Origin of the sequence: Paraclostridium dentum (assembly GCF_048568265.1) — a bacterium.
Lineage (GTDB): Bacteria > Bacillota > Clostridia > Peptostreptococcales > Peptostreptococcaceae > Paraclostridium > Paraclostridium dentum.
Genome location: NZ_CP183815.1, coordinates 57,672 through 115,342, shown reverse-complemented (window position 1 = coordinate 115,342; position 57,671 = coordinate 57,672). Strand labels below are relative to the sequence as shown.

General features: G+C 26.6%; 59 protein-coding genes (2 of these 59 cut by a window edge). 41 read left to right on the top strand and 18 right to left on the bottom strand.

The features are described from left to right. The 12 genes from ACN6I1_RS16665 to ACN6I1_RS16610 form a co-directional block, all read left to right on the top strand. Window positions 1–581 carry the 3' portion of a hypothetical protein gene (locus tag ACN6I1_RS16665; protein WP_419743441.1) on the top strand. It extends 121 nt beyond the left edge of the window, so the window shows 581 of its 702 coding nt (coding positions 122–702); the start codon falls outside the window, past its left edge; its stop codon occupies window positions 579–581. A 585-nt stretch (window positions 582–1,166) separates the two neighbouring features. Next, window positions 1,167–3,134, top strand: a complete 1,968-nt coding sequence (locus ACN6I1_RS16660) for an ATP-binding cassette domain-containing protein (RefSeq protein WP_419743440.1) — start codon at window positions 1,167–1,169, stop codon at window positions 3,132–3,134. A gap of 510 nt (window positions 3,135–3,644) precedes the next feature. Further along, window positions 3,645–4,424 carry a CPBP family intramembrane glutamic endopeptidase gene (locus ACN6I1_RS16655; RefSeq protein ID WP_419743439.1) on the top strand — a complete coding sequence of 260 codons (780 nt, stop codon included), beginning with the start codon at window positions 3,645–3,647 and terminating at the stop codon, window positions 4,422–4,424. A 321-nt stretch (window positions 4,425–4,745) separates the two neighbouring features. Continuing rightward, the gene (locus ACN6I1_RS16650) at window positions 4,746–5,291 is read left to right on the top strand and encodes a hypothetical protein (RefSeq protein ID WP_419743438.1); all 546 of its coding nucleotides are present in this window, start codon (window positions 4,746–4,748) and stop codon (window positions 5,289–5,291) included. Window positions 5,292–5,319: 28 nt separating this feature from the next. Then, a complete protein-coding gene (locus ACN6I1_RS16645; RefSeq protein ID WP_419743437.1) occupies window positions 5,320–5,952 on the top strand; it encodes a hypothetical protein in 633 nt (210 codons plus the stop codon). 35 nt (window positions 5,953–5,987) lie between these two features. Next, entirely contained in the window at window positions 5,988–6,506 is a 519-nt protein-coding gene (locus ACN6I1_RS16640) for a GNAT family N-acetyltransferase (RefSeq protein ID WP_419743436.1), read from the top strand. 103 nt (window positions 6,507–6,609) lie between these two features. Continuing rightward, the gene (locus tag ACN6I1_RS16635; protein WP_419743435.1) at window positions 6,610–7,044 is read left to right on the top strand and encodes a GNAT family N-acetyltransferase; all 435 of its coding nucleotides are present in this window, start codon (window positions 6,610–6,612) and stop codon (window positions 7,042–7,044) included. A gap of 468 nt (window positions 7,045–7,512) precedes the next feature. After that, window positions 7,513–7,974 (top strand): LytTR family DNA-binding domain-containing protein, encoded by a 462-nt coding sequence (locus ACN6I1_RS16630; RefSeq protein WP_419743434.1) that lies wholly within the window; start codon window positions 7,513–7,515, stop codon window positions 7,972–7,974. Continuing rightward, on the top strand, window positions 7,974–8,369 hold the full coding sequence (locus tag ACN6I1_RS16625; protein ID WP_419743433.1) for a hypothetical protein: 396 nt from the start codon (window positions 7,974–7,976) through the stop codon (window positions 8,367–8,369). The genes ACN6I1_RS16630 and ACN6I1_RS16625 overlap by 1 nt, the downstream gene beginning before the upstream one ends. 280 nt (window positions 8,370–8,649) lie before the next feature. Beyond that, window positions 8,650–9,504 (top strand): AAA family ATPase, encoded by an 855-nt coding sequence (locus ACN6I1_RS16620; protein ID WP_419743432.1) that lies wholly within the window; start codon window positions 8,650–8,652, stop codon window positions 9,502–9,504. A gap of 120 nt (window positions 9,505–9,624) precedes the next feature. After that, the gene (locus ACN6I1_RS16615; RefSeq protein ID WP_419743431.1) at window positions 9,625–10,674 is read left to right on the top strand and encodes an L-threonylcarbamoyladenylate synthase; all 1,050 of its coding nucleotides are present in this window, start codon (window positions 9,625–9,627) and stop codon (window positions 10,672–10,674) included. Between the two features lie 485 nt (window positions 10,675–11,159). After that, window positions 11,160–12,221, top strand: a complete 1,062-nt coding sequence (locus ACN6I1_RS16610; protein WP_419743430.1) for a hypothetical protein — start codon at window positions 11,160–11,162, stop codon at window positions 12,219–12,221. A gap of 196 nt (window positions 12,222–12,417) precedes the next feature. Here ACN6I1_RS16610 and ACN6I1_RS16605 read toward each other — a convergent pair whose 3' ends face one another. The 3 genes from ACN6I1_RS16605 to ACN6I1_RS16595 all read right to left on the bottom strand — a co-directional run bounded on the left by ACN6I1_RS16605 (window position 12,418) and on the right by ACN6I1_RS16595 (window position 14,718). Beyond that, window positions 12,418–12,570 (bottom strand): hypothetical protein, encoded by a 153-nt coding sequence (locus ACN6I1_RS16605; protein WP_419743429.1) that lies wholly within the window; start codon window positions 12,568–12,570, stop codon window positions 12,418–12,420. 334 nt (window positions 12,571–12,904) lie between these two features. After that, window positions 12,905–13,576, bottom strand: coding sequence for a hypothetical protein (locus ACN6I1_RS16600; protein ID WP_419743428.1), 672 nt, complete (start codon window positions 13,574–13,576; stop codon window positions 12,905–12,907). A 383-nt stretch (window positions 13,577–13,959) separates the two neighbouring features. Then, window positions 13,960–14,718, bottom strand: coding sequence for a recombinase family protein (locus tag ACN6I1_RS16595; RefSeq protein ID WP_234249135.1), 759 nt, complete (start codon window positions 14,716–14,718; stop codon window positions 13,960–13,962). A 730-nt stretch (window positions 14,719–15,448) separates the two neighbouring features. Between ACN6I1_RS16595 and ACN6I1_RS16590 the strand changes: the two genes are divergently transcribed. Continuing rightward, complete coding sequence (locus ACN6I1_RS16590) at window positions 15,449–16,261, top strand: ParA family protein (RefSeq protein ID WP_021428833.1); 813 nt, start codon at window positions 15,449–15,451, stop codon at window positions 16,259–16,261. Then, window positions 16,262–16,594: a hypothetical protein gene (locus ACN6I1_RS16585; protein ID WP_046822952.1), complete on the top strand. Its 333-nt coding sequence runs from the start codon at window positions 16,262–16,264 to the stop codon at window positions 16,592–16,594. Window positions 16,595–16,692: 98 nt separating this feature from the next. Here ACN6I1_RS16585 and ACN6I1_RS16580 read toward each other — a convergent pair whose 3' ends face one another. Then, entirely contained in the window at window positions 16,693–18,120 is a 1,428-nt protein-coding gene (locus ACN6I1_RS16580) for a hypothetical protein (protein WP_419743427.1), read from the bottom strand. 295 nt (window positions 18,121–18,415) lie between these two features. On the opposite strand from ACN6I1_RS16580, the gene ACN6I1_RS16575 reads away from it, so the two are divergent. The 6 genes from ACN6I1_RS16575 (at window position 18,416) to ACN6I1_RS16550 (ending at window position 23,912) form a co-directional block, all read left to right on the top strand. Continuing rightward, a complete protein-coding gene (locus ACN6I1_RS16575) occupies window positions 18,416–18,964 on the top strand; it encodes a sigma-70 family RNA polymerase sigma factor (protein WP_142731046.1) in 549 nt (182 codons plus the stop codon). 11 nt (window positions 18,965–18,975) lie between these two features. Continuing rightward, window positions 18,976–20,061: a DUF4179 domain-containing protein gene (locus tag ACN6I1_RS16570; protein ID WP_419743426.1), complete on the top strand. Its 1,086-nt coding sequence runs from the start codon at window positions 18,976–18,978 to the stop codon at window positions 20,059–20,061. 229 nt (window positions 20,062–20,290) lie between these two features. After that, window positions 20,291–21,358: an efflux RND transporter periplasmic adaptor subunit gene (locus tag ACN6I1_RS16565; RefSeq protein WP_419743425.1), complete on the top strand. Its 1,068-nt coding sequence runs from the start codon at window positions 20,291–20,293 to the stop codon at window positions 21,356–21,358. Between the two features lie 19 nt (window positions 21,359–21,377). Then, on the top strand, window positions 21,378–22,061 hold the full coding sequence (locus ACN6I1_RS16560; protein WP_419743424.1) for an ABC transporter ATP-binding protein: 684 nt from the start codon (window positions 21,378–21,380) through the stop codon (window positions 22,059–22,061). Window positions 22,062–22,063: 2 nt separating this feature from the next. Further along, window positions 22,064–23,290: an ABC transporter permease gene (locus tag ACN6I1_RS16555; RefSeq protein ID WP_419743423.1), complete on the top strand. Its 1,227-nt coding sequence runs from the start codon at window positions 22,064–22,066 to the stop codon at window positions 23,288–23,290. 31 nt (window positions 23,291–23,321) lie between these two features. Next, window positions 23,322–23,912, top strand: coding sequence for a hypothetical protein (locus ACN6I1_RS16550; protein WP_419743422.1), 591 nt, complete (start codon window positions 23,322–23,324; stop codon window positions 23,910–23,912). A 78-nt stretch (window positions 23,913–23,990) separates the two neighbouring features. Here ACN6I1_RS16550 and ACN6I1_RS16545 read toward each other — a convergent pair whose 3' ends face one another. The 4 genes from ACN6I1_RS16545 to ACN6I1_RS16530 form a co-directional block, all read right to left on the bottom strand. Beyond that, window positions 23,991–25,112 carry a DUF4179 domain-containing protein gene (locus ACN6I1_RS16545; RefSeq protein ID WP_419743421.1) on the bottom strand — a complete coding sequence of 374 codons (1,122 nt, stop codon included), beginning with the start codon at window positions 25,110–25,112 and terminating at the stop codon, window positions 23,991–23,993. Between the two features lies 1 nt (window position 25,113). Continuing rightward, window positions 25,114–25,647, bottom strand: coding sequence for a sigma-70 family RNA polymerase sigma factor (locus tag ACN6I1_RS16540; RefSeq protein WP_419743420.1), 534 nt, complete (start codon window positions 25,645–25,647; stop codon window positions 25,114–25,116). A gap of 309 nt (window positions 25,648–25,956) precedes the next feature. Further along, a complete protein-coding gene (locus ACN6I1_RS16535) occupies window positions 25,957–26,838 on the bottom strand; it encodes a DUF4179 domain-containing protein (RefSeq protein WP_419743419.1) in 882 nt (293 codons plus the stop codon). A 225-nt stretch (window positions 26,839–27,063) separates the two neighbouring features. Then, window positions 27,064–27,438, bottom strand: coding sequence for a hypothetical protein (locus tag ACN6I1_RS16530; protein ID WP_419743418.1), 375 nt, complete (start codon window positions 27,436–27,438; stop codon window positions 27,064–27,066). Window positions 27,439–27,728: 290 nt separating this feature from the next. Between ACN6I1_RS16530 and ACN6I1_RS16525 the strand changes: the two genes are divergently transcribed. Continuing rightward, a complete protein-coding gene (locus ACN6I1_RS16525; protein WP_419743417.1) occupies window positions 27,729–28,724 on the top strand; it encodes a CPBP family intramembrane glutamic endopeptidase in 996 nt (331 codons plus the stop codon). A 116-nt stretch (window positions 28,725–28,840) separates the two neighbouring features. Here the strand turns inward: ACN6I1_RS16525 and rbr are convergent, their stop codons facing one another. After that, the gene (rbr, locus tag ACN6I1_RS16520; protein ID WP_419743416.1) at window positions 28,841–30,901 is read right to left on the bottom strand and encodes a rubrerythrin; all 2,061 of its coding nucleotides are present in this window, start codon (window positions 30,899–30,901) and stop codon (window positions 28,841–28,843) included. Window positions 30,902–31,210: 309 nt separating this feature from the next. Between rbr and ACN6I1_RS16515 the strand changes: the two genes are divergently transcribed. Beyond that, on the top strand, window positions 31,211–32,506 hold the full coding sequence (locus tag ACN6I1_RS16515) for a hemolysin family protein (RefSeq protein ID WP_419743415.1): 1,296 nt from the start codon (window positions 31,211–31,213) through the stop codon (window positions 32,504–32,506). Between the two features lie 283 nt (window positions 32,507–32,789). Next, window positions 32,790–34,118 carry a hemolysin family protein gene (locus ACN6I1_RS16510; protein ID WP_419743414.1) on the top strand — a complete coding sequence of 443 codons (1,329 nt, stop codon included), beginning with the start codon at window positions 32,790–32,792 and terminating at the stop codon, window positions 34,116–34,118. 75 nt (window positions 34,119–34,193) lie between these two features. Here ACN6I1_RS16510 and ACN6I1_RS16505 read toward each other — a convergent pair whose 3' ends face one another. Next, entirely contained in the window at window positions 34,194–35,621 is a 1,428-nt protein-coding gene (locus ACN6I1_RS16505) for a pyridoxal phosphate-dependent decarboxylase family protein (protein WP_419743413.1), read from the bottom strand. Between the two features lie 451 nt (window positions 35,622–36,072). On the opposite strand from ACN6I1_RS16505, the gene ACN6I1_RS16500 reads away from it, so the two are divergent. The 8 genes from ACN6I1_RS16500 (at window position 36,073) to ACN6I1_RS16465 (ending at window position 43,793) form a co-directional block, all read left to right on the top strand. Beyond that, a complete protein-coding gene (locus ACN6I1_RS16500; RefSeq protein WP_419743527.1) occupies window positions 36,073–36,819 on the top strand; it encodes a SagB/ThcOx family dehydrogenase in 747 nt (248 codons plus the stop codon). A gap of 190 nt (window positions 36,820–37,009) precedes the next feature. Further along, entirely contained in the window at window positions 37,010–37,684 is a 675-nt protein-coding gene (locus ACN6I1_RS16495) for a Crp/Fnr family transcriptional regulator (protein ID WP_419743412.1), read from the top strand. A 146-nt stretch (window positions 37,685–37,830) separates the two neighbouring features. Continuing rightward, window positions 37,831–38,841, top strand: a complete 1,011-nt coding sequence (gene asrA / locus ACN6I1_RS16490; RefSeq protein WP_419743411.1) for an anaerobic sulfite reductase subunit AsrA — start codon at window positions 37,831–37,833, stop codon at window positions 38,839–38,841. Further along, complete coding sequence (gene asrB, locus ACN6I1_RS16485) at window positions 38,842–39,633, top strand: anaerobic sulfite reductase subunit AsrB (RefSeq protein ID WP_053832577.1); 792 nt, start codon at window positions 38,842–38,844, stop codon at window positions 39,631–39,633. Window positions 39,634–39,644: 11 nt separating this feature from the next. Further along, the gene (asrC, locus tag ACN6I1_RS16480; protein WP_419743410.1) at window positions 39,645–40,613 is read left to right on the top strand and encodes a sulfite reductase subunit C; all 969 of its coding nucleotides are present in this window, start codon (window positions 39,645–39,647) and stop codon (window positions 40,611–40,613) included. Window positions 40,614–40,632: 19 nt separating this feature from the next. Further along, on the top strand, window positions 40,633–41,403 hold the full coding sequence (locus ACN6I1_RS16475) for a formate/nitrite transporter family protein (protein WP_419743409.1): 771 nt from the start codon (window positions 40,633–40,635) through the stop codon (window positions 41,401–41,403). 504 nt (window positions 41,404–41,907) lie between these two features. Next, on the top strand, window positions 41,908–42,105 hold the full coding sequence (locus tag ACN6I1_RS16470; RefSeq protein ID WP_419743408.1) for a hypothetical protein: 198 nt from the start codon (window positions 41,908–41,910) through the stop codon (window positions 42,103–42,105). A 698-nt stretch (window positions 42,106–42,803) separates the two neighbouring features. Then, a complete protein-coding gene (locus ACN6I1_RS16465; RefSeq protein ID WP_419743407.1) occupies window positions 42,804–43,793 on the top strand; it encodes a CPBP family intramembrane glutamic endopeptidase in 990 nt (329 codons plus the stop codon). 82 nt (window positions 43,794–43,875) lie between these two features. Here ACN6I1_RS16465 and ACN6I1_RS16460 read toward each other — a convergent pair whose 3' ends face one another. Further along, entirely contained in the window at window positions 43,876–44,106 is a 231-nt protein-coding gene (locus ACN6I1_RS16460) for a hypothetical protein (protein WP_419743406.1), read from the bottom strand. A 299-nt stretch (window positions 44,107–44,405) separates the two neighbouring features. Here ACN6I1_RS16460 and ACN6I1_RS16455 point away from each other — a divergent pair, with 299 nt between their 5' ends. From ACN6I1_RS16455 to ACN6I1_RS16440, 4 genes are all read left to right on the top strand, one after another. Continuing rightward, window positions 44,406–44,591 carry a hypothetical protein gene (locus ACN6I1_RS16455; protein WP_419743405.1) on the top strand — a complete coding sequence of 62 codons (186 nt, stop codon included), beginning with the start codon at window positions 44,406–44,408 and terminating at the stop codon, window positions 44,589–44,591. A 40-nt stretch (window positions 44,592–44,631) separates the two neighbouring features. After that, on the top strand, window positions 44,632–44,865 hold the full coding sequence (locus tag ACN6I1_RS16450) for a BhlA/UviB family holin-like peptide (RefSeq protein WP_021428764.1): 234 nt from the start codon (window positions 44,632–44,634) through the stop codon (window positions 44,863–44,865). Between the two features lie 214 nt (window positions 44,866–45,079). Beyond that, window positions 45,080–45,739, top strand: coding sequence for a VanZ family protein (locus ACN6I1_RS16445; RefSeq protein WP_419743404.1), 660 nt, complete (start codon window positions 45,080–45,082; stop codon window positions 45,737–45,739). An 819-nt stretch (window positions 45,740–46,558) separates the two neighbouring features. Continuing rightward, on the top strand, window positions 46,559–47,725 hold the full coding sequence (locus ACN6I1_RS16440; protein WP_419743403.1) for a hypothetical protein: 1,167 nt from the start codon (window positions 46,559–46,561) through the stop codon (window positions 47,723–47,725). A gap of 99 nt (window positions 47,726–47,824) precedes the next feature. Here the strand turns inward: ACN6I1_RS16440 and ACN6I1_RS16435 are convergent, their stop codons facing one another. The 5 genes from ACN6I1_RS16435 to asrA (ACN6I1_RS16415) all read right to left on the bottom strand — a co-directional run bounded on the left by ACN6I1_RS16435 (window position 47,825) and on the right by asrA (ACN6I1_RS16415) (window position 52,474). After that, window positions 47,825–48,064: a hypothetical protein gene (locus ACN6I1_RS16435; RefSeq protein WP_419743402.1), complete on the bottom strand. Its 240-nt coding sequence runs from the start codon at window positions 48,062–48,064 to the stop codon at window positions 47,825–47,827. Between the two features lie 22 nt (window positions 48,065–48,086). After that, complete coding sequence (locus ACN6I1_RS16430) at window positions 48,087–49,337, bottom strand: Glu/Leu/Phe/Val family dehydrogenase (RefSeq protein WP_419743523.1); 1,251 nt, start codon at window positions 49,335–49,337, stop codon at window positions 48,087–48,089. Between the two features lie 248 nt (window positions 49,338–49,585). Further along, window positions 49,586–50,635 carry a sulfite reductase subunit C gene (gene asrC / locus ACN6I1_RS16425; RefSeq protein WP_419743522.1) on the bottom strand — a complete coding sequence of 350 codons (1,050 nt, stop codon included), beginning with the start codon at window positions 50,633–50,635 and terminating at the stop codon, window positions 49,586–49,588. 12 nt (window positions 50,636–50,647) lie between these two features. After that, on the bottom strand, window positions 50,648–51,442 hold the full coding sequence (asrB, locus tag ACN6I1_RS16420) for an anaerobic sulfite reductase subunit AsrB (protein ID WP_419743521.1): 795 nt from the start codon (window positions 51,440–51,442) through the stop codon (window positions 50,648–50,650). Continuing rightward, complete coding sequence (gene asrA / locus ACN6I1_RS16415; RefSeq protein WP_419743520.1) at window positions 51,443–52,474, bottom strand: anaerobic sulfite reductase subunit AsrA; 1,032 nt, start codon at window positions 52,472–52,474, stop codon at window positions 51,443–51,445. 287 nt (window positions 52,475–52,761) lie between these two features. On the opposite strand from asrA (ACN6I1_RS16415), the gene ACN6I1_RS16410 reads away from it, so the two are divergent. Continuing rightward, the gene (locus ACN6I1_RS16410; RefSeq protein ID WP_419743519.1) at window positions 52,762–53,265 is read left to right on the top strand and encodes a site-2 protease family protein; all 504 of its coding nucleotides are present in this window, start codon (window positions 52,762–52,764) and stop codon (window positions 53,263–53,265) included. Between the two features lie 568 nt (window positions 53,266–53,833). Here the strand turns inward: ACN6I1_RS16410 and ACN6I1_RS16405 are convergent. Further along, on the bottom strand, window positions 53,834–54,151 hold the full coding sequence (locus ACN6I1_RS16405) for a hypothetical protein (RefSeq protein ID WP_419743518.1): 318 nt from the start codon (window positions 54,149–54,151) through the stop codon (window positions 53,834–53,836). A gap of 210 nt (window positions 54,152–54,361) precedes the next feature. Between ACN6I1_RS16405 and ACN6I1_RS16400 the strand changes: the two genes are divergently transcribed. Beyond that, on the top strand, window positions 54,362–54,682 hold the full coding sequence (locus ACN6I1_RS16400; protein ID WP_419743517.1) for a DUF3784 domain-containing protein: 321 nt from the start codon (window positions 54,362–54,364) through the stop codon (window positions 54,680–54,682). Between the two features lie 18 nt (window positions 54,683–54,700). Next, a complete protein-coding gene (locus ACN6I1_RS16395; protein ID WP_419743516.1) occupies window positions 54,701–54,850 on the top strand; it encodes a hypothetical protein in 150 nt (49 codons plus the stop codon). A gap of 92 nt (window positions 54,851–54,942) precedes the next feature. Here the strand turns inward: ACN6I1_RS16395 and ACN6I1_RS16390 are convergent, their stop codons facing one another. Then, window positions 54,943–55,479 (bottom strand): GNAT family N-acetyltransferase, encoded by a 537-nt coding sequence (locus tag ACN6I1_RS16390; RefSeq protein WP_419743515.1) that lies wholly within the window; start codon window positions 55,477–55,479, stop codon window positions 54,943–54,945. A 616-nt stretch (window positions 55,480–56,095) separates the two neighbouring features. On the opposite strand from ACN6I1_RS16390, the gene ACN6I1_RS16385 reads away from it, so the two are divergent. The 3 genes from ACN6I1_RS16385 to ACN6I1_RS16375 form a co-directional block, all read left to right on the top strand. After that, window positions 56,096–56,536 carry a LytTR family DNA-binding domain-containing protein gene (locus tag ACN6I1_RS16385; RefSeq protein ID WP_419743514.1) on the top strand — a complete coding sequence of 147 codons (441 nt, stop codon included), beginning with the start codon at window positions 56,096–56,098 and terminating at the stop codon, window positions 56,534–56,536. Continuing rightward, complete coding sequence (locus ACN6I1_RS16380; protein ID WP_419743513.1) at window positions 56,533–56,946, top strand: hypothetical protein; 414 nt, start codon at window positions 56,533–56,535, stop codon at window positions 56,944–56,946. The genes ACN6I1_RS16385 and ACN6I1_RS16380 overlap by 4 nt, the downstream gene beginning before the upstream one ends. A gap of 202 nt (window positions 56,947–57,148) precedes the next feature. Next, window positions 57,149–57,671: the 5' portion of a GNAT family N-acetyltransferase gene (locus tag ACN6I1_RS16375; protein WP_419743512.1), read on the top strand. 2 nt of this gene lie beyond the right edge of the window; only the first 523 of its 525 coding nucleotides appear in the window; the start codon lies at window positions 57,149–57,151; only part of the stop codon is in view: it crosses the right edge, with 1 base visible at window position 57,671.

The window sequence follows — 57,671 nt, the reverse complement described above, 5'->3', positions numbered from 1 at the left end:
ATAATTGTAGTTTATTAAAAATAAAAAAACATAGTTCCTCAGAGGTTATAATAACTATGAATAAAAAACTTAGTGGGACAAATGAAAAAGAATTAAAGGACACATTAGATAGTATTTACTGTGAAATTCAAGATGGAGATATATATTTAAATCCATTATTCAAAAGTAAGGAAAGTATAACTGCTACAAATATTGAAAGTATAATTATGATTCCTGAAAATATTAATTTTCTTGATGTTAGAAGTAAAATTGGAGATATTATATTAGATGATGATTATGATAGATTAGATGTGGATATAAATATTGGGGATTTAGTTTATACTGGAGAGATAAAACAGTTCTATATAAACTCTAAAATAGGAGACATTAGATTAAATCTGAAAAATATTAAAGATGGCTATGAATATCATATTGATAAAGATATTGGGGACATAAAAGTTACTATTCCAAAAGGAAGTAAAATTAATATTGATGGAATTGATGAAAAAGATATAAATGGAAAATCTGAAATTCAAATTGATAATGACGGAGCTATATTTGAGATAAAGAAAAAATTATCAAATGTAACTATAGAGAGTTAAAAACAATAGAACAAAGCGAATATAATCCAATGTTTAAATTGTAAAAGATTGAATTTAAACTATGTTATAACTTAGTTATTTATTTATTAAAACTAAAATTATATAATGTTAAAATATAGATATTATTTTTATATTATATAGTTAAAATTACAATCCAGTTAAACCAAAGCTTACAAATAGTAATAATATTGTAAGTAAATTGATTACAATAAATAATGTCAAAGGAGTTTATAAAATTATGAACTCCTTTTTTATTGCAATTAAAGATTTTATATATAGAAACTAGTTTCTTAAGGCTTTGTTTTTTGTAAGAGGTATATAATATTAAAAAATTAAAAACTATATAAATATATAAATTATCAAACAAATGACTTTATAAAAGGTTGAACCTGTGTATGATGTTTAGTTATTAATATGAAGGGTAATAATTGAGGTGCAAGTAAAAATTAGGTCAAAATAAAAATAAAGAACTTTATCATGCGATAATTTTTATGGATAGGTATTTTTACAAAGAAATAAACTTTCATAATTAATTCATAAAAGTATGATATAATTTCAAAATACTTTTAAATGGAGGTGACCAACATGGCATTATTAGAGCTAAAGAATATTTATAAAAAGTATAAGTTAGCAGGAAATGAAGAGTTTACCGCTTTGAAAAATATCAATGTATCTTTTGATAAAGGTGAACTAGTTTCAATCATTGGGGAATCGGGAAGTGGAAAGTCTACATTGATGAATTTAATCGGAGGATTAGATTCAAATTTCGAAGGAGAACTCTTATATAAAGGAAGAAACATAGGTACCTTCAAAGAATCGGAGTTAGTAAATTATCACAAAGAAAATATAGGATTTGTTTTTCAGAGTTTCAATTTAATACCACATTTAAATTTATTAGATAATGTAGCAATGGCTATGACCTTATCTAATGTAGATTCAGAAACTAGAAAGAAAAGGGCGTTAGAAGTATTAACTGATATGGGTCTAAAAGATCATGTTTATAAAAAGCCTAACCAAATATCGGGAGGACAAAAACAGCGTGTTGCTATAGCGAGAGCATTAGTAAATGATCCAGATATTATTATTGCAGATGAACCTACTGGAGCCCTTGATGCAGAGACTACAAATCAAGTATTAGATATAATTACAGAAATAGCACAGCGTGGTAAGTTGGTAATTATGGTAACTCACTCTGAAAAAGTGGCTGCATACTCTAGCCGTGTTGTAAAAATTGACAATGGTGAGATTGTAGGAGATAAGGAAGGAAGAACACTTAATCATATAGAAGAAAGACACGTTTGCAAAAAGAATAAGAAAAATAAAAACTTAGGGCTTTTCTCTGCAATGAGATTATCTTTATTAAATATGAAAGAGAAATTTTCTCGTAACTTATTAGTTGCTCTAGGGTCAAGTATAGGGATTATGAGTGTAATTTTAATGATGTCTATTGGGAATGGAGTTACAGGATATGTTACAGATAAAATGAATAGCTTTGTGAATCCTGAAGTAATACAGGTAAATAAACCAGCTGAGAATAAAACTAAATCAACAGAAAGTATGTCTATAAAAGAACAACAAGAGGCTCAGTCAGAGCAAATGATGAATGGATTAAGATCTACACCTATTACAGGTAATGATATTAATAAATTAGAGAAAATTAATCATGTAGATTCTGTAGAGAAAGGTTATAATCTAACTGCAATGGGATCAAACTATATAACTTATGACGGTAAAAAGGCAATGATTATGGACTTTATGTCAACTTCATCAAACTTAGTTGAATCTAACCTATCAAAAGGAAAGATGCCTAAAGATGGAGAAATCTTAATTTCAGACATGGTTGCTAGCGAGTTAGGTGATGATATAGTTGGAAAAACAGTAGAGGTTAAACTATTAGTGGATGAAAAGATAATAACAGAAAGCTTTAAGGTAAGTGGTGTATATGAAGGTACAGGAAACATGGCATATATGCCTTATAATTCTATAAGTTCATGGTTTAGCAAAGAAGGGATTAATTTAGAGCCAAACACAGTTTATCTACATGCAGATGACAAATCTAATACAGACTCAATTAAGAATGCAGTGAAAGATTTAGGATACACAGGATCAATGCAAGAGTCTATGATTGAAATGTTTACAGATATGATAGATATGTTATCTTACGTATTAACAGGAGTAGCTGGAATATCACTAGTTGTTTCAGCAATTATGATTCTTGTTGTACTAAATATAAGTGTTGTTGAGAGAACTAAAGAGATCGGAGTATTAAAGGCTTTAGGAGCAAGATTAAAAGATATACGCCGTATATTTGTAACAGAAGCATTTTTACTTGGCATATTTGGTGGTTTAATAGGCATTGGAGCAAGCTATGGGATAGGGGCAATAGCAAACCACTTTACTAGAACTACATTTGATTTTAATGTTGTAAGAATTACTCCTACATATGCACTAGCGGGTATATTAATTAGTGTAGTGATAAGTATGCTAGCTAGTTTCTTACCAGCTAATAAAGCGGCAAGATTAGATCCAGTTGAATCTTTACGTAGAGATTAATGTATATTGAATGAATCAAAATTAATCAAATGAAATAAATTAATATAAATAGCTGAAGTCATTACTATAGGACTTCAGCTATTTTTTATTTTATAAATTAATAGGTCTAGATGTATTGCTTAAAACTTAGCGGCTCTTAAATTTTTAAATACAAACTAAGAATTAACTTAGTTTTAATATAGTTTTAAGTTTTATTTTTATATATTAAATTAAAGTTTTATAATAAAATTAATATTTATTTTATATAGTTATACATAGGATTGAGTAAAATCAAAGCTTACAGCTAGTAATTATTTAGTAATGAAATAGTAAGTATATTGCTTACAAAATAATAATGAATAATATAGAAAGGTTTTTATTTTCATATATTTTGTTAATTAATCCAATGATAACCTCAAAATGTCCAATGTTAGTGCATATCTATTGATTAAAAAACTTTTAAATGTATTAATGGTAATATATTCATTTTCAATAAGATGATAAAGTTTTAAATTAAAAGGAGATATATTTATGGAAAGAATTTCAAGGACCTTGGGCCTATTATTTGGATTATTAATAACTAACTTTATTAGTTCAGTTGTTATAATGGTATTTGCAAATATTTTATTTAAAGATTTTAATCAATACAATTTTACCCTAGTTTTTTTAATAGACCTACTTACATTAATTATTGTATATAAGTTTTATGGAACAAGAATAAATATTATTACATATCGATATAAAATTAAAAAAATCAATTTAAAAGATATGATGTATATTATTTTATTTGGGATTGCATTGAGTATTGTTATGTCAATACTAATAAATTTTTTAGTTGAGTTATTCCCGAGTTATGAAGAAGTAAGTAACAATATAACATCTCAAACCAATTCAATTTTAAATGTAATTTGCATGGTAGTTCTGATTCCTATATACGAAGAAATAATATTTAGAGGGGTTATATTTAATCACTTAAAAGAAAATTACAAAATAGGAACTGGTATAGTGGCACAGGCATTATTATTTGGAATAGCACATGGAAATATCGTTCAAGGTATATATGCTTTTATATTAGGTATAGTACTTGCTTTAATGTATATGTATTTTAACTCTATCTACGCAAATATAATGTTACATATAATCTTTAATTTATTTGGAGGATTAATAAACTCAAAGATATTTAGTCAAAATGAATTTATGTTTTATATATTAGCTATAATTTGCTTTGTATTTTTAATAATTTCATCTTATAAAATGGTTTTAGATTATAGAAGAAATCACAGAAAGTGGAGTTTATTTGGAGTAAAATAATAATTAGTATTAACTTAATAAAAACATAGTTATAATTAAGTTAATACTAATATAAAACTAATAAAAATAAGTTATTTATCTAATATAAGACTATTTTTTTATTTTTATATTTAATTAGTTAACTATAAAGATAAGTAAAATCAAAGCTTACAGTTAGTAATTAACTAGTAATAAATTTGTAAGCTTGGTGATTACAATTAATAAATTTAAAGGAACTCTTTTAGAGTTCTTTTTTGTTAGCAAGTTATTTATATACAAAGACTTATAAATTCAGCTATAATAAATTAAATACTATTAAAATTTGGGGAATGGGGTTTTGATATGAGAAAAATTTTTTTAACATTACTAATTATGATTATGCCAGTTACAATAATTGGATGTGAAGGTAAAAATCAAAATAGTATGGTTACTATATCTAAAATAGAAGACAATTTAGAAGATATGGGTGTTAAATATAGCTTAGATGGTTTAAAAAATGGTGAATATGATATTCAGATATATTCAGGAGAATATTACAATGGAAAACTAAATAAAAAAGATTTAATGATGGAAAGTACGGTATCTATAAATAATCAAAATAAAAGTATTCCAATTGATATACACAACAAAGATAAACAATTAAGTGTTATAGTAGGAGGATCACTTATAGAATTACCTTTAGACTTTTTTAATAACTTAGAAAATGGAATGGGGATGTCTATTTTAGATGAGAAAAGAGAAATACAGTTAAATAAAGAATTAAAAGTAGCTGCATATAGTATTGGTAATAAAGATCATTCAACTCATAGCATTAACTTAGATGAGAACTATCAAGCAAGTAGAAATGAGAAAGACTTAATTATATACATAAAAGTAAATTCTATATAAATATATACAATAGGGGTAGATAAAGAAAATGAGTATAAAGAGAAAAGTATTAGTAGTTATTATGGTGATATTAGGGATAATGGCTATAGTATTAGAAAATCAAGTAATAAGGAGTATATCATTAGTTGGATTTACATTTTTGATATTATCAATGAAATTAAGTGATGATATTTCAAGGAGAAAGCTTATAAAGAAAATAGACAAAGAAAACATAGAATGTATTAAAGTAAAAGAAAATAATAAATGGGTTATTCCACTTATGATAGTTTTACTATCTAATATGTATAATATAATTAAATCAAGGTATGTAGGTTTTAAACATGGAGATAATTACACTGTTACAAATCTATTAACATATACAAATAGTTTTGATTTGTATGAAAAAGTGATACTTGTGATTATTGTTGTTATTAGTATTTTTATTATTATTAATATAATACAAGCAATATTAAATCCATGTATAGTATCTAAAGACAAAGTAATTTTCTACGATGGAATAGTATTTGATATTAATAAAATAGAAGAAATAGAATATAACAATTCGGTTCTTATAAAGAATAAAAAAATAATTAAAGTTTCAAAAGGTTTTATAGATAGAAAGATAATAATTGATGTAGAAAATTTTGACAAAGTTAAAAAATTATTAGAGTCTGAAAGTTAATAATGTATTTTGATAAAAAGGAGTATAAGTGGATTATGAAAACTATACTAAAAAATGGATATAGTGTTAAACCTATAAATAATGATAATCATAATGAGATTAAACAGTTGTATGATTTATGCTCTGATTATCATATAATGGCTAGTGGGAGAATTGCTACAGATGAAAATGTAGATGATATTTTTAAATATAATGAAAAAAAGACTATAGAAGATTCTTTGACGCTAGGAATATACAATAACGATGAAATATTAGTTGGGATTGTAGATATATTTAAGAACTACCCAGAAATTGGAACTTGGATGATAGGTCTACTTTTACTTTCGCCAAGCGAGAGAAATAAAAAATTAGGTAGAGATGTTCATGAAGAAATAAAGAGATACGCATTAAGTGAAGGTGCTATAAAATTGAGAATAGGAGTACTAGAAGATAATATTAATGGACGAAGATTCTGGGATTCACTAGAATACCAATATGTAAAAACAACAATCATGCATATTGAAAATAAAAATCATAATGTAGATATATTAAGTCTATTAATTACGGAGCAATAATATTATTGCTCTTTTTTTTGTTAAAAACATATATTTTAGAAATGAATTAAGTATAAATAATCTGATACAATTAAACTAGATTTTAATTAGGAGGGGAATTTGGTTGATTAGATTTTTGAACTCTAAAGATTTAGATATAGATAAAGTAAAGGACTTTTATTGTAACTATGCAATCTGGAAAGTACCAAGTAAATATGAGGATTGGGAGAAAATAATAAAAAAATCTTCAAGTATTTTAACTTGCTGGGATAATAATAGTTTGATAGGAATGGCTAGATCTTTAAGTGACGAAGTAAGATGGGCTACTATAATCGATGTATTGGTTCATCCTGAACATAGAGGTAAAGGTATAGGGAGTAAGATAATTGAAAGTTTATTAGAACAACCAGAGATGCATGTAAGGACCATATATTTGGCAACACCTGATAAAGAAGATTTTTATAATAAGTTGGGGTTTAAAACAGTTAATGAACATTGTTGTTATATGATTAAAGTCCAAAAGGATACTGAAGATAATTTTGAACTACCTGTTAACTAGAAATACTTAAATGTAGAACTATTAGTTATTAAAAAATAGTTTAAATTATAATATAACTATGTTTTAACTAATATAATTTATAAAATAAATTTAGTTAAAATATAGTAAAAATAAAGCTTACAATTAGTAACTAATTAGAAATCAACCTGTAAAAATTGTGCTTACAAGAAATATACAAAACAGGATAAAAGAGGGGGCACAATAAAACTAATAAATAACAAAGTTATTTATTAGTTTTATTTGCGTTAAAAATATATTTAAATAAAGTTAAATTATAGAAATTATTAAGTTGATTAAAGGCAAAGTTTAGCAAAATCAAATATTACAGGAAGTAATATTTATGTAAGTTTATAAATACACGAACTAGTTTTGTAAAAAGTGTATAGATATTTGCAACAAGAAGATAGTTCTGTAGACAGCAAGGAATAGTATTCATACAATTAAATTATATTGAGGGAGGAGGTAAAAATGAAAATAAATCATATTAAAGATAATTTGATAAATGAAACTAATGTAAATGTAATAACAACTGACGATAATGAAAATGACTATATTTATATAAAAGGATTATTAATGTCATATAATTCAAGTATTATAGGTAAGGACTTAGACACAAATAAAGAAGTAAAGATAAATGATAAAGATATAATATATTTTGAAACTTATGGAAGAGATGTATGTTTTACAACTATTGAAAACAAATTATTAATTATAAAGATATCAATGAAAAGATTAGAGGAAATTCTATCAAGAAGAAATTATTTTATAAAAGTAAATAAAAATACAATAATAAATGTTAAGCATATAGAGGAGATTAGTTACCATTCTAATATGAGATTTCAAGTAATACTAAGTAATCAATATAAGCAAGTAGTAAATCGAAGTTATTTTAAAGATTTTAAAAAAAGTGTAGAGGAGGAATATAATTAATGAAAGCCTATAACTCCAAATTTTTTCTTATATTATCAGAGTGTTTAATTATATTTATGATATATGGAATAGTTACATCTGATAGGAATATGTCTAATTGGTTGATAACTATTATAGGAATATCTTTTCTATTTTCATATTCAGCAACAGTACTATACCCAAAGCTATTGAGTAAATATGGAGAAAATTATTATAAACTAATATTAATTGTTCAAAATTTATTCATGTCAACGATTTTATATGTATTAGGAAATACATTAGGATATTTAACAAACTATATTAGTTTTTTAATTCAGTATAGTTTAATTGCTATCGTAACGTATTATATAAATAGGAGAATTTATATAAAAGAAATAAGATACTTAAATAATCTTGTAAAAAATTCAAAGCATTAAATTATATAAATTACCTAAATGAATATAATTTTTTTATTATAAAAAATGTGTAAGCAAATTTCTTACATCAAATAAGATCAAAAGGACTCATGCAAATATTGAACTCTTTTGATCTTATTTAAATTTTATGGATGTCTTAATATTATTAAACAACTTGTATATTAATTTATTTTAGATTATGTAGAGATTAACATAGTTTAAAATAAATATTATAACCTTAGAAATATGATAAAATATTATTCACATAGTTTTTATATAGAGTACGAAAGGAAAATAAAAAATGATATACATAAGTGCTTTTGAATTTGTTAATGAAGATACTGAGTATAAATTTATATTAGACGAAAAAAGAACTTGCTATGACTCTTTTTATCCATTTAAAATATTATCTAAAAATCAATTTGAGAGAATTGACTTTGAACCAATTACTATATTATATGGGGGTAATGGATCTGGAAAGTCAACAGCATTAAATGTAATTGCAGAAAAAGTAAATCTAGATAGAGATTCTATTTACAATAAAACTAATTTTTTTACAGACTATGTAAATATGTGCTACATGGAAATTTCAAATGAAATACCTGAAAATAGCAAAATTATAACTAGTGATGATGTATTTGATTATATGTTAAACATCAGAAACATAAATGAACGCATTGATGAAAAGAGATCTGAGTTATTTGAAGAATACATAGATACTAAATTTTCAAGTTTTAGGATGACATCTTTAGATGATTATGATGAAATGAAAAGAATAAGTAGGGCTAAGAAAAAAACTCAATCTAAATTTATAAGAGATAACTTAAGAGATAACATTAGAGAATATTCAAACGGAGAAAGTGCATTTAAATATTTTCTAGAAAAGATAGGAGAAAATGGATTGTATATACTGGATGAGCCTGAAAATAGTCTTTCTCCGCAAAGACAAATAGAATTGTCTAAATTTATAGAAGATGCATCAAGATTTTTTGGATGCCAATTTATAATATCAACCCACTCTCCATTTATGCTATCTATGAAAGGTGCTAAAATATATGACCTTGATGAGGATCCAGTAAGAGTTAAAAAATGGACAGAATTAGAAAATGTACGTAACTATTATGATTTTTTTAAAGAACATGAAAAAGAATTTTAGTATGTAAGTTACAAAAATATTAGGACTATACTCTAACTTAGAAGAGATATATGTACTATAATAATTAATATGCATTATTAAGTTAATGTATAAATAGCATAAATAGGAGGCAAGTTGTAAATGACAGTAAATTCTATAGAAACAGAAATACTAGAAGTTAAAGATTTGAACTCGGATTACGAAAGTGTTAAAAAAGGAGCAGAATACTTAAAAAAAGGTGAAGTTGTTGCAATTCCTACAGAAACGGTTTATGGATTAGCGGCAGATGCCTTTAATGAAAATGCAATTAAAAAGGTATTTCAAGTAAAAGGTAGACCACAAGATAATCCATTATTAGTACATATATATAAATTAGAACAAGTTTATGATATATGTAAAGATATACCACAAGAAGCGAAAAAAGTATTTGATGCTTTTTGGCCAGGTTCAGTAACATTAATTTTCAATAAAAAAGAGTGTATTTCAGATATAGTTACGGCAGGTATGGATACGGTGGCAGTTAGGTTTCCTAAAAGCGAAATAGCTAGAGCTGTAATTAAAGAAAGCGGAACTTTATTAGTTGCTCCATCTGCAAATTTATCAGGCAAGCCCTCAACTACAAGTGCAAAACATTGCATTAATGATTTAAGTGGAAAAATTCCTTGTATTTTAGATGGAGGGTCATGTTCAATTGGTTTAGAATCAACAATCATAGACATGTCAACTCCAGATCCTATACTGTTAAGACCTGGAGCTATAAGTGTAGATGAGATATGTGATATAATTCCTAACCTTATATATAAAAAGGATCTATTAAGTGTTGAAGATAGTGAAGTACCAAAAGCTCCAGGAATGAAGTATAGACATTATGCACCAGATGTACCTGTAACATTGGTTGAAGGAGAGTATGTAAATACTTCTAAGTGGATTAAAGAAAATGCAAATAAGAATGAGGCTATACTTTGTTTTGAAGAGTTTTTAGACGAATTCAGCAACTATAATTACATATATAGTTTAGGAAGTTTTAATACATTAAATACTGCAGCACAAAAAATATTTGACTTACTTAGAGAATGTGATAAGTTGGATATTGACCATATTTACATACAAGCTCCTATTAATCATGGATTAGGAAATTCTATAATCAATAGATTAGAAAAAGCTAGTGCAGGAAACATTATTCATATATAAATAACAAGATATGTATTTATAATTGTAGGAAAAGTTTATATAAATTTAATTGATAAAAAAATAACTATTTGTTTAGATTAATATTTATTATAATATGAACTTTTTTAGTATTTAGAAGTGAATCTTGAAAAATTTCAAATGAATTGATTAAAAATTAAGTTAAAAACTAGTTTTAACTAAGTTAATTTATAAAATTAATAAATATAAAAATTAGTTTTTTCAATAAAAATATATAGTTAAATTCGAAAATGTAGTAAAATCAAGGTATATAGCTAAACCTGTCTACTAATAAATTTGTAAGCATTTTGCTTACAATAAATAATATAAAAAAGAACTCATATAAAAATGAGTTCTTTTTTTGTAAGTAATATATGACATTAAAATACATTTATATAAATAATATTTTATATAATGAAATCTAATATACTTTAACAAGAATCAAAACTATAATGAAATTAAAATACTTTATAAGTAGGGGGATGATGATGTATAAAAAATTACTAATAGGCTTTTTTATATTGTTACTGATGTTGATTTTAGCTTACACACAAATTAATAAAGAAAGTAGTGATAAAAAAGTTGAAGTTAGAGGTGTAACGTTAAAAATTTCTTTGGTTACAGTAGCTTATGACGTTTATAGATCAAACTTTAAAAATGTTGATGAATTTAATGAAGATCTATACAAAAATTGTGGAGAGTATGGGGTAGATTATTATAAATGGTTAAAAGAAACATATTCAACTATGGATACTGAGATGAAACGCAGATTAATTAGAATATATGATAATTATGGTGATTGGAAATACGTATCAGAAACAATATCTTTAGATGATAACGCTAGCGTTGAAGAAGTAGTAGAAAAAATTAATAATCAATCTAAGTTAGAATTAAGTCAAATGAGAAAGGAAGATATAGATATATTCTATAATTATTTTTATAAAGAGTACTTAAAGGAATTTATAGAAAGTAATAATTCCAAAATAGAATTAAATAGAAAAAAAGTTAACAGATACCTTGAAAAAGAAAATATAGATATATTTAAATTTATGGAAGGTGAAAGTGGAATAAAATTTAATAAGGATTATACTGCACTATTTTATTATGATTTACCACCAATAGGAGCAATGGGATTTGAAAATGGAAATTATAAGATATCGACTATTCAACCATCCACAAATAAAGATAATTTATTTGGAGCACCATTCCATGAATATTCACATGAGCTATTTAGAAATTTTACTGGAAGTAAGGAGTTTATAAAAATTTCGAATGAATTAAAGAAAGATAAAGGTTTATTAGATAGTTACAATAGCTTTGGAAAAGACTCTTATGATTGGGTAGGATGGTGTGAAGAAAACTTAGTTGAGGGATTTGCAAAATACCTAGAGCATAAGTGTTATAACCGTAAAAAAACGAATACGACTTATGTATATGATGTGAAATTTTATAATTATTTAATAGATAATAAATTTAATCCAAAAGATACTGATTTAAAAGATGTTAGTATAAATTTTTATGAAGATACTTTAAGTAATAATTCATATTAAAAATTTATATTAATTTTGTTATTAATCAAATATTATATAGTTTAAATTTAAATTTAAAAAGGTAAAATTATAGATAAAACTTAGTTATAAGTTAGTTTTAACGATGTTATAATTAAGAATTTATATAAATAAGCTTAGAATTAAGTGAAAATAAGGGTTACAGATAGTAATAAATATGTAAGCGACATGCTTACAATTAATAATAAAAAAGAGGACTCTTAAAAATGAGTTCTCTTTTTATTAAGGCTACAACATATCCGATAAATGACTCCAAAGGTTCAAACTCACCAATAACATATGCATCAATTTCTTCACCATCACCAGATAATGTATTAGGTAATTTCTCCATAAACATCTCCTTATTAATAAATATACTTAACTTCAAGTATCCTTTAAATCTAGTTTTAAGGGAGAATTAAAGTGATAATCTAATCATTGTCTAATCTTATTATATTCATTTTATATTTCAATTTTACTTTATATTTTATTTATATTAAAATATAAACATAAATAAAACACCCCCAATAGTTGAATTAAATTTTGTATACTTTAAAGATTCATATTTATTAGGGGATTTTATTTACCCCCCAAAACCAAAACTAAATATTTTGCGATAACAGAAAAAAAGACTTCTAAGTTAATACTTAAAGTCTTATTTTTCTGTGTATAGATTTATAATAACATTACAATTTAAAATTTTTATAAAAACCAATGTAAGACTCTAATATATAGTTTAAAAACTCTTGTTGATTTATACCTTTACTAGATAATTCACTAGCTATGGATTCAAATTCACTAAGGATAGTTTCGTCAATTCTTAAACTTTTAACTTTATAATTTCTTTTTTCTTGCTTAAACTTATAAATATCGTTTACTATATCTTCTAAACTAGATACTTCATTGTTATGAGATTTATTTTTATTGCTCTCTATAAATTCTTTTAGTATATCTATATTTTTAAGTAAGTAACAAAGGTTGTCTGAGTCAGATGAATTTAAAATAAGTCCATTATGATTAGCAGTGCTAGTTGAGATAGTTTGATTTAAACTATTAAGATCATTGTTTGAAAAGTTAGGTTTGTTAGTTTCTGATATCATTTTATTTTCGTATGTAAGCGGATTGCTTACTGTAAGCTTACTGTAAGATCGTCCGGTATCAATTTTATTATTTAAGACGTACTGGTTAATTTCTTTATTAAATATATAACCTTGTTTTAGAGCTCTTCCAGCAACTGTACTTCTTGCTATTCCAATGTTTTTGCATAATATAGTTAGTGAGATTCCTTCGGTCAGGTTTGTATTCAAATAATCTATTTGCTTGTCTATACCCAATTTGTTAAATTCGTCTTTAGTCAAACTAATTCCCCCCTAATAAAAATTCGCTTTGCTCATATCGCTCAAATTTCATATCGTCAACGTCCACTCGGTAAACTCGTGTCCCGTTACTCAAACGACTACGTACGTTGCTCAAAAAAATTTTTACGCTCAAAGCATAATGCGTTTATATAACTAATTTTATAGATAAATCATAGATTTTTAGTAAACATAAGTTCTGTAAGCGTAAAAAATACATAAATCTTACAATGAGCTTACAAGCATATTTTTAGAGATTACTTGTTGTAAGTACTTAAAAATATGCCTGTAAGATATATGTAATATAACTATAATATAATTGTAAGCGATATATAAGAATAAAGCTTACAAAAGTTTATAAAAATGTTCGACAATAAAAAACATATCTAACTGCTTTTTGAATTAACCTTATTCCACATATAACGACTGATTATAGGTGGAACTTGGAGGTTAATTCTATTTTTTTCTATTTTACCATCATACTTATATACTCCTGTGTAAATAGGATTTGAAAGAATATAAGCTATCCTTTGTTTTGTAAAATTATATTTACGACCAATTCTTTCGTATGAAACCCCTTTACTTCTAAGCTTGAATATATCTTTTACTTTTATTGCCTCATCCTCTTTAATCATTAACATATCATTTTCAACTAATTTGTATCCAAGAGGTATTCTACCGCCAGGGAATAGATTTTTCTTTCCTTTAGCAACTCTACCAGAATGAGTTCTTTCTGAAATTAGTTTTCGCTCAAATTCAGAGAAACTACCAATCATTTGTAGAAATAGCAATCCTTGAGCTGTATTAGTGTTAAATTGTTCTGTAAGTGATATAAATCCTACTCCTATTTCTTGAAGGTAGTCAACCATGATCATTAGGTTTTTAAGACTCCTATGAATTCTATCTGCTTTGTAGACTATAATTGTATCTACATCATTTTCTTCATTTGATACAAATTCAATCATTTTATTATAGGACGGTCTGTCAGAGTCTTTTGCCGACCAACCTTCGTCAACATAAGTGTTTACTAATTCTATATTATTTAATTTACAATAAAGCTCTATCTTTTCACGTTGCATTTCTATAGATGTGTTGTCAATTTGTGATGCGGTAGATATCCTAAGATATCCTACTACTTTTTTCATAGTTTAACTATTAATTTCCTAAAATTATTGATTTTCAATCGACCTCTTAAAATCCATTCTAAGGCCTTTGAAAAAAATTTCGATGTTTTATATGGCACAAATTTTGACGGTTTCTATATGAATAATCGCTATTAAAAGATGCTCTTTTTAAAGATAGATAATTTTTAAAATCAAATAATTTGAAAATGCATATGTTTTTATATTTTAGTAAAAATAATTCATCCCCTAAAAGCATGATATCTTCTATTCTATATGAATAATATAATAATTTAGGATTCATTATATTATATAAGGAGTTTTTAGTATCCTTAGAGTTAAATATCATATATATTAAGTTTTTACTCATTTTAATAAATCTCCTCCTTATTTATGATAATAATTTAAATTAAGGGTATAAAAGTGTAGTCAAAAAAATTGAGATTTATTTGACTTTTATTTCTAATAATATCGTAAAATTTGTTGCAATACAATGCATTGATAGTAATTTTTATATAAATTTTTTAAAAACAACTATAATTACATGTACAAATTTATGTTGTAAATTTAAAAAATATTAAAAGTAACTTTAGAAAATTGAAAATATAATATAAAAATTTAAAAACAAACAAAAATAAAACTATAAAATAACTAAGTTATTTTATAGTTTTATTTTTGTTATAATATTATTTAAAAATAGTTTAATTTGTGATATTATATAAATATAACGTATAAAAAACTTGGAGGAAAACTAATGCAAACTAAGTTAATAACTTATTTTAATATAAAAGGCGGTATTTACAAGACTTCTATGTCTATAATAACTGCATATGAATTAGCAAAAGATAAAAATACAAAGATACTATTATGGGACTTAGATTTACAAGAAAACTTAACTCAATATGTATATAAAGTTAACCATGAAGACAAAACGACTATAGATATAGTTGATGGATTAGGTGCTGAAGACGTTATTGTTAAGTGTCCAAATCCAAATTACCCTAATATAGACATAATACCTTCTGATATAGGATTAGCTATGTTAGATGAAAAAATAAGCCTACAACCAGCTAGAGAAAAAGTTCTTGCAAGATGGTATATGCAAAATATTGATGTGCTAGAAAAATATGATTACATAATTTGTGACTTATCACCTAGCTACAATTTGACAGCTAAAAATATACTTTATTTAGCAGACTCTATAATAGTTCCTATAATGGATAAAAATATATCTTCTTTAAGAGGAGCTGCATTATTTAAAGAATTATGGACTAGAGACAAGTACTATTTAGAAAAAGAAGATAATGATATAAAAGCTACTGTATTAGTCGGATATGAAAAGCAAAGAACACAAGTGTCTGATTTATTTGATCAGTATCTTCAAAAGTTTGAAGAATTAAAAGATATGATGTTAGAGTCATTTATAAGAAGAAATACATTCGTTGAAAAAGCATTATTAAGTAAATTAAGCATAAGTGATTATTTAAAGAAAAATGGACAAACTCATTTCAGTAAAGAAGAAGTTGAAAACATGATAAAAGAATTAAAAGAAAAGGATGTGCTTTAGATGCCTAAGATAGATATGAATTTATTAAATGAAGAAGTTCCTACTACTAGAAAATCAACTATTGTTAATGAAACTAATGAACCAAAATCTTCATTATCTATATACGATATAGTTAAAAAGGAAAAGAAGAAGTCTAAAGAGCAAGTTGGAGTTACTTTAGATAAAGATATAGTAGATAAGTTAAAAACAGTAGTTATAGACTCAAATATAACGATGTCTAAATTATTTGAAAATCTACTTACTCCATTACTTGAAGACGTTGAAATAAGTAAAAAGAATGTAGATACATACAATAATAAGAATAAGTTAAAAGGTAGAAGAAAATCAGAATAGTTTTTTAAAATTAGAAGCGGCTAGAATCAATAAATGATTTTAGCCGCTTCTAATTTTAAAAAATTTATATTAAAAAGTACATAATTATATATAGCTTTTTATACCATACTGAATTGATATTCTGTTCTAGTCCAATAACAGTCTACATTTGATACGCAAGTTTCAAATAACCTTACATCAGGTCTATTTTGTATCATAGCTACTTCATACCCAGCAACAATAGGGTCTTGCAATGAAGTCCAAGTCTGATACCAAGGAGGTGTATATCCAGTTGTATACTGTGGAGTATTTCCATCAATGTATATATTTGTATTACCATATGCATTAGCAATTGGTGCCGAGTTTGTAAGACCTATAAATCCTTTTCTTTTACTATTCGTAAATGTATTATTACAAGCGCTGATGAATGCAAAATTGCTTAAGCCAGGACTACTTTGAAGGTTTGGTAACAACACTGGAGAAGTATTATCTGCATTTAACGTATTGTTATTTACATACAGTTGTAATCCACTTCCATTTAGTAGATTAAATAAAATTAATTCTCTAAATGATGATGTATATACAGTACTTGGGTCTGTTGGATTAAGCGGTGGAACTAATTGTTCTGGTTGAGATGTATTGCTTATTAAAAGAGTTCCAGTAAGAGTTGCTCCATTAAGGTTATCTATTCTTATAAATCCTTGGCGTCTATCCCCTTCTATTCCATAAATAGTATTGCTATCTGTAATACAAGTACCTGATAAATTGTGCAAAAATAAGCAATATCTTGTATTAGTAGAATTTCTATTGTAATTAAATGTACATTTTGTAACTTGGAACTCACCGGTATTTAACTCAATTGCATTTTCTAAATAATCAAATATACAATTATTTATATAAATCGAATTAAATGATATACCGCTTGAGTATATAAGTGATGGGTAGTTAGCAGGTACAGGTGTTAATCCCGGTGATTCAATAAATGATATACTATCAATCACTACATTACTGCTTCCTATCACGATTATAGGCTCATATGGAGCTATAGGGCTATATGTTATTATTGAAGTTGGAGCTCCATTTGAATCTACAGATCCTTGTAAATATAAAGGATATGAAATTGTTATATTATCATTCAAAATATAATTACCCGCTGCAAGCTTTATAGCTGGCTTTTGTGCAGAAATTGCATTTTCTAATTGTAACACAGTGCTTACAACAGTAAACGGTCCTGGAGTAGGTAAATTTCTTGGAGTTGGTGGGGGTGGAGTTTGATTTTTCAAATATACATATCCAGTTGAAAAATCAACATAGTAGGTTTCTCCTGGATTACAAGATGCAGGAGCTCCAGCACCTCCTAACACTCCAGGACCTGGAGGCCCTTCTGGACCTATATTTCCTTGGGGACCTTGAGGTCCCTGAGGACCTATATCCCCTTGAGGACCTGGAGGTCCTTTCAACTTATTAATAAGGTTGCAAAAAAGCCAGTAATCATTATAATCGCAATTGCAATTATCACTTCCATTAGATGTATAATTATTGCTCATTTTTAAAACAGTCCTTTCAAATTTTAAATAGCTTTTAACTGCGTTTCATATCTATTTTATGGTTATATACTGGATTAAGTTACACTTGATTAAATAATTTAATTTATCTCTCAGTACATGGATATTTTTATAAAATTAACATAATGATAATTGTTATAATAAATAGAGCAATGCTCTTTACAAAGTAATATGAAAAATTTATTCTAAAAAAGCACATATTTGATAGATAATATATTTTTTAAACGAAATAATATATGAGAATAGAATTTCAAGTTACGATATCGGAGGAAAATGAATGAAAATTACAGAAGAAAATTTTATTCTAAAGCTTAAGCAAAAAGATGAACTGGCACTAGAATATGTAATTGATAATTATGGATGGGTTATAAAATCCATAGTTAGAAAAAGTATGTATAACTTAGAATCATATCAAGAAGAATGCATAAATGATATTTTGTTAGGCGTATGGAATAATATAGATCGATTTGATAAAAGCAAATGTTCTTTTAAAAACTGGTTAGCAGCAATAGCTAAATATAAGTCGATTGATTATAAAAGAAAGTATTTAAAAGATTTAGAAAATGAAAATATAGATGAATTAAATATGAAGGTAGATGATAATTCTCATAAAGATATTATTGAAAGTGAAATTAGCAAAGAAACGGAAGAAATGCTAAGTCATCTTAAAGAAAAAGATAGAGAATTATTTTTAAGACTCTATGTAAAGGAAGAAGATATGGAAACTATAAGTAATGATACTGGAATCAATAAGGATGTAATTTATAACAGAGTATCTAGGGGAAAGCGTAAAATACGAGATTTATTTAAATCTAAAGAAAGGTAGGGATGTTAATTATGAAAAATATATATGATATGTTTAATGATATAGATGTAGACTTAAATGAATACGAAAAAGAAGACTTTAATGATTTAGAAAAGCAAAAAGTAAAAAATAAATTTAAAAAATCTATAAAGAGCAATAATTCACCAAAGAAAAGTTATAAAAAATATGTATCAGTAGCATCAATAGCTATTATATCTATAGCATTAATATCACAAACTAGATTAGGGCTGTATGCACATGGTGCATTAGAAGATATTGCTGAAGTTATAAAAATATCCTTAGGAGTGGATAAGCAAATAAATGAGTATTCAACTAAAATACAACAATCGGTTACTAAAAGAAAATTAACTGTAAAAATAAATGATGCTATACTAGATGGTAAAGAATTAATATTGTATATGAGTAGAGAATATGACAAAAAACTTGCTCCAAATGAGAATATAGACTTAGTTTCAGAAAATTTATATATAAATGGGAAACGAATAAATGGAAGTGTAAAAGGATATTATGGAAATATTGATAAAAGCAAAGGAGATTTTGTTTTAGGATATGAACTTCCAGAAGAATATACGGGAGATATAAGTGTAAAATTAAGAATAATGGATGCAGCATTAACAAAAACTGATGAGAAAAGTTATTTTAAAAGAATAATAGGACCATGGACTTTTAAATTTAAAATAAATGGAGATAAGCTTAACAAAGATACTAAATATATAGAATTAAATAAAAATATAAAATTAGAGACAGGATCTACTATGGATATAATAAGTTATAGAGGAAATATATTAAATCAGTCAATTAATTTAAGCATGACAAATCATAAACGTATGAAAAATGAATTAGAAAATGGAGTTATTGTATTAAAGGGTAGAGATAATTTAGGTAATAAAGTAGAGTTTATACAACATTCAGCTGATGCAAATAAAGAAGAAACTTTTTATGAATATAGATTTAATAAAGATGAGTATAAATTTAATAGAGATGCTAAATATCTAAAAGTTACTCCGTATTTATCATACTTAGAGAAAGAAAATAATGATTATGTTACAAAATATAAGAAACTTGGTTCAGAAATTACAATAGATTTAAATAAATAAAATAATTAAATAAAGGATGTAAATAGACTTATCAAAGTCTATTTACATCCTTTATTTTTATTTTGATTAAATTTTATTTATAAATTTATTTTAAAAAAATAAAAAAATTTTAGAAAAATGATAGAAACATATAACTTGTATTCGAATTAATATATGCAGTTATAAAATATGAAAAAATTATACTAAACAATTTAAGAAATTATAAAAAATAAAGGAGCACACAAATAATATGAAAAGGCCAAATATAAACTTAAATAAGAAACAAAAAATAGTTTTATCAATAGTTACACTCGCAATTACAATAGGAGGGTCAGCAACAGCTATTTCTTATAGCAAACATTTGAAAGATCAAAAAATTATGCAAAGCACAGTTGAAATGTATGATATATCGGGAAAAGAGAAGATATTTATGAATGGAATAGTTGTTCCAACAAAGTCAGAAAAACTATGTTTATCTACAGATCAAGGAAAACTAGATAAGACACAAGTAAATAATGAGCAGTATGTTGAAAAAGGAACGCCTCTATTTACTTGTAAGAATCAAGAACAATTAAAAGAAATAGCATCTTTAGAGTCACAAATATCAATTAAGAAAAAAGAAATTTCCTCTATAACTGATGATGAGAGTAAAAAATTGGTAAATTTAGAAATAGAACAACTAAATAATAATATCAAGGAACTAAAGAAATCTGCATATTCAACAGTATATGCTCCTTTTAATGGGAGAGTATACGTAAACGAGGAAAGAAGTGATGAAGGTGCAAGTTCTCATATATTAACAATAGAAAGCACAGAATTTTATGTAAAGGCTCAAGTTAATGAAAGAGATTCATATAAAGTAAAAGTTCATCAAAATGCCGAAGTTACAACAATAGCTAATAAAGAAAAACACTATGGAAATATTTCATATATTTCTAGCAGACCATATGAAGGCAATGGTGGAGAACAAGATTTTGGAGCTGATTCAAATATGACTAAGTATGGATTAAATATTAAATTAGATACTCAGAATAATTTAAAAAGTGGACTTAATGCTCAAATAGTAGTTGAATATGGTACTGATGATAAAAAAATTCCTTATGAAGCATTAGAAATAGATGGCAATAAAAGCTATGTATATAAAATTATAGATAATAAAGCTTATAAAACAGAGGTTACTGTAAGTAGCGAAAATGGAGAATTTGCATTTATATCTAAAGGACTTAAAGAAGACGACATAATCATAAAGTCTTTAATAGATAAAAAAATAGAAGACGGGCGAGAAGTTTATATAGATAGATTTGGAGATATACAATAAAAGAATTGAGGTGAATTATTTGAAAGAAACTCTAATAAAACTTAAAAATATTCAAAAATATTATCCATTAGGAAAAAATAAACTTCATGTTTTAAAATCTATTAATTTAGAGATAAAAAGCGGAGATTTTGTAATGATAATGGGTAAATCAGGTAGTGGAAAAACAACTTTATTAAATATATTAGGATTTTTAGATAAATTCAGTGATGGGAAATATATATTTAAAGGTAATGATGTTACAAACTTAAGCGAAAAAGAACGATCTAATTTTAGGAATAAAAATATAGGCTTCGTATTTCAACAGTTCAATCTTATTCCTAACTTAAATATATACAAAAATGTAGAACTCCCAATGGTGTATAGCAATAAATATTCTAAAGAAGAAAGAGATTTTGTAATTAAGGAAAAGCTAAAGGTAGTTGACCTTTTGGATAAAATACATCAAAAACCACTAGAATTATCAGGGGGACAGCAACAACGTATAACTATAGCTCGGGCATTAGTAAATGACCCCGATATAATATTTGCAGATGAGCCAACAGGAGCACTAGATACAGAGACAAGCACAGATATAATGAATCTTTTGAAAAACTTAAATAAAAAAGGCAAAACAATAATAATGGTTACTCATGATCCTGATCTTATAAAATATGCTACCAAAATAATAAAGTTAAAAGATGGTGTAGTAGTAGAGGAGGTCTAATCATGGTAGTTATAAAAAATGCATTAGATAATATAAAAAGTAATAAATTACGTGTAGCAGTAGCTATGGTATGGATAGTACTAGGAATAACATCTGTGGTAGTAGTTTCTAGTGTAGGTGAGGGAATTGAAAAACAAAGTAAAATTGCATCTATGAATCCTAAATTTAGGACATCAACAATAAGTTTTAACCCAAACTATGAAAACAATCTAGGTTCCTCATTTTTCGAAGCATTCTCAAATGGAGATATTGATATGATTAAATCTTTACCTGGAATAGAACGTGCAACTCCTAAGTATGGTGATAGTGAAGGCGGAGTTATAACCGGAGGAATGCTGCATACATCTATAGGAGAAGAGTTTGCAGAGTTTAAACCAGTAGATAAAAAAACTAAATTAAATGTTGATTTTGGAAGAGGATTTTCACTTGATGATTTAGATCGTAAAACAGTAATTATAGAAGATAGTTTAGCCTATAGCTTATTTGACTTAAGTCCTAAAAATTCAATTGGGGAATTTGTAAAAATAGAAGGAGAGTATTTTGAAATAGTAGGTATTATCAAAGTAAAAGCAACAAGTTCGACTGATGATCCAGAAGAATATTATAGACAATCTAGATGCTATATACCAGAAAAGGCTTTAGAAGAATTAGGAAATAAAAATAGCTTTGGAAGTACTATAACAGGAGTTGAGATATTAGTGGCTAATGGATATGACTCAAATGAAACTAGTTTTAGTGTAGCAGAAAAATTACAAGAGCTTAAAAAAGATGAACTAGGTGAAATAGGAGAATATGGGGTTAAAGGAGGAAGTGAAGAAAGCTATGAAATGATGTTCTTCCAAAACCAGATAAATAGATTTACAACTATACTCTCTAATGTATCATTGATAATTGGAGGAATAGGGATAATGAATATAATGTATATGTCTGTATCAGAAAGACAAAGGGAAATAGGCATAAGAAGAGCTATAGGAGCACAACCAAGTGATATATTGATACAGTTTTTAATTGAAACAGTAGTTATAACAGTATTAGGTGGAATAGTGGGGATAGTCATTGGAACTATAGCCGCAGGAAAAGTTGGTTCATACTTTGGTATGGAAGCACAAGCAAGCATAAAAGTATATGCAAAAGCTATAGGAGTATCTATTCTTGTAGGAACTATATTTGGAGCTATTCCAGCAACTAAAGCCTCTAAACTTGATCCAATAAAAGCTATTCAAGGATAAATAATAAAATTAATTAAAGGAGATAATTAAAATGAAAATAGATTTTAAAAATAAAAAAGTACAAATGATAATAGGGTTAGGAGTAGCTGTTTTCATAGCATGTACTGTTACCTGGGGAAAAATAAATACTAATTTAAATAATATGGTAGATACAGGTTCGTTCATAATTGGAATGCACGATATAAATAAAGATAGAAAGAATCTGATATCTGAAGCAGAAAAGACTATGTCTAATCATAAATACTTACAAAGTCAGGCACAAGACCTTATAGATGATTTAAATGCAATTGAAAAATTAGAAAGAAAAGAACTAGATAAAGTTGGAAGTAAATATGAAGATGCTACTTTAGTAAATAAAACAATTGATGTTTATAATAAGTTAGATACAAATATAGATACGTTTGTTTTATCATATGAGGAAAATAAAGATGCTCAAAAGGATAAGCCAATTTCAAGGTCAATGGATTCAATTATAGAGAATGAATACTCTATTGATAAAATGGTTAAAGAATTTAATGAAGTGTATAGAGTTAATTATAATAATGCTGTAAATTCTTTTCCTATTAAGTTAATAGCTGAGAAAAAGGGATGGGTTAATATAAAAGAGTTGAAATCAAATTAGAAAATAATAAAAAAGCTATACAGCATAGGTAGAATGCTGTATAGCTTTTTTATATATTAATGTAAAATTATAAAAATCTTACCTATTTGTAGTATTAAATTGTGGAATATCTATTTCTATTTTTTCATCTTCAAAATACTTAGTCTCTGTATCAGGGATAAAAAGACCAGGAGTTATTATGATTTTCTTTTCTGTACCTTTAAGTTCAAAATGGTAATACATATCGTTTTTGCTACAACTTCCACTGTTACCGCCTAATAAGCTATTGCCATTTTCATCTTCTATATAGAAATCTGTAAAGTGTTGTAAACGTGCTACCTCAGACTTATTTCCTTCTAATTGTGTTTTAATATTAACGGAAATAGGAGATACCTTTATTTGATCAATTTTCAACTTAACTTTATCGTTTATATTTATATACTTATTAACATTAATAACCTTTAAATCATTAGATATATTAGAAGTATTTATAGTCGTATTAAATACCCAGTTTCCAAAAGTTTTAAAAACAAGGCTTCCTTTTTCAGTTTTAGACTCACCTAAATCAAAATCTTTAAATTGAATTTTTAGGTTGTAATCCTTATTTTTTTCTAACTTATCAAGTAAATCAATATCAGTATCATCAATACCATCTCCATCAGTATCTTGACTATTTAAATTAATAGTATATAAAAATTCTTTTTTGTTTTCATTTTTAATATCTCTAGGAATTATTCCTCCACCTTGTCCAGGGAAAGAAATATCTCCTATGGTTATTATAGGTATATCAGGCATGAAATCTTTTTTATCAACTCCATGTTTTTTAAAATCAAAATTAGTATAATCCATACTTAAACTTATAATTAATTGTCCATCATCTAACATTACGTCTCCTAAATTAAGAACTAATCCGTTATCTGTTATTGATTGATTTCCTTCAAATTTATACTTATCAAACTCACTATAGTCCCTACCTAAGAAAGATTCAATACGACTTGCTAAAAGATTTATATATGCCCATGTAGTCTCATTTGTTAGTGCTACTGTTCCAAGTATAAGAACCGCTGAGACACTTGCAGCAATTAGTTTTTTAGTTGTTTGTTTTCTTGATTTCAACTTAGATTTCATTATACTTTTTATTTTAGTATTATCAGTTTTTACTTCATCATATTTATCAAATTGAATTTTTTCGTTGTTTAATACTTTATATTTATCTATCAATTTATTTTCCTCCCTCATTTAATAAAGATTTTCTTATTTTTGCCTTTCCCCTAGATAACTTACTATGTACACTTGAAATAGCTAATTTTTTGTCATTTGCTATATCTATTACACTTTCATCATTTAGGTAATATCGTCTAAATATTTCTTTATCTTCTTCGGACAAGAATTTTAATGTTTCATTTAACTCCTCTTGAATTTCAATTTTTAGTAAATTTTTATCTATGTAATAGTTTTGTTCATCTAAATCTGATATCTCTATTTTATTTAAATACTTTCTTTTATAATCAATTGCTTTATATTTAGCTATTGCACATATCCAATTTTTAAAAGTATTTTTATCTTGGTCAAAGCCTTCTACATTATCCCAAATAGCTAGCAAAGTATCACTAACACACTCTTCTTCATAATTAATAAGAGGTCCTAGATGGTATCTAATTACAGAAGTAATAAGACCATTATACTGATCTATTAAAATTTCCATTCCTTTTTGATTTTTCTTTTTTATATATTTAATTATTAACTTGTCTTTCAAGTTGTTTCCTCCTCACTATAAAAGCTTTTACATTACTTAATTCGTAAACTAATACAAAAAACTTGCATATTTAAATATTTTTTTATTAATCTTTATTGTTAACAAGGTAGTTAACAGGGAATGAGTACGAATTGTAATGAAATTTTTGTTGTTAACTTCTTTATAGATATATGGCTAATTATATTATTAATCAGCTAAATAACAATACATAATAGAAAGTATAGTCACAGTAAAAAAGTCTCTAGATTAAACCAAATAGTTAAATCTAGAGACTTTAATTACATTATTTATTTTTAAGCTCAACTGGTATTACTTTAAATCAATATCAAAGTCCGACCCAACTTTCTTCCACTTATTATTAGAAGAATCGGATGTATATAAAGAAAGATTTAATTTACTAGAATCTTTTTTTATACTTTTATGAGAATTATCAAGTTTAAAAATTCCTTTTCCATTATTACTATAGTCACAATAAAATTCAACTTTATTTCCAAGATTATCATTTCCAGCAAGTTTCATAAGATACTCTGTTCCATCAGTAGGTAAACTAAATTCAATTTTTGTACCTAAGCTATTACTAATATATTTACTTAGCTTAATTATTTTTCCATCTTCTAATTTAAACTTTTTATTTAAATTTATAGTCAATGTATCCTTAACTAAAGCATCAGCATTAGTATCAAAGTTAAAACTCCAGTCACCCTTTATTGTTTCAGAACCTGTATCGTCTATCATTTGTATACCTGGGTATTCAACTCTAACATTAACCTCTCCACTTAATTCTTTATCTAAAAAGTAAGTAGTGACTTTATTCATAGTGGAGTCATTAAGCATTTCAGAGTTACCATTAGAATCTGAGTTTATACGAGTTCCATTTATAAATACTGACTCTAACATCTCGGGATATCCATTAAATCCACCATTATCAGATTTTACAGTAGAAGATATCGTTAGCTCGTTTTTGTCTAGAATAACTTTATTTAGAGTTATTGTATAACCATTATTTGTTATAGGCTTGCTTATCGCTGTTTTATACTCATTTAAATCAGAATCTAATCCAAAGTGACTCGCTATACTACCAAATGTCTCTTTCACTTGAGATGAACCTTCATCATTAAAAATCAATAATCCTCCGATAAGAACTAAAGATAGTGAAGATGTAATTACAATAATTTTAATTCTTTTATTCACAATTTCCCCCCTAATTTATATATACAATGCTTTTTTCCTTATGTTTCTGCAAATATATCCCTATTCATATATTTATATGTTAAATGTATCTAAGTCTGAATGTCAATTTAAATATAATTAATTGGCAAAATATATTTATAAAAAATTAAAGAGTATATCGATTGAAACTACATAGTTTTAGTCTATACACTCTTTGTTTTTATTTAGTATAATTTACACATTATATTATTTGCTAGATTCCGAATTAAGTTGGTCAATTAAAGTTTTACTAGAGACTTCGCCTTTAGTCGGGTCATTGACAACACTATTTGACATACCTAGGTTTACGGAGCTAAACACTTTTGAATTTTTTAACATTAGTAAAGTTCTCATACCACTTGGATTCACAACTATTTCAGATGTTACTTTATCTTGATTCTCATTTGAACCTTCATCAGTTTCTGATTCTTCTTTTCTTTGACCTGCAATGTTCTTATTATAATTATAATCTTTAGATTTTGATTTCTCTGCCTTTTGCTCATCATTTTCAAATTTGAAAATGTCTGATTCTTTAACATATATGTTTTTGTACTGTATAGCATTTATATTTTGAACTTTCATTATACTGCTCCTTTTATTAAAATTAATTAATTACATTATTTTCCATATTAATTCTATCATACATTTAACTAATTAATTATATAAAGTTTGTATTTTAAGTTTTTCTACTTAATCCGTCAATTTAATTCGATTTCTGACTAAAAATTAAGACAAATAATTACAACCATATGAATTCCATTTGGATAATTTTAATTTTATGGTAATATTTCACAGTAAATGAGCAACAAATATTTTTAGATTTTATCTTCCAGATAATCTTAGTTAAATTTTAAATTTTGGGAGGCTTTAAGATGTGTAATGATGTCAGAGTTACAAAACAAGAGGTAAGAAACTTCTTATTAATTAATTTTGGGATAATTTCTTTTCTATCTATATTTATATTTATTAACTTTTTTAAGTTGAATAATGTAGATGTTATATCTAATTTTGCTAGAACATTCATGTATATTCCAGCTTTCTCCGCTATTATTGTATTAAAAGGAAATCAAACTTATGAGTTTAATAATACAGTAAATAAGTTTTTTGAAATTTTTATTATAGCAACTATTTTAAGAATTGTTTTTTCTATATTTAATGTATATATTATTAATGGATTTATAAATTCAATAATGTCTTGCTATACTTTATACTATGGAATTAAAAGTTTTACTGAATTTAAAGTTTTAAATTTACAATTAAGTAAAAATTTCAAAAAGGTTTTATTATGTGTTTCATTATATTTAGTAATTTGCATGATTGAATATTTTCCAGAAGTTTCATCTTTGAAATTTGAAATAAGCATTTTTATTGAAAATTCTGTAATAGTTTTATTAAGTTTATTAGAAAATTTGGTTTTTGGATGTATTATATTTTTTGGAGAAGAATTTGGATGGAGATATTTCCTACAACCTAGATTACAAAAGCTTTATGGAAAAAAATTAGGAGTTATTATATTAGGACCTATATGGGGCATTTGGCATTTACCTCTTTGTATGACTCTTTATAGTCCACAAACTCCGGTTTACTGCATTGTAAATCATTTATTTCTATGTACAACGCTTGGAGTATTTTTAGGATATGCTTATATGAAAACTGAAAATCTGTGGACTCCAATACTAATTCATTTAATTACAAATGTATTTTCTGTTGTTTTTTCTTTTTTATCTAGTGGTGAACTAGAAGCGGTATTTACATTAAGAATTCTTCTTTATAGCGTTTTATGGAATTCTGTACTATATTTACCATTTTTATTTGCAAAAGTATATAGACCTAACAAGGACGACATCGGTGTATCTATTGATAATTAGAAAATTACAAAAAGGGTTGTATCTATTTGATACAACCCTTTTTTAAGGCCTTAAAATAATAAAACTAATGAATAAATATTTCTTATTCAACACTATTATTACTTCATAAGCTAATTTTAGTAATTTTCTGCTCTAACTTCAAAGAATCCTTGAGAGTACATACATACCGGACAAACATCGGGAGCTTTTCTACCCATTACCAAGTGTCCACAATTTATACATTCCCACATAGTTTCTTCTGATTTTTCAAATACAGCTTTCATTTCTATATTATTTAAAAGTTTACGATATCTATCTTCATGAGATTTTTCTATTTTACCAACTTCTATAAATTTTTCAGCTAAGTCAAAGAAACCTTCTTTTTCTGCATCTCTAGCAAATCTAGCATACATGTCTGTCCACTCATAATTCTCACCTTCAGCAGCATGAAGTAAGTTTTGGTCAGTATCTCCTAAATATCCTAGTTCTTTAAACCATAATTTAGAATGTTCTCTTTCGTTTCCAGCTGTTTTTAAGAAAATTTGATTGATTTGCTCATAACCTTCATTTTTAGCAACATCTGCAAAGAATGTATATTTATTTCTTGCTATTGATTCTCCTGATAATGCTTCCATTAAATTCTTTTCTGTTTTTGTCCCTTTATATTTATTAGTTGTTTCGCTTGATTTTTCTGCTTGATCTTCTAGCTTAACAAATACTGATGCTGGGTTTTTGCATACAGGGCATATAAATCCTTCTGGTAATTCTCCTTCATGTATATAACCACAAACTGAACAACGATATTTAACTGATGTACTCATTTCTTTCCCTCCTAAGTCTTCACTTCTATCAAAATAAATTGTATGTAACATTTCCTCTGCAAGCTTACTTAAAGGCTTGCCATAAAATTCTTTATAAAGAGCTTTTATTTCTTCATTTTCATGACTCAATCTAACTTCCATACTCGAATCTCTTTTATAAAGTCCACTTATACGTTTCTTTCTAAGTTCATCTCCTTTAAATTGAGTGTCTTTAGGCTGTCCGCCCCCACCAATACATCCTCCAGGGCAAGTCATAACCTCAATAAAGTGATATTGTTTTTTTCCATTTTTCATTTTTTTAATAAATTTAGATGCATTTTTAGTTCCATAAATAACAGCTATATTTATTTCCAGGTCTCCTATTTTTAAAGTTGCTTCCCGAACTCCATCCATACCTCTTATTGTTTCTAAGTTATAAAATAGATTTGGTGGATTTTCATTGGTAATATATTTGTATGCCGTTCTAAGCGCAGCTTCCATAACACCACCTGTGTTTGCAAATATAACACCTGCTCCAGAAGATTCTCCCATTAATTCATCATAAGGGCTATCCTCTAAAGAATTAAATTCAATATTGTTTTCTTTAGCCCAAGTAGCTAATTCTCGTGTAGTTATAACATAATCCATATCACGCATTTCTTCTAAATTATGAAATCTTCCAGATGCATTCATTTCATCTCTTTTGATTTCAAATTTTTTAGCAGTACATGGAGTTAAGGCTACATTTACGATCTTTTCTGGATCAATTCCCATTTTTTTCGCAAAGTATGTTTTTATTGTAGGTCCTTGCATTCCAATTGGACTTTTCGAAGTTGAAATATTATCTAGTATGTCTGGGTGAAATGTTTCTGCATATTTTACCCATGAAGGACAACAACTTGTAAACTGAGGTAATGGCTTATTATTAGTCTTTATACGCTCTATCAGTTCACTTGCTTCTTCAACTATTGTTAAATCAGCTGCAAAGTTGGTATCAAGAACATAATTTGCACCGAGTTTTCTAAGTAGCGATACCATTTTTCCTTCAACAAAACTACCATCTACCATATTAAATTCTTCTCCAAGAGAAACCCTAACCGCTGGTGAAGTTGTAAATATTACTATCTTATCTTCATTTTGTATTTCAGACTCAACTTTTTTATAGTCAAGAACCTCTGTAATACTTGATGTAGGGCATACATTTGCACATTGACCACAGTTAATACAAACAGCTGTATCATTTGTACTTTTTAATGAATAATGGCCATTAACACCTATATAGTCTGTACAGATATCTTTACACATCCCACACTTGATACATTTCTCTTCATCTCTACAAATAGATGGATTATCCTTTTCAATCGCTACCCTAATGTTAGTAGATAAATGTTTGCTCATTTAGCACTCCTTTCATTTCAAATTAGTACATGTAAAAAATTGGTATTTATATGTACTTTGAACTTATACCCTACGAACTTTTAAATAAACAATATGAAAATAAGTTTAAATAATCCAAATGTATGAATTAATATTAAAATTTAGATTGTTCGGTAATGTTGGAAATAAGTATAAAATTAGCACACTAATCTCAAAACTATATAAAATTATAACATTTAATAATTTAGCTTTTATTTAATCATAAATTGCTAATAATATGTTATATAATAATGCGTATTTTTAATAATTTGAGAGGTGAATAATATACATATGATTATTTTTATAAATATACTTTTAGTATTTTTTCTTGTCTTTTTAAATGGATTTTTTGTTGCTACAGAATTTGCTATGGTAAAGGTTAGAAAATCTAGGATAGAAACGTTAATAATTCAAGGTGATAAGCGTGCGAAACGTACTTTAATAGTTGTTAAAGATTTAAATTCATACTTATCTGCCTGTCAGCTTGGAATAACTTTAGCATCGTTGGGGCTAGGATGGGTAGGAGAGCCGGCTATTTTACGTTTGTTAATGCCAATATTTAACCTATTTAATTTGCCTTCAAGTCTAGAACATTCAATTGCATTTATTATTGCATTTTCAATTATAACTGGATGTCATATTGTATTTGGAGAATTGGTTCCTAAATCCTTAGCAATTATAAGTCCCGAAAAAATAGCATTAAGTACAGCTTTTCCACTTATATTTTTTTACAAGTTAACATATCCTGTTATGTGGATATTCAATCATAGTACAAACTGGATATTAAAGGTATTTGGGCTTTCTCAAGTTGATGAACATGAATCAGTTCATACTGATGAGGAAATAAAACTATTAGTTGAAGAAAGTTATAATCATGGATTAGTTGATAAAACTGAATTAACGCTTGTAGATAATATCTTCGATTTTTCTGATAAAACAGTAAAAGAAATAATGGTACCACGTACTGACATTACAAATATTTTCATAGAAGATGCATTTGATGATATTATAGATTTCACATTAAAAGAACAGCTTACTAGATATCCTGTATGTAAAGAAAATAAGGATAATGTTATTGGATTTATTCATATTAAGGATTTATATAAACAAAAGATTGAAGGTAGTAATCAAGAAATAAAAAATATTATTCGTGAGATTAAACTTGTCCCAGAATCAATGCTAATAAGTGATCTTCTTAAAATATTTAAAAAAGATAAAGTACAAGTTGCTTTAGTTATTGATGAGTATGGAGGAACTTCTGGTTTAGTAACAATAGAAGATATTTTAGAAGAAATTGTTGGGGAAATTCAAGATGAGTTTGATGAGGAAGAAGATTCTATTATTAAGTGTGAAGATAATAGTTATATAGTAGATGGAAAGGTTCTAATTGAAGATATAACTGAGTTTTTATATATAGATATTGAAGATGAACACATTGATACTATTGGAGGTTGGGCATATACTCATTTGGATTCCTATCCTAAAGTTAATGATAAATTCACTTATAAAAACTATGAATTTACTATATTAAAATGTAATAGAAAAAGAATAAACAAATTATTGATTAAAAATTTATCTGATAAATAATTAAGTACCCTTTAGCTATTAATGAACGTAGTTAAGGGGTATTTATATATTTTGCAACTTTTTAATTTAATTAGAATATTAATATTATATATAAATATTGATAAAAGTTAATTCATAGATTATAATGTACTTTAAATAAAAAATTACTAAATGCTATTTAATAAATTTCTATTTTAAACCTTATTTACAAAATAGGATTATTAGCAATATATTCAGGAATATATTAATTAGTTTTTAAAAATGTTTCTGATGGTTTTTTATTTATTATTTTAAGGAGGAAGAAATGAATAATTTAGATTCAGACCCCGGGGCCTTTATGCCTCAAATAATTTTAATAGTATTACTTACTGCTATTAACGCGTTTTTCGCATCAGCAGAAATGGCTATAGTTTCTGTAAATAAATCAAAAATAAAACAATTAAGTGCAAGCGGAAACAAGAAAGCTCAATTGCTTGAAAGGCTTATGGAAGACCCAAGCAATTTCTTATCAACTATTCAAATTGGAATAACTTTAGCTGGATTTTTCTCAAGTGCATCTGCTGCTACAGGAATATCTACGCACCTTTCAAAGATATTAGCTCCACTTAGTATACCTTATTCTAATGAATTATGTATGTTTTTAGTAACAATAATACTTTCATATTTTACATTAGTATTTGGAGAATTAGTACCTAAAAGAATTGCTTTGAAAAAAGCGGAGAAGATATCTTTATTTTCAGTAAAATCAATTTACATTATATCTAAAATTGCAAAACCATTTATAAAACTTTTATCATTTTCAACTAGTCTGGTTTTAAAAATAACAAGAAATAATGATATGGATATTGAAGAAAGAGTTTCTGAAGAAGAAATTAGAACTTTAATATCACAATCTCAAGAAGATGGATGTATTGAAAATGAAGAAAAACAGATGATATATAGCATATTTGAATTTAATGATAAGACTGCTAAGGAAATTATGACATCTAGACATGATATGTTTGCGGTAGACATAGACGATGATTTGGATGAAATCATAGAAGGAGTAATAGCATCAGGATACTCTAGAATACCTGTATATGAAGATAATAAGGATAATATCCTCGGTATATTATATGTAAAAGACTTATTAGTAAAAGCTAAGAAAGTTGGATTTAAAAATATAAATTTAAAAACAATGCTTCATGACCCATATTTTGTTTCAAAGTCTATTAGAACAAATGAATTATTTAAACTTCTAAAGGATAAAAAAGTCCACTTAGCGTTATTAATTGATGAATATGGTGGAATAGAAGGTCTAGTAACTATGGAAGATTTAATTGAAGAAATTATGGGAGATATTGAGGATGAATACGATAAAACTAAATCTACTATAACACAAATTGATGATAGTAATTTTATTGTAAAAGGATATTTGACAATAAGTGAATTTAACAATAAATTTGATATAGATATAGAACAAGGTGACTATGATACTTTAAATGGGTATATACTTACATTGTTAGGTGATTTCCCAGAAGAAGGTCGAGAAATTGAATTAGACAATTTTACATTTTTAATTGAGAATGTAAATAAAAGAAGAATTGAAGATATAAGAGTAAGTATAAAAAACAGATGTGCGCAAATATCATAATGAGTTTTTATACACTTGAAATTTAAACAAAAATGAGTAAATCCCTATATTTAAGGGTTTACTCATTTTTTTATATTATACAGCACTTAAACTAAAGTTATTAGTTAATAAGTGTTTTGCAAATTCATCTAGTTTGCTTATTGTTTGTTTTATATCATTTTCTGTTGTTTCATGATTAATAGCACACATTCTTAAAACAACTTTACCATTTAAAACTGTTGTAAATATTCCTGCATAGTTTTCTTGAAGTGCTAAATGTGAAATATTATTATTAAGTGTATCTATATCTTGTTCAGACATTCCAGATGGAGCATATCTAAAATTGATAATTGCTAATTTAGGATCAGATATTACTTCCCAATTCTCAAATTCTAATAATGTATTCTTAATATATTCTGCAAGATGAATACCATATTCAATTCTTCTGCTCATTTCACTAGTTCCTAGAGTTTGTAATGTAAACCAAAGTTTAAGACTCCTAGTCGGTCTTGTTAATTCAATACCTACGTTTCCATAGTTTATTTCATCGTCATTTATATCTAAATCTCTTAAATACTCTGGATTTTCACTAAAACTTCTTGCTAAATCATTTTTATCTTTTACAAGAACCATTGCACAACTATATGTTTGGAATAACCATTTATGTGCATCCCAACTTAAACTATCAGCATTTTCTATTCCTTTTAATAAATGATTATAGTTTTCAGATAATAATATCGATGCTCCATAAGCTCCATCGACATGCATCCATAAACCATATTTTGAACATATATCAGATATTTCTGGTATTGGATCAATACTTCCAGTATTTGTAGTTCCTGCACTAGCTATAACAACAAATGGGTGTAAACCGTTTGTTATATCATTTCTTATTGCTTTTTCTAGTTCATCTATCTTCATTCTATAATTTGAATCTGAAGGTATTTTTCTGATATTCTTAGGTGATATTCCAGATATTTTAAGTGCCTTTTTAATTGAACTATGAGTTTGATCAGATACATAAGCAGTTCCCAAATGTAATTTATCAAATGAAAGTTTGTTATCTCTTGCAGCTACCATTGCTGTAAGATTTGCCATAGATCCTCCTGAAACAAATAGTCCGCTCGATTGTTCTGTGTTATATCCAGCTTTTTCAGATAGCCACTTAATTAATGTTTTTTCAATAAAACTAGCAGCTGATGTTGTCATCCAGCATCCAGCATGCAAGTTATAAGCACTGGACATTACATCTCCAATCCAAGAGTTCAAATCTGCTGGGCCAGGTATAAATCCAAAAAATCTTGGATGGTTTACTCTTGCTCCATACTCATAAACCTCTTTCATCATTTCTTCCATAACTTCTTGTACCTGTCTCCCCTGACTAGGTATATTTATGTTTCTAAGTTTATTTATTTGATTAGAATCAGCTACTTTTACTACTTCATTAGATTCTAAAGATTCAAGTCCTTTAAAGTATTGATCAATAAAATAATTTAAAGAATTTTTAAATTCTAAATTGTTCATATTGCTTTCCCCCATTTCTATGCAATTGTCCTTATCTTTTTTAAGCCACGTTCATGATATCATCAAAATATATATTAATCAAACTACGGTTTCTGTATTATAATTAAATTCCGCGCTTGCAAATCGTAAAATTCAAGCTTATATAACCAAAAATTGGAATAAATCAATTAAAATTAAATTTACTAATTGCATAAATAGTTCAAAAGATTAAGAAAATAATAAAAAAACAATTAAAAAATAAAGTAACTGTATGTTTATTTCGATAAATAATTTAATTTCCTTTAGATTATTTGAACTTACATATATATGCTAAAGGTATATATTATTTAAAATAAGTACATTTTTTGAGCTATGGTTATATAGGCATAGTAGAAAAAGCATATCTTTGAATAACCTATTTAATTTGAATATAAATTCCAAAGTGTAACATATGTTACAGTGTATTTGATAAATTTTAGGTATAATTTTTATTGTTATAATCATAAAAATTCAAGAACAAATAAAAACTGATAAACAAAAAGGTATTTTACCCTTACCTTTACAAAAAGAATATGATAAAAATTCTGAACTGATAGATTTACCGTCTATAAATAAAAGTATTTTAGTCAAATCTAATGTATTAGACTGCATACAAGATAGAAGAAGTATTCGTAAATATAGTAATGAAAAAATAACTTTAGATGAGCTTTCATATTTACTATGGGCTACTCAAGGTATACAGAGTGTAAAAAATAATTTCAGTGCATTAAGGACAGTACCTTCTGCTGGATGCACTCATCCTTTTGAGACATATTTAATAATCAATAATGTTAATGATTTAAATCCTGGAATTTATAGATACTTACCATTAGAACATAAGCTCTTATTTGTAAAAAACTTAAATAATATAACTGATGAAATAAATAAGGCTACTCCAAATCAACCTTTTGTACAAGACTTTGTATCTAAAAGTGCTGTTGTTTTCGCTTGGAGTTGCATTCCATATAGAAGTGAGCATAGATTTAATATAACTGCTCATAAAAAAATACTTATAGATATTGGTCATGTCTGTCAAAATCTTTATATAGCATCAGAATCTCTTAATTGTGGTACTTGTGCTATTGGAATTTATGATCAAAACATCATTGATGATATGCTAGATTTGGATGGAGAAGATGAGTTTATAATTTATATGGCTTGTTTAGGTAAAAAGTTTTAGCATTTTCAAAATTTAATTAACATCGTTCACAATAATCTAATTATATATAAAAAGATCACTCTTATTGCCATTTGAGTGATCTTTTTTAATAAAACAAACAAATACAATGGTTAATCTATTTTCGATGTAGTAAAATAAATTGTAAAGATTAAAACTAACTAAAAATTAAGTATATAAGGATTTGTAAAATATGATGAAAATAAATAGCATATCAATATTTGATAATATAAAACCAGAAAGTAAAGAACAGTTAGAGAAGATAATGACAAGTTTTCAGGTACAAAGAAAAGAAACTTTATTCCTAGAAAAAGAATTTATTGATAATTTGTATTTTATAGAAAAAGGAAAAGTATCTATATACAAAATAAATGAAAATGGTGAGAGAAAAGTAATATTCATATTTAAAAACGGTGATGTAATAAATGATCTTTCCTTAGATCAAGAAAAAAACACTATTTTTGCTTGTGAAATATTTGAAAAGTCAACTATATTGAAGTGCCCTACGTCTGAATTCATAAAAATAATGGAAAATGACTTTAATTTAATGAAAAATCTATTGGCTCATACTCAAAATATTAATAGAAGGCTATACAGACAACTAAAAAACTCTTCTTCTCTAAATATAGATAAAAAACTTGCAGCAAAATTATATAGAATGGGAAAAGAGTTTGGATTAGAACAAGGCGAATGGACACTTATTAAAGCAAACATAAGTATTACATATATAGCAGAAATGCTTGGGTGTAAAAGAGAAAGTTTATCAAGAACAATGAAACAATTGCAAGACTATGGATTAGTCAAAATTGTAAATAAAAATATTTATATAAAAAAAGAAGATTTGTCTAAATACTTTAAAGGCAATTAATAGAGAATGCATATAACAATGTAATTAATGTTATGTGTATTTTTTTTGTAAATTCGATAAAAAGATGTCAATATTGTTATATATATCACAGACATTCAAAAAATCGTATGCTACTATATCTTTAATAAAATATAGGAGGAGAGATTATGAAGATAAAATTGAATAGAGCAAACTTCGATAAAGGTCTTAAATTATTGAAATCGGAATATAAAATTTTTGCGCCTGTAACTACCCCTTTTAAAGGAGTTTACTCTGATACAGATTTAACTAAATATGAGGAAATAAGTAGTATAGATGATATTGAGTTTAATAAAAAATCTAACTTTTCACCAAAAGAAATTATACTACCTATAACTCAAACATTATTTTATTTTACAGAAAAAGAATATAAAACTAGTGATATAGATGATAAAAAATTGATTATATTTTTAAGAGCTTGTGATATAAATGGAGTAAAAAGATTAGATGAGATTTACCTTAATAACGGTATTGAAAAAGATTATTTTTATGAAAGATTAAGAGAAAAAGTAAAATTTGTTTTAATTGGGTGTAAAGAAAGTTTTAGAAATTGTTTTTGTGTAAGTATGGGGTCTAACAAAACTGATAATTACTCAATGGCATTAAATATAGATAATGATGAAATTTACTTGGATATAAAAGATGAAGATTTAAATATATTTAGTGGTGAAGATACTGAGTTTGAAATTAACTACGTCGAGGAAAATCTTATCTCTTTGCAATTGCCTAAGAATATAAATCCGATAGAACTATCAAAACATGAAATGTGGGATGAGTATGATTCTAGATGTATAGGATGTGGACGCTGCAATTTTGTCTGTCCAACTTGTACTTGCTTTACTATGCAAGATATATACTACAAAGAAAATAAAAATGTAGGAGAAAGAAGAAGGGTATGGGCGTCTTGTCAGGTAGATGGATACACAGATATGGCAGGTGGTCATTCTTTTAGAAAAAAACAAGGTGAAAGAATGAGATTTAAAGTGATGCATAAGATATACGACTTTGATAAAAGATTTGGATACCAAATGTGCGTAGGATGTGGAAGATGCGATGATGCATGTCCACAATATATATCTTTTTCGCAATGCGTAGAAAAAATAAAAGGCATAGTAGATATCAATGAGGAGGTAAAGTAGATGAATCCATACATACCAGTTAATTCAAAGATTATAGATATAATTAAACATACAGATATAGAATGGACATTTAGAGTTTCTAGTAAAACCGAAGGAGTCTTACCAGGAAAGTTTTATGAAATTTCAATTCCTAAATTGGGAGAAAGTCCAATATCAGTATCAGGATACGGAAAAGATTATATAGATTTTACTATAAGAAATGTAGGTAAGGTAACTAGTGAATTATTTAATTATACAGTTGGAGATAGCTTTTTTATAAGAGGACCTTATGGGAATGGATTTGATGTAAGTTTATACGAGGAAAGAGAAATTGTTATTGTAGCAGGAGGAAGTGGTCTAGCCCCTGTAAGAGGTATCGCAGAGCATTTTTACAACAATCCTGATAGATGTATAAGCTTTCAGTTAATAGTTGGATTTAAAAGCCCTCAAGATATATTATTCAAAGATGATTTAAATAAATGGAGTGAAAAACTAGACATATTGGTAACAGTAGATAATGCTGATAGTGATTATGATGGAAATATAGGATTAGTTACAAAGTATATTCCAGAGTTGAAAATAGATGATATAAATAACATGTCTGCAGTAGTTGTTGGACCCCCTATGATGATGAAATTTACAGTAGCAGAGTTTTTAAAAAGAAATCTATCTGAGCACAACATATGGGTATCTTACGAAAGAAAAATGTGCTGTGGTGTAGGTAAATGTGGACACTGTAAAATGGATGATACTTATATTTGTATAGATGGACCTGTATTTGATTATTCTTATGCAAAGAATTTAATAGATTAGGAGGTATAACTATGATAAGAGATTTAAATACTAAGAAAGTAATGAAAAATGCTTTTAGAATAACTAAAACTAAATATGAAACTTCTCTTAGAGTGAGAATACCAGGTGGAAGTGTAGATCCAGAAAGTTTGATGATAGTTTCTAAGATAGCTACAGAGTATGGAAATGGCGAAATACATATTACTACTAGACAAGGTTTTGAAATACTTGGTATAAAGATGGAAGATATGGAAGCAGTAAACAAACTTATACAACCAGTAATTGAAAAAATGGATATAAACCAGGCAGAAAAAGAAGAAGGATATCCAGCTGCAGGTACTAGAAATATATCTGCATGTATAGGAAACAAAGTCTGTCCAAAGGCTCAATATCACACAACAAACTTTGCTAAGAAAATAGAAAAAGCTATCTATCCAAATGATTTACACTTTAAGGTAGCGCTAACTGGCTGTCCAAATGACTGTATAAAGGCGAGAACTCATGACTTTGGAATAATAGGCATGACACTTCCTTTATATGAAAAAGAGAGATGTATATCATGTGGAGCTTGTGTTAAAAAATGTGAAAAACTATCCACTAAAGCTTTACGAATGGAAAACTATAAAATCGTAAGAGATCACGATAAATGCATAGGATGTGGAGAGTGTACTTTAAACTGTCCTACTTCAGCATGGACTAGAGATGAAAAAAAATACTACAGACTAGCAATCATGGGTAGAACAGGTAAGAAAAATCCAAGGCTAGCAGAAGATTTCTTATTGTGGGCAGATGAAGAATCTATAATAAAAATAATACTTAATACTTATAAATATGTAGATCAATATATAGCTAAAGATGCTTCCGGAGGAAAAGAGCATATAGGATATATAGTTGATAGAACAGGATTTATGGAATTTAAAAAGTGGGCATTAGAAGGTGTAAATTTAGATGATATAGTAAAAGTAAATGAAAATATTTACTGGAGTGGAATCAAATATTAACTTAAACTAGGGGGTAATTATGCATAACGAAACACTTGAAAAACTGACAGTCGCTGCTAAGAACAAAGTTAATTTATTAAATAGTAGTAGATTAAAATACATTGTATCATCAGCTTTTGCAGGCCTTTATGTTGGTATAGGAATATTATTAATTTTTACAATAGGTGGACTTTTAACATCAGCTAATTCTCCTATGACAAAAATTATGATGGGTGTATCATTCGCTATAGCATTAAGTTTAGTTGTAATGACTGATAGTGAACTATTTACAGGTAACAACATGGTAATGACAGCTGGTACGTTAAACAAAGGCACTAGTACTAAAGACTTACTCAGAGTATGGGCTTATAGTTTTGTAGGTAATTTGCTTGGATCTCTTTTGGTTGCTGGATTATTTGTAGGTACAGGACTTGTTAATAAAGGAACTGTAATGGAGTTTTTCGCTACAACATCCTTAGCCAAAGCATCACTTCCATTTATGGACCTTTTCTTTAGAGGAGTGCTTTGTAACATACTAGTATGCGTTGCTGTAATGTGCTCATTTAGAACAAATGATGATACTGCAAAGTTAATAATAATATTTATGTGTTTATTTGCTTTCATAACTAGTGGGTTTGAACATAGTGTAGCTAATATGACTATATTTGGGGTAGCATTATTTTCAAGTGCTATCAAAGGAGCTACTCTTATGGGCGCAATATATAATTTATTTGTAGTTACATTAGGAAACATAGCAGGTGGAGCACTAGTAATGGGTGCTGGTGCATATATATTGGGTAAAAAAGATTAAGCAATGAATAGGCTTTAGTAAGGCGTATTAGGTTAAAATAAAATTAGTAATAGAATAATAAAAGAGTATCTATTGAAATTGTTCAATAGATACTCTTTTTATTTTAAATTTGTTGTTATATAGCTAATTAACAACGTATTTATCTATATAAAATCTTATTGTTGATTTGCAACTTCTAACTCATCACTTAGTAATGCAGCTCCTACTGCTAGTACAAATGGAGCTATTATTAAACTTCCTAATAGTATTGTCATGTATAACTCCTCCTTTTTCTTATCTTTATTTGATAAGTTTATTATACATGTACAACTTTAAAATAGCCTGACATAAAGCTTAAATAAGCCTTACATTTTTGATAGGCTTTATTACATATATACAAATTTTGAGGATAGTTATATTTCAGTACCTAATTTATATATTTCAGTCCATTTTTAAATTAAAAGTTGTGATTTATGATATTCTATAATAAATTAATCTTAAAGTTTAAGTTCAGGAGGGTTATATATGTTAAATTATTCAAAAATTCAGTTTAGCTCAAATAAATACATATGGAAAACTTTAAAAGTTATTAACTTTTTTGATAGTCCAAAGTTTATATTGATATTAGCAAATATATCTAAAGTTTTTAGAAATATTATCTGGGCGTTATTAGGGTTTGCAGAACCTCCTATTACCCATAAATACAACATAAAAAATTATTAATCACAAAAAATATGAACGCAATAAATACATCAATTTCTTTAATCAATATATTTATTGCGTTCTGTAGCTATATGTATATGATAAATGATGACAAACCCCTTATGGAGAGGAGTATTAACTAAATCATATCTAGCTTATAAATATATCACTGCCAGATACAAATATATTATAACACCTATTGCTAACATGTTTTAATTTGAATATTTAATAGCACTTATTAAATATCTAAATACACAGCAGTAATATTTATAGATAAGTTAGCAGAAGTCATATATTAACATAAAAACAAACAATAATTTGATTTTTTATCAAATTAATTGTATTATTAAAACCTAAATAAAATTTTAGATTTTTAATAAAATACCAATGAAAAATGCCTCCAAACTATAAATTTAGTTATGGAGGTATTTTTTACACTTAAAGTAACTATGTTTAACTAATATTTATGGATAACATCTTGAGCATTATAATTTCGATGCTTTAGTGAAGTAAAAAATAACATTTTGAGCAACGGACGAAGTCGTTTGAGTAACGGACGAAGTCGTTTGAGTAACGGGACACGAGTTTACCGAGTGGACGTTGACGACATGAAATTTGAGCGACATGAGCGAAGCGAATTTTATATACTCATTGTAATTATTTTCCATTTAGATTATGTTATAATTTTATCATAAAATTTTTAAACTTGGGGGATTAAAATGTGTAGTGATATTAAGGTTATAAAAAAAGAAGTAAGGGACTTCTTGATAATTAACTTTAGCTTAATTACTTTTATATCTATTTTCATATTTATTCGCGCTGCAAAACCAAACAGTATTTCATTTTTATCAAGCTTTGCAGGATTATTTATGTACATTCCCGCATTTTCAGCAATTACAGTTTTAAATAGAAGTTCTTATTATACTTTTACCTCATCAATATATAGATTTTTTAATATCTTTTCTATTGCCACAATTACAAAGATAATTTTATGTATAATTGAATCTTTGTTTATAAACAACCTAAGGATCTCTTTTTTAGTAGATGTTCTAGTATCTTGTTATCTTATAACTAGCATTTTTATGAATTCATCTGATTTTGAAATTTTAAATTTATACTTTAATAAAAATTTTAAAAAAGTCGTATTTGTAATATTGATTTCTTTAGCAATAACTACAATTAGCAATTTATCACAATTAAAATATATGCAAATTAGTCCTATAAATATTTTACATTCAATTATGAGAGTTTTATTTATAGTAGGTTTAAATGTAGTCTTTGGATGTAATCTATTCTTTGGAGAGGAGTTTGGCTGGCGATACTTCTTACAACCTCGCTTACAAAATCTTTACGGAAAAAGATTAGGAGTTATTTTATTAGGTCCAATATGGGGAATTTGGCATTTACCTCTTTGTATAACTTTGTATAGCCCTGAAAGTCCAATATACTGTATTATTACTCATATAATTGCCTGTACTACCCTTGGAGTATTTTTAGGATATACTTACATGAAAACCGATAACCTCTGGGCTCCTATGCTAGTACATTTGTTAAATAACTCGATTGCACCTATAATTGGTAGTTCATACGGCAAAGTTTATACACTAAACACTCTTTTTTATGAAATTTTACTGTATTCAATAGTATTCTTACCATTTTTACTTACAAAAGAATATCGATTTAATAAAAAATTTTATATTGATAATTAACATATATGTTGAATTTTATAAAATAACACCCAACTCTAAAATTTAGACTTGGGTGTTATTTTAGCTCTATTATAATTAATACCTATAACTGTTCTTTCTTTAGTTTTATGTATTCTATTCTTTCTAACTTGTATTTAGTATCTTTTAAAACTGTTTTTTCTACTAATGGATCTTTTTTCAGATATTCATAAACTGCTTTAACAATAACTGTATTTAGATTATCTCCATCTCGTTCTGCCTTTAAATCAAGTTCTTTTTTTAAATCCATACTTACCGTTACCATAGTTCTTGTATTCGCTTTACTTACTGCCATTTTTACCTCCTAAAATCAATTTTTAAATATAGTGTAAATTTAAATACGTCTTTTAATTTATTTTAAAATAGTGTTATCACTTTAATAAGTAAATTTTATCATATGTTTATTATCTCAATCAATTTAAATATTAATATATATAGCTAAATTTAGTTATTTACATAATTATATTTAATACTTAAAAATTTAAAACTTACTATTTAATACAAAAGTGCAATCACTTTTTTTATAAAACAGGTTGAAAATAGAACATATGTTCTATATAATATTGCTATAGAATCTAATTTTGGAGGGGTTCAATGAAACAACTTTCTACTAATGAAAAACTAATTGTATTAGGGTATATAGAGGAGATGCTATATATATTTAATACTGTTTTAATTGAAGAATTTGAAGATGGGGAAGAACCAAATATTATTTGTAATGGTAGTAAATTTTTAAAAAGAGATTTTGAATCTTTAAAAATAAAAATTCAAAATTTATAGCATTAAAAAACAGATATTTTATGAAAGGTAGTGATTTATATTGATCAGTGAAATTATCAATATTGTTGGGAAAGAAGGTTCTTGGGCTTTACTTTCATTTGGATTGATACTTTACATACTAAAAGCTCAAGAAAAAAGGGATATCTTACAAGAACAAAGAGAAGAAAAATATCAAGAGATAATAGAAACTATGACATGTAAATTAGATATGCTGACTCGTCTTTCAGATGACATAACTGATATTAAGAGTAAGTTAGAAAACACAGTACACTAGTTGTTTACATATAAAAAAGGATTGCTATTAAAATTTAATAGCAATCCTTTTTCACTCACTCAATATTTCATATACTCCATAAATCCTTCAGCATCAACTAAATTTATATATTTGAGTAGAAATTTAAGAAAATCTTAAGATTTATAACCCTAAAATAATGTTAGTATTTATATTAGTTACCAAATTTAATTTTGAAGGGAGAAGTTTTAAATTTATGTATATGATTTACCCACTTCTTTGTGTGATAATACCTTGTTTTATATATCAAATAATTACTATAAAATCTAGAAAAATTAAAGATAAAGTAAACTTAATACCACATTTAATAAAAGTTTATGTTTTCTTACTTTATGTTTCTTTAGCAATTATCGTAGCTGGAATAGGAAGTATATGGGATATAGGTCAATTTGGAAATATAATCCGAATAGAAGAAATAAACTTAGTTCCATTTAGTTCATCAGGGGCTACTACATATATCTTAAATATTATAATGTTTATGCCTCTAGGTTTTTTACTTCCTTTTATTTGGAGTAAGTTTAGGAATCTTAGTAAAGTGTTTTGTGTTGGACTATGTTTTTCGTTAGCAATTGAATTTTGTCAACTATTTAATCATAGGGTTTCAGATATTGATGATTTAATGATGAACTCATTGGGAGCTGTTTTTGGATATTTAATATGGTTATGTGTAACTAAATTATTTAATTACATAATTAAGTTACCTATATTTGTGTCTATATCTAATACAGATAATCAAAGCAAATTTAGCTTATATATAAGTAAAAAATCTATATCTAAAAATGAAGCCGTTATGTACCTTTCATTAGCTATTTTAGGAGAATTCCTATTTTATAACTGGTCTTTTTTATACATATAATATTAAAAATTTATTTATTTTAGATATTATCTTTTAATTACAATCAAAAATCCTAATCAAGTATTAGCTATTGTTTATTTAGTAAGCATAAAAGTGTTTATTTTTTCACTCCAAATTAAAGCTATTTTATTCCTGATTTAAAATCATTTATATCTTAAATGTTAAAATAACTTTAAACATATTAAATTCATAAGGGGTGAATGGAATGCAAAAGAAAAAGTTTATAATATTAAGCTCACTTATACCAATTCTAATGCTACTCAATATAACGGTTTTTAAAGGCATTTTAATAGCTAATATACTAATAGCTTTAACTTTAGTGCTCATTTCTGGAAAACTAGTATCTGAAGTTATCAAGTTAAAAAATAGGAAGATCTAAATAAAAAAGTACTTACTGTAATAGTAATTACTTTTTTATTTCAAACTTAAATAATTCTATATATTATTATCTCTTAAACTGTTTTATAATAAATTTTTTAATTACAAATTTTCATACAAAATTATATAAATTCCCCCTATTATTTAAATGTTACAACTATGTTAATTACCTTGTTAACAATCAACAATACTAATTGAGTACATTTAAATAAATAATAATCGAAAATAATTTTAAATTTTTTGTAGAAGGAAATCGGAAAACTTTATCAAATACTTATATTGCAGGAATTCTTGCATTCATATGTTTCTTAACCCATTCATTTATCCTGCTTATTTGATTTCAAGAACTTTCAAATATACAATTCTAAAAAATTCACACAAACATTTGTTGTTATAATAACAACAAACGTGAATACAATTATACCAAAGGAGATGTTTAAGATGAAAAGCAATAACTTAGATCCATTAAATTCTAAACCTAACTTTAAGGGAATTTTGGGTGTTGCTTCAGTTTGGTTTGCCGCTCATGTAGGTGGGGGCTTTGCTACAGGTAATCAGACAATGAATTTCTTTGTTGAAGATGGATGGTACACATTCTGGATACCAATCCTAATTATCGGTATTATAGCTTTAGTTTATAGGGAAACAATGATTATGGCTAAGAATCATCAAGCTTATGACTATAGAACAATAGCTAAAAAACTTTATGAACCGTATGATAAGGTATTACCTATCGTATTTGAAATTTGTTATTTAATAATAGTTTTACTTGCTACAGGAGGTTCTATTGCCGGGGCAGCTGCATTATTTGCTGAATTTGGACTTAGCTACAACCTAGGGGTAGTGGTAACCGGACTAGTATTATTTATATTAACAATATTTGGTGCTAACCTAATTAGAAGTGCCTCTTCATTTATGACTATCATAATAGTCGTTTGTCTTACTCTAATATGTTACATAGGAATATCTGCAAACGCTGATAATTTCACTCAATTAGCAACAACTGGATATGCAACTTCATCAGTTTGGGAGGCATTATGGTCAGGTCTACAATATGCTGGATTCCAGGCTATAGTATGGTCAATAGTTGTAAGTGTCTGTCAACCTCTTAAAACAGATAAGGAAATCAATTTAACCACTATAATAGGGTTTGTATTAAACAGTGTAATGATCGTACTGAGTTGTATGATGTTATTTGCATGGCTTCCAGGAACTTCTGGAGAAACTCTTCCTATTCTTTATATTTGTAAGCAAATAGGTAAAGGATGGCTTATAGTATTGTACTCAATTGTACTTTTACTTGCATTCATATCTACTGGTATAGGATGTGTATTCGGTGCAATTGCAAGATTTGAAAATATTATTAAAATTCCAGCAAATATAACAGTCAGAAGAGGAGTTCTTTCTCTATGCTGTATGGTACTATCTATGGCTATATCTCTTTTCGGTCTTACAAACATAGTTAAGATTGGATACGGATATACTGGTATAATTGGTATTTTTGTTGTAATAATTCCAGTACTTACTGTTGGTCATATTAAAAATAAAAAATTCAAATTAAATCAACAAGCTCAAAATTCACAAGAAAATGTAATTGTAGAAGAGTAGAGTTAATTATAAATTATTTTGCAAGTTTATAGCTAATTGCTAAAAATAAATAAAAGGCCTTAGAATCTAGCTTATTAAGATTCTAAGGCCTTTTCTATTTTAAAATATAGAAAGTATTTTTACATGATTTTCCTCTATAAGATTTTTAAGGCACCTATTATCTATATTTAGTTTTTCTAGAATTTGTTCACTAGTATAAACATCTGGTAAAAAGTACTCATTTTTTAATATATGCTTTTGATTATTTATATCTTTTACAACGTATATATCATCTTTATGCATAAACTCAATATCACATTCTGTGTTTATAAAATCCATCCAAATATTTAATTCACTCATATATACAGCCCCTTAGATAGAATTATTTTAATATTCCCCTTAGATTCATAACTTCTTGAATTCTTTTTATAGACTTCATGTAAGTAGCAGTTCTCATGTCAACTGAATATTGTTTCATTGTATCCCATATCTCTTCAAATGCTGTTATCATTGTTTCTTTTTGTTTTAATTGAACTTTGTCAAAACTCCAAATTACTCTTTCTAAATTTTGTACCCATTCAAAGTAAGAAACTGTAACCCCACCACTATTTGCAAGTATATCTGGTATAACTACAACATCTTTTTCATATAAAATTTTATCTGCTTCAGGAGTAGTTGGTCCGTTTCCTCCTTCACATATAATTTTAGCTTTCACTTCATTTGCATTTTCTTGTGTAATTTGCTTTTCTAAAGCACAAGGGAAAAGTATATCTATGTCCATTGTTATTACACTTTGAGACACTTGTACAGCTCCTGGGAATCCTTTAATACATCTGTTTTCCCTATTATATTTAATAAGTTCTTTTACATCAATACCATCTTTATTGTATATACATCCTGTATGATCTTCTACAGCTATAATTTTCGCTCCAACTTCATACATATATTTTGCAGTATAGCTACCTACATTACCAAATCCTTGTATTCCTACAGTAGAACTATTTAAGTCCATATGCTTTTTCTTAGCGGCTTCAATAGCCATATTAGCTACTCCAAATCCTGTAGCCTCTGTTCTTGCTAATGATCCATAAAACTCTACTGGCTTACCTGTATACGCACCTGGTGAAAATTTACCTGTTGATTTTGTATGTTCATCTAACATCCATACCATAATTTCTCCATTTGTGTTAAGATCTGGAGCAGGAATATCTTCATATTCACCAACTATAGGTGCTATAGATTTAGCAAACCCTCTTGATATTCTTTCTAGCTCTGACTTTGAATAATCTCTAGGGTCGATATTAATTCCACCTTTTCCCCCTCCATAAGGTAATCCTACTACACTACATTTAAATGTCATCCAAGTAGATAAAGCTTTTACCTCATCTAAGCATACTGCAGGATGGAATCGTAACCCTCCTTTGAAAGGACCACAAGCATTATTATGTTGAGCTCTGTAACCTGTAAATAATTTTATACTTCCATCATCCATTGTTACTGCAAATGATACCTCTAAAACCCTCATAGGACTTTTTAAAACTTCATAAACAGATGAATCTAATTCTAACTTATCGCATGCGTTTTTAATTTGTGTTCTTGCAATTTCTAATAATCCAAAATTTTTAGTTTCCATAATAAGACCCCCTCGAAATATTAGAAAACGTTTTCTATTTATATATTATCATCTAATTCCATAGTTGGATAATTGCAATTATAAATGAATACAATTAGATTTTTTTATAGTTAGAATATATCTAAACCTCTTGATGTCTCTATATTATATAGTTTCTTCGTAAGTTTTTATTTGATGTAATTCTATGCTTCTAATCATTTTTCACATACAAAAAAGACATACATAATATGTATGCCTTTTTCTAAAATTTATTTTCTAATTTCTCTACCAGATTCAACTACATTATGTTTACTAATCAGCTTAACATTAAAGTTTGATCTATATTCAGTTTCCGCCCAGAATATATTTTCAGCCACTAAAGCCTCCGGATTTAACTCTACACCATCTAAAATTATCTCTTTAAACTTATGGTATCCAGCTCTATCGATTAAATGTCCACCATGTAAATACTCTGGTTTATAATCTAGAGCCCATGCAGAGAACTTTTGCCAGTTTCCAAAGATACCTAAAACAACTTCCTCAGTTGCAAAATTTATAAAAGTTTTACCCATTCTAGGAGTTTGTTTGCCTGATCTTCCCCCTATAACTATTCTATAAAACTTCTCTGGCTTTCTTGTCCATGCACTTGCAGGACATGCTAGCACACATTCTCCACACCCAACACAACAGCATATATCTTTATCTATTAACCCTTTGTTATTTAAGCTTAAAACCCTTGTAGCATGATGCTCACAAGCTTTAACACAAGCTCCACACCCTATACATCTTTCAGGGTGATATTCCATTCTAGCTTGACCTATAACTCCAAAATCTTGAAAATGTCCTTTAGCACAATCATTTGGACATCCTGCTACAGATACTTTTATATGATAGTGAGAAGGGAATACTAATTTTTCTATTTTATTGGCCATATCTTTTGTGTTAACATTTCCTTTTATACAATGAGTATTTCCTATACAAGCCATTACATTTCTAGCTCCTATTGTAGGATATCCATTTTCCGTAATTTCCATATCGCAGTTGCACTCATCAACTCCAACTTCTTTTAGATAGTCTTTTATAAATTCATTAACTTCATCAATATTTTTATACTTTATTCCTGGAATATTAAATGTTTGTCTCATCCCCATGTGGAATGTTCCATTTCCCCATCTTTGAGCAATCTCTTGAATATCATTTAGGTATTTAGCATTTACAGTTCCACCTGGAACACGCATTTGAAGCATAAATTCACCTGGAACTTTTGATTGACGAAAACAATTTAATCTGACTTTTTTTATATCTATATCATGATTCATAGTTAATCCCTCCTAATCTAATAATGTTTTAGCCTTTGTATAGTTAAATACCGGGCCTTCAAGACATACATAAGTTTCATTTATCCTACAATGCCCACATTTTCCTACTGCACAAGACATTTTTCTTTCAAAAGAAACCCATATTTTTTCTTCAGGAACTCCCAGTTTTAAAAACTCTAAAGCTGTAAAATGCATCATTATCGGTGGTCCAACTATTATAACCTCATAATTATCTTCGAATTTTTCTAAAGGTAATTTGTTTAGATGAGTAGTTACAAGACCTTTTTCCCATCCACACTTTGTATCATTATCTAAAGTATATATGGTATTAAACCTTTCACTCCATCTTTCTAAATCATTCTTAAAAAGTATACCTTCTGAATTTTTAAATCCAAATACAAGGTTTACACTTTTAGCAAATTCAGGTTCATTATATAATTTATTTATTAAACTTCTTACTGGTGCGACTCCTGTCCCTCCAGCTACTATAATTAAATTTTTTCCTTTAAATTGATCTACTGGCCATCCTTTACCATATGCACCTCTAAGAGCTATTTTATCTCCAGGGCTTAATTTAAATATTTCATCCGTTACTTTTCCTACTGCTCTTATCGTAAATTCTAAATATCCATTATCAAATCCACTTACTGATATAGGTGCTTCTCCAACTTTTGGAAGAGATAATTGTAAAAACTGACCATGTTCAGGAACAACATCACTTGCTATTCTAAATGTCCATTCTTTATCAGTTTCTTTAAATAGGTCTATTATTTCACATGACTTAGGTGTTAAAATATTTTCTCCCATTTACTTCTCCTCCTTTAGTTCTTTAACAGCTTTTGAAACCTTGTTTATAGTAGCTGTAATAGATATATTCTCTGGACATCGATCTGTACATCTACCACATCCTACACACATATGTTCATTTCCAAATTCAGCTTTGTAATCGTGTATTTTATGCATTACTTTATATCTCATCTTATCTCCAGCTGTTTTTCTAAATACATGACCTCCTGCCATTTCGTCAAATCCATCTACATGACAAGATGCTTGAATTCTTTTTCTTTCTCCAATGTTGCTTTCTGCATCATGAACTATATCTGTTGTTGTAAAGCATGTACATGTACTACAAGCTATGGTGCAACTTCCGCATTGAATACATCTTTTATTGTACTCTTCCCACATTTTATGAGTTTTTAATTTATTTAAAATTTCTATATTATCTATTTCTGGAATTTCTACTTTTGTTTTATTTTCTTTAATAAATTGAAGTTCAAATTCATCTTTTTTCTTGTCTTCAAAATATTTACTAAGGGAATCGTCTTTAACATTAAACAGTAGATTATCATCATTAAATCTTACTGCTAAACTATAGTCATCTACTGTATTGCTATTCATTGATACACAGAAACAAGTATCCCATCCTTCAGTACACTCCATGCATATAAACTTAACTTTATCTCTTACTCTTTTATAGAATATATCTTCAAAGTTTCCATTTTTAAGGTATATATTGTCTTGTCTTTTTTGAGCATTTATATCACAAGGTCTTGCAAAAATTAATATTTTCTTTTGACTTTTCATAGTACTTTCTCTAAATTCGTTTTCTATAAAATAATATAGAGTTTGTGATATAGGAGTAATAACTTCCTTTGCAGGATAAGTTGATTTTTCTTTAAATACAATTTCTTCAACAGAATTTATTTCATCATACTTAATTATATCTGTATCTGAGTATCTTCCTTGCTTCTCAAATCTCTTTGGAGCATAAATTATGTACTCTTTTTTTAATTCATTAAATAAATCATTAACTTCTTGTAATTTTAATTTGTAGCTCATGTTAATTTCCTCCAAGTATTAAAATAACTTATGATTGAAAGTCTCATAAATTTTTGGATACTTCTCGTCTATACTGGTAAATAGTTTTATAATTCGATTTAAAATTTTAAAAGTTCGAAAGCGCTTTCTGTTTATAAATATACTATCATCAAATTCTGCATATTAAAAATTGCAATTCTCAATACATATAATTAAATTTCTTAATAGTTAGTTAGATTTTTATCAATGTGTATTTTACGGAATAGTATTTGAATGGTTGATAATATAATTATCTAAGGGGTGGAAATATGAGTTTAAGTTTCTTAGATTTTTTAATTTATCCAATCATATATATTTTATCAATGCCAATTTTAGTTTTATTTCATGAGTTAGGTCATGCAATTTCCGCATTAATACTTACCGATGATATTGTAAGTATTTATATAGGAACAGCTAGTTTAAATAAGAAATTTAGATTTGGTAGGTTAACTATTTATTTTAATGGTTATTCATCCTTAATGGATATATCGTATGGTTGTGTAAATTGGAATCCAATGTATAATAATTTAAAATCAATTTTAATGAATTCCGCTGGACCCCTTATATCTTTATTAATTGCTTTTCGATTTTTTATAATTTTAGATAATTATCATCTATCGTACTTTCTAATGAAAATTTATAATGGAATATTTATTTTTAGTTTTAGCCAATTTTTATTTACAATTTTTCCAATTAAATACACTTACAGACCCTATGTCGGGTTTTCAAGTGATGGGTATAAAATCTTACAACATTTGAAAATACTACATTAGATCATTTAGTTTCAATTAATCTAATTGCAAAAACAGGAAAATACGATATTTTTGTCGTTAATTTTAAATTTGTGTAACATTTTGTTTCCTTTACTTGTACCTAGATTTAAAATAAAATATATAATTATATATTTTATTGAGGTGGTAAAATGAGTGCAAAACAAATAATCTTATTAGTTTTTGCTATTTTGTTAAGTGTTTATAATGTATATACTCTTTATCAAAAAGATAGATAGTATAATATATATTTGTTTAAATTCTAAATTTATAGTCTAATTATCTAAAAAAGAGTATATATATTTAAATTAGTTTATGAATTTAAATATATATACTCTTTTTTAAATCTAGCTTTATCATAGTGTAAAACTAGATTTAGATCCTTTAAAAAACTTATTTATCAGTATTGTCTCCATTACCCCATAAATACAATTGAATTTAGGAATCAATAACAGTGAAAATGAATAGATTAATATGTATAACTAAGGTTTATTTATATGTGACTTAGTTATACATTATATTTAATCCAGTACTTTTACTCTCATTTGTGCTGGATTATTTTTTATGTTATTTATACCTCTCCATAATCTATATACTCTTGACTACATACATACTTAAGCATACAAACTCTTTCTAGGTTTCTATTTGCACACTCTAGTGTTTGATTTAAGCATATAGATGCCCTATAATGTTTTCTAGCTAATCCCAAGTTACCTTGTAATTCATAATAAATTCCAAATAAATTATGTGGTTCAGCAGCATTAAAATTTTCCATAATAGCAGAAAGTATATATTCTTTTGCTTTGTTAAAATCATTATTTTGCAGACTATTTATCGCATTTAGTATATTTAATTTAAATGAGTCTAGCCTAGTTTCTTTGGATAACATATTGATATCCCCCCTTTGTGTTTTATTTAATAATATTTTATTAAAATCCATATAAATTTGTTGTTAAGATATCCACATTTGTATAAAAACAATATTAAGATTTCTTAATATATTTCTTATTTAAAATTGCTATAATCATTGTATATACTATTTTAAAAGGGTAATTAAATATTGAAATTTTCTAATGTAAAAGTGGGGGGAGGAGTTAGGGTGTTTTACAGTTCTTTATCTATGTCAGGAATATTTTTCATAATATCATTTATATTTTTTGTATTTAAAGATAAAGCGTGTATTTTAATTAGTGGATATAATTTAATTTCTAAATATAAAAGAAAAAATTATGATGAGGTAAAGTTAAGTAAAGATTTTAGAAATGCATTTTTTAAATATGGTCTAGTATTTTTTATAGGAGGAATTGGCTGTTTATTTATATCTAATTGGTGTTTTTGGATAGCTTTTTTAGTTTGGTTAATTTACTTTTCTAAGAATGTGAGTTTTAGTAATAAGATATTTGATAAATATAAAATTTAAATGTTAAAGGGGTCAAAATTGGATAGTATTTTTAATTTAATAAATAAAAGCTTTAAACGTAGAAAAGATTTTGGTAAAGAAGTCCGCAGTGCAATAAAATTTCTTATAAATTGTATTCTTTTATTACCTATAGAAGTTATAGATTGCTTTAAATCTAAAAATCAATAATATTTTTTAATTATATAACATCATTCATACTAATAAATATTAATATGAATGATGTTATATACACTATTTTATTATATATACCTTAAAGTATCTTATCTTAATTTCATCGAATAAATAACTCTAACTTTGTTTTTGTCCTTATTCTCACTTGATAGTTCTTTAAATTTAAATCCTAATTTTTCTGCTAGTTTTATAGATGCTGTATTTTGAGGATATATGTGGGCTTCGATTGTTTGAACTGGTGTACTTTCATTTACATGGTTAATTAATAATGGAGCGGCTTCACTCATGATTCCTTTATTCCAGTAAGCTTTTTTTAACATATATCCAATTTGGACTTTATTTTCATTTTCATCAAAATGGTGTAGAGCGAGATCTCCTAAATATTCATTAGTACTTTTTTCAATTACTCCCCATCTTATAAACCACTTTTTTTCAAATCCCTTATCTATAACATCAATAAGCTTTATAATATCTTCTATATAGCTTATTTTTTGACCTGAGTTAAACTTCATAACATCCTCATCTGAGTACATTTCCAAAATATCTCTTGAATCTGAATATGTTATCTTTCTCAAAAGGTACTTATCAGACTCTATTTCTTTAAATTCATTAAACAAACTATACATATACCCTCACCCCAACCTTTTTTAATTTTAACAGAATGCTTTAATACCCACTATTTCTATAAATAATTAAAAATTCTACTCATACTATTTAATTTCTATTTAGCTTAATCTATAACTTCGCTATTTTACTCCTATATTCATTTATTTCAATCCAATTTCATTATTTAAAATGTATTAATGGTTTAAAATAAGCTTATCACTACGTATTTATAAGGGGGACTTTTTATGAAGGATTCTGGTTATATAGGTCTAATAACCTTCAATTTAACATTCTTTACTACACATATTTTTTGTAAATTAACTGGCTTTAATTATAATATTTTTGATGGTATAAATATAAATTTATTATTCGATTTATTACTATGGGCTTTTTCATATTTTTCAATATACTTAATTGTAAAAAAGCTTTTCAATAAAAAATACAAAAACTCTTAGAGTATATAATACATGTATAAAAAATGGTCTTAAAATTAATTTAACTTTGAATTTTAAGATCATTTTTTTATATAAATATTTTTATTATATGTAACTCTGTTATCAAAAACTGCAACAAAACACAAATCTGTAGATAATTAAACTTTTTGATAGTATATTTAAATCAAGAAAGGAGTTAACAATGAAAATTAATATTTTGATAGATAAGATTTTAGGCAGAGATGAAGTAGAAATTAAAGTTTGTCCTGAAAATGTAAACCTCGGACATGATTTAGAAAACTATATAAGACAAATTTCAAAAATAACAGTTATAAATACTAAAAATGATAGCAATATCAAAGTAAATTTAAATGATATATTAAAATTCCAATCAGAAGGCAATATGTGTTGTGTAGAAATGAAATCTAAAGAACTTTATTTGATAAATAAACGTCTAAAAGAAATAGAATATCTAAATTATAAAAGTTTTGTAAAAATCAACAATCAAACAATTATTAATCTAAATGAAGTTAAAGAGTTTTCGTCTGCCCCAAATGCAAGATTGGAAGTAATCCTTAGTGATGGCTCATTTCATTTTGTAAATAGACATTATGTAAAAATAATAAAGGAGAGACTATTATGATTAAACAGTTTAAATCATCTTTTTTTCAAATATTTTCATTAACATTTATATGGGTTCTATTATTAGTTTCTATATTTTTAGGAGATGTATCATTATCCGTTAAACATACTTGGAACTTAGTTTATATAGGTGCTATTTCTGCAATTATATTTGGAGTAATGTATCCTGCTTTATGGAATTTCTCATCTCTTAAAGCTATTAATAAAATAGCTATATCATCTGTTATAAATACATTTGGAGGAATTATAGCTGTCTGGCTATTTTCACCAGATATGTTTATCTTTATAAAACCATGGATATTAGCTGTGTTTATACTTACAGTAATAGGTCATGTTATCTGTTTTTATTTTTACTCAAAGTGGGATAACAATAAAACCTCTGAGGAACTAAATAGTTTATTAAAAAAATAATTAAACTCTAACTTTTAGTAAGTAGTTCAATACGGCTTTAAATATATTAAGTTCAAAGTTATGATTAATTTTGTTTTAATTATAGCTACAATTGTAATTATAAACATTGGGATGGTTATACTAATTGGTTATCTTAACAAGAAAACTGAAAAAAAAGAGTTTTAGAAAGTAATGAATCTAGTAAAAAAAGGGGAGTTATACTATGAACGAGTTGATTTTACATGTTCCATCATTTGAAGAACTTAAGTACAGACAGCTAATTTTATCTCAGGAAGATACTATGTCTTACAATAAAGGTTATAACCTTGAAATTGAAAACTATAATAACGAAACAGGTTGCATTGATTTTTCTAGAAAATATTGGAACGAATGGTATTCTAAATGGGTGTCTAAAAGAGTAGATAGATACTATGCATATATCGTAAATATTAAAACTGGTGAGTTTGTAGGTGATGTATGCTTTTACTATGATGCACAAAATGATTTGCACCGTATAGGTATAGTTATCGAAAACAAGCATAGATCCAACGGCTATTGTTCAAAAGGGTTATTAAAACTTGCAGAAACAGCATTCAATGACTTTAATGTAAAAGTTTTAAGAAATGTAATTCCTTTAGATAGAAAAAGTGCTATAAATGGACATAAAAGTGCTGGTTTTAAAGAAATTAGTATTGATGATAATTTAATTACGCTAGATTTAGTAAAATCAGAGCATTTATCTAAGT

Coding starts and splice junctions, on each gene's coding strand:
- asrA (WP_419743520.1), bottom strand. CDS start 52,474: ATGAGCTACAAATTAAAATTACAAGAAGTTAATGATTTATTTAATGAA.
- ACN6I1_RS16650 (WP_419743438.1), top strand. CDS start 4,746: ATGAGAAAAATTTTTTTAACATTACTAATTATGATTATGCCAGTTACA.
- ACN6I1_RS16585 (WP_046822952.1), top strand. CDS start 16,262: ATGCCTAAGATAGATATGAATTTATTAAATGAAGAAGTTCCTACTACT.
- ACN6I1_RS16385 (WP_419743514.1), top strand. CDS start 56,096: ATGAAAATTAATATTTTGATAGATAAGATTTTAGGCAGAGATGAAGTA.
- ACN6I1_RS16410 (WP_419743519.1), top strand. CDS start 52,762: ATGAGTTTAAGTTTCTTAGATTTTTTAATTTATCCAATCATATATATT.
- ACN6I1_RS16595 (WP_234249135.1), bottom strand. CDS start 14,718: ATGAAAAAAGTAGTAGGATATCTTAGGATATCTACCGCATCACAAATT.
- ACN6I1_RS16580 (WP_419743427.1), bottom strand. CDS start 18,120: ATGAGCAATAATTATACATCTAATGGAAGTGATAATTGCAATTGCGAT.
- ACN6I1_RS16645 (WP_419743437.1), top strand. CDS start 5,320: ATGAGTATAAAGAGAAAAGTATTAGTAGTTATTATGGTGATATTAGGG.
- ACN6I1_RS16640 (WP_419743436.1), top strand. CDS start 5,988: ATGAAAACTATACTAAAAAATGGATATAGTGTTAAACCTATAAATAAT.
- ACN6I1_RS16525 (WP_419743417.1), top strand. CDS start 27,729: ATGTGTAATGATGTCAGAGTTACAAAACAAGAGGTAAGAAACTTCTTA.
- ACN6I1_RS16505 (WP_419743413.1), bottom strand. CDS start 35,621: ATGAACAATTTAGAATTTAAAAATTCTTTAAATTATTTTATTGATCAA.
- ACN6I1_RS16620 (WP_419743432.1), top strand. CDS start 8,650: ATGATATACATAAGTGCTTTTGAATTTGTTAATGAAGATACTGAGTAT.
- ACN6I1_RS16570 (WP_419743426.1), top strand. CDS start 18,976: ATGAAAAATATATATGATATGTTTAATGATATAGATGTAGACTTAAAT.
- ACN6I1_RS16405 (WP_419743518.1), bottom strand. CDS start 54,151: ATGTTATCCAAAGAAACTAGGCTAGACTCATTTAAATTAAATATACTA.
- ACN6I1_RS16605 (WP_419743429.1), bottom strand. CDS start 12,570: ATGGAGAAATTACCTAATACATTATCTGGTGATGGTGAAGAAATTGAT.
- ACN6I1_RS16575 (WP_142731046.1), top strand. CDS start 18,416: ATGAAAATTACAGAAGAAAATTTTATTCTAAAGCTTAAGCAAAAAGAT.
- ACN6I1_RS16625 (WP_419743433.1), top strand. CDS start 7,974: ATGAAAGCCTATAACTCCAAATTTTTTCTTATATTATCAGAGTGTTTA.
- ACN6I1_RS16435 (WP_419743402.1), bottom strand. CDS start 48,064: ATGAGTGAATTAAATATTTGGATGGATTTTATAAACACAGAATGTGAT.
- ACN6I1_RS16515 (WP_419743415.1), top strand. CDS start 31,211: ATGATTATTTTTATAAATATACTTTTAGTATTTTTTCTTGTCTTTTTA.
- ACN6I1_RS16495 (WP_419743412.1), top strand. CDS start 37,010: ATGATGAAAATAAATAGCATATCAATATTTGATAATATAAAACCAGAA.
- ACN6I1_RS16550 (WP_419743422.1), top strand. CDS start 23,322: ATGAAAATAGATTTTAAAAATAAAAAAGTACAAATGATAATAGGGTTA.
- ACN6I1_RS16430 (WP_419743523.1), bottom strand. CDS start 49,337: ATGGAAACTAAAAATTTTGGATTATTAGAAATTGCAAGAACACAAATT.
- ACN6I1_RS16530 (WP_419743418.1), bottom strand. CDS start 27,438: ATGAAAGTTCAAAATATAAATGCTATACAGTACAAAAACATATATGTT.
- asrB (WP_419743521.1), bottom strand. CDS start 51,442: ATGGGAGAAAATATTTTAACACCTAAGTCATGTGAAATAATAGACCTA.
- ACN6I1_RS16510 (WP_419743414.1), top strand. CDS start 32,790: ATGAATAATTTAGATTCAGACCCCGGGGCCTTTATGCCTCAAATAATT.
- ACN6I1_RS16610 (WP_419743430.1), top strand. CDS start 11,160: ATGTATAAAAAATTACTAATAGGCTTTTTTATATTGTTACTGATGTTG.
- ACN6I1_RS16460 (WP_419743406.1), bottom strand. CDS start 44,106: ATGGCAGTAAGTAAAGCGAATACAAGAACTATGGTAACGGTAAGTATG.
- ACN6I1_RS16470 (WP_419743408.1), top strand. CDS start 41,908: ATGTTAAATTATTCAAAAATTCAGTTTAGCTCAAATAAATACATATGG.
- ACN6I1_RS16390 (WP_419743515.1), bottom strand. CDS start 55,479: ATGTATAGTTTGTTTAATGAATTTAAAGAAATAGAGTCTGATAAGTAC.
- ACN6I1_RS16660 (WP_419743440.1), top strand. CDS start 1,167: ATGGCATTATTAGAGCTAAAGAATATTTATAAAAAGTATAAGTTAGCA.
- ACN6I1_RS16555 (WP_419743423.1), top strand. CDS start 22,064: ATGGTAGTTATAAAAAATGCATTAGATAATATAAAAAGTAATAAATTA.
- ACN6I1_RS16445 (WP_419743404.1), top strand. CDS start 45,080: ATGTATATGATTTACCCACTTCTTTGTGTGATAATACCTTGTTTTATA.
- asrC (WP_419743410.1), top strand. CDS start 39,645: ATGATAAGAGATTTAAATACTAAGAAAGTAATGAAAAATGCTTTTAGA.
- ACN6I1_RS16465 (WP_419743407.1), top strand. CDS start 42,804: ATGTGTAGTGATATTAAGGTTATAAAAAAAGAAGTAAGGGACTTCTTG.
- ACN6I1_RS16475 (WP_419743409.1), top strand. CDS start 40,633: ATGCATAACGAAACACTTGAAAAACTGACAGTCGCTGCTAAGAACAAA.
- ACN6I1_RS16380 (WP_419743513.1), top strand. CDS start 56,533: ATGATTAAACAGTTTAAATCATCTTTTTTTCAAATATTTTCATTAACA.
- asrB (WP_053832577.1), top strand. CDS start 38,842: ATGAATCCATACATACCAGTTAATTCAAAGATTATAGATATAATTAAA.
- ACN6I1_RS16590 (WP_021428833.1), top strand. CDS start 15,449: ATGCAAACTAAGTTAATAACTTATTTTAATATAAAAGGCGGTATTTAC.
- ACN6I1_RS16440 (WP_419743403.1), top strand. CDS start 46,559: ATGAAAAGCAATAACTTAGATCCATTAAATTCTAAACCTAACTTTAAG.
- asrA (WP_419743411.1), top strand. CDS start 37,831: ATGAAGATAAAATTGAATAGAGCAAACTTCGATAAAGGTCTTAAATTA.
- ACN6I1_RS16630 (WP_419743434.1), top strand. CDS start 7,513: ATGAAAATAAATCATATTAAAGATAATTTGATAAATGAAACTAATGTA.
- ACN6I1_RS16655 (WP_419743439.1), top strand. CDS start 3,645: ATGGAAAGAATTTCAAGGACCTTGGGCCTATTATTTGGATTATTAATA.
- ACN6I1_RS16615 (WP_419743431.1), top strand. CDS start 9,625: ATGACAGTAAATTCTATAGAAACAGAAATACTAGAAGTTAAAGATTTG.
- ACN6I1_RS16565 (WP_419743425.1), top strand. CDS start 20,291: ATGAAAAGGCCAAATATAAACTTAAATAAGAAACAAAAAATAGTTTTA.
- ACN6I1_RS16455 (WP_419743405.1), top strand. CDS start 44,406: ATGAAACAACTTTCTACTAATGAAAAACTAATTGTATTAGGGTATATA.
- asrC (WP_419743522.1), bottom strand. CDS start 50,635: ATGAATCATGATATAGATATAAAAAAAGTCAGATTAAATTGTTTTCGT.
- rbr (WP_419743416.1), bottom strand. CDS start 30,901: ATGAGCAAACATTTATCTACTAACATTAGGGTAGCGATTGAAAAGGAT.